At 40.8% G+C, this 57,671-nt stretch carries 46 protein-coding genes, 4 tRNA genes and 3 rRNA genes (2 of these 53 running past the window's edge); 23 read left to right on the top strand and 30 right to left on the bottom strand.

The genetic code is table 11. From position 1 onward, the window contains the following. Positions 1-800 carry the 5' portion of an N-acetylglucosamine-6-phosphate deacetylase gene (gene nagA, locus CKV69_RS04520; RefSeq protein WP_014326154.1) on the bottom strand. Its footprint begins 337 nt before the window's first position, so the window shows 800 of its 1,137 coding nt (coding positions 1-800); it begins with the start codon at positions 798-800; the stop codon falls past the left edge of the window. 12 nt (positions 801-812) lie between these two features. Further along, on the bottom strand, positions 813-1,616 hold the full coding sequence (nagB, locus tag CKV69_RS04525; protein WP_005716895.1) for a glucosamine-6-phosphate deaminase: 804 nt from the start codon (positions 1,614-1,616) through the stop codon (positions 813-815). Between the two features lie 308 nt (positions 1,617-1,924). On the opposite strand from nagB, the gene nagE reads away from it, so the two are divergent. Further along, complete coding sequence (gene nagE, locus CKV69_RS04535; protein WP_005722690.1) at positions 1,925-3,382, top strand: N-acetylglucosamine-specific PTS transporter subunit IIBC; 1,458 nt, start codon at positions 1,925-1,927, stop codon at positions 3,380-3,382. Positions 3,383-3,467: 85 nt separating this feature from the next. Here nagE and CKV69_RS04540 read toward each other — a convergent pair whose 3' ends face one another. The 4 genes from CKV69_RS04540 to CKV69_RS04555 form a co-directional block, all read right to left on the bottom strand. Next, complete coding sequence (locus tag CKV69_RS04540) at positions 3,468-5,417, bottom strand: ABC transporter ATP-binding protein (protein ID WP_014326157.1); 1,950 nt, start codon at positions 5,415-5,417, stop codon at positions 3,468-3,470. A 115-nt stretch (positions 5,418-5,532) separates the two neighbouring features. After that, positions 5,533-6,885 carry an anti-phage deoxyguanosine triphosphatase gene (locus tag CKV69_RS04545; RefSeq protein ID WP_005754330.1) on the bottom strand — a complete coding sequence of 451 codons (1,353 nt, stop codon included), beginning with the start codon at positions 6,883-6,885 and terminating at the stop codon, positions 5,533-5,535. Between the two features lies 1 nt (position 6,886). After that, positions 6,887-7,585: a CidB/LrgB family autolysis modulator gene (locus CKV69_RS04550; RefSeq protein WP_010906901.1), complete on the bottom strand. Its 699-nt coding sequence runs from the start codon at positions 7,583-7,585 to the stop codon at positions 6,887-6,889. After that, positions 7,582-7,992: a CidA/LrgA family protein gene (locus CKV69_RS04555; RefSeq protein ID WP_016504337.1), complete on the bottom strand. Its 411-nt coding sequence runs from the start codon at positions 7,990-7,992 to the stop codon at positions 7,582-7,584. The genes CKV69_RS04550 and CKV69_RS04555 overlap by 4 nt, the downstream gene beginning before the upstream one ends. 129 nt (positions 7,993-8,121) lie before the next feature. Here CKV69_RS04555 and CKV69_RS04560 point away from each other — a divergent pair, with 129 nt between their 5' ends. The 3 genes from CKV69_RS04560 to CKV69_RS04570 are packed head-to-tail and all read left to right on the top strand — an operon-like array spanning position 8,122 to position 10,186. Then, positions 8,122-8,604: a thermonuclease family protein gene (locus CKV69_RS04560; protein ID WP_014326160.1), complete on the top strand. Its 483-nt coding sequence runs from the start codon at positions 8,122-8,124 to the stop codon at positions 8,602-8,604. Position 8,605: 1 nt separating this feature from the next. Further along, positions 8,606-9,805, top strand: a complete 1,200-nt coding sequence (locus tag CKV69_RS04565) for a cysteine desulfurase (RefSeq protein WP_014326161.1) — start codon at positions 8,606-8,608, stop codon at positions 9,803-9,805. Positions 9,806-9,808: 3 nt separating this feature from the next. After that, a complete protein-coding gene (locus CKV69_RS04570; protein WP_014326162.1) occupies positions 9,809-10,186 on the top strand; it encodes a SufE family protein in 378 nt (125 codons plus the stop codon). 409 nt (positions 10,187-10,595) lie between these two features. Here CKV69_RS04570 and hldE read toward each other — a convergent pair whose 3' ends face one another. After that, a complete protein-coding gene (hldE, locus tag CKV69_RS04575; protein WP_005751650.1) occupies positions 10,596-12,026 on the bottom strand; it encodes a bifunctional D-glycero-beta-D-manno-heptose-7-phosphate kinase/D-glycero-beta-D-manno-heptose 1-phosphate adenylyltransferase HldE in 1,431 nt (476 codons plus the stop codon). Positions 12,027-12,249: 223 nt separating this feature from the next. Here hldE and CKV69_RS04580 point away from each other — a divergent pair, with 223 nt between their 5' ends. Further along, positions 12,250-13,191 (top strand): Kdo(2)-lipid IV(A) acyltransferase, encoded by a 942-nt coding sequence (locus CKV69_RS04580; RefSeq protein WP_005751651.1) that lies wholly within the window; start codon positions 12,250-12,252, stop codon positions 13,189-13,191. Positions 13,192-13,289: 98 nt separating this feature from the next. On the opposite strand, the gene CKV69_RS04585 is transcribed toward CKV69_RS04580, so the two are convergent. Genes CKV69_RS04585 through sstT form a run of 6 tightly spaced genes read right to left on the bottom strand, consistent with a single transcriptional unit; the run spans position 13,290 to position 18,666 of the window. Next, positions 13,290-13,865: a TorD/DmsD family molecular chaperone gene (locus CKV69_RS04585; RefSeq protein ID WP_005756972.1), complete on the bottom strand. Its 576-nt coding sequence runs from the start codon at positions 13,863-13,865 to the stop codon at positions 13,290-13,292. Beyond that, positions 13,855-14,469: an NAD(P)H-dependent oxidoreductase gene (locus CKV69_RS04590; protein ID WP_005722748.1), complete on the bottom strand. Its 615-nt coding sequence runs from the start codon at positions 14,467-14,469 to the stop codon at positions 13,855-13,857. Before CKV69_RS04590 ends, CKV69_RS04585 begins: the two co-directional genes overlap by 11 nt. 5 nt (positions 14,470-14,474) lie before the next feature. Then, positions 14,475-14,924 (bottom strand): NfeD family protein, encoded by a 450-nt coding sequence (locus CKV69_RS04595; RefSeq protein WP_005716922.1) that lies wholly within the window; start codon positions 14,922-14,924, stop codon positions 14,475-14,477. 20 nt (positions 14,925-14,944) lie between these two features. Further along, positions 14,945-15,868, bottom strand: a complete 924-nt coding sequence (locus tag CKV69_RS04600) for an SPFH domain-containing protein (protein ID WP_014326163.1) — start codon at positions 15,866-15,868, stop codon at positions 14,945-14,947. 44 nt (positions 15,869-15,912) lie between these two features. Further along, positions 15,913-17,364 carry a molybdate ABC transporter ATP-binding protein ModF gene (gene modF, locus CKV69_RS04605; protein WP_014326164.1) on the bottom strand — a complete coding sequence of 484 codons (1,452 nt, stop codon included), beginning with the start codon at positions 17,362-17,364 and terminating at the stop codon, positions 15,913-15,915. Between the two features lie 60 nt (positions 17,365-17,424). Then, the gene (gene sstT, locus CKV69_RS04610) at positions 17,425-18,666 is read right to left on the bottom strand and encodes a serine/threonine transporter SstT (protein WP_005722751.1); all 1,242 of its coding nucleotides are present in this window, start codon (positions 18,664-18,666) and stop codon (positions 17,425-17,427) included. A 370-nt stretch (positions 18,667-19,036) separates the two neighbouring features. On the opposite strand from sstT, the gene CKV69_RS04615 reads away from it, so the two are divergent. Then, positions 19,037-19,486, top strand: a complete 450-nt coding sequence (locus CKV69_RS04615) for a S24 family peptidase (protein WP_014326165.1) — start codon at positions 19,037-19,039, stop codon at positions 19,484-19,486. Between the two features lie 107 nt (positions 19,487-19,593). On the opposite strand, the gene lpdA is transcribed toward CKV69_RS04615, so the two are convergent. The 7 genes from lpdA to rsgA all read right to left on the bottom strand — a co-directional run bounded on the left by lpdA (position 19,594) and on the right by rsgA (position 30,384). Next, positions 19,594-21,012 (bottom strand): dihydrolipoyl dehydrogenase, encoded by a 1,419-nt coding sequence (gene lpdA, locus CKV69_RS04620; RefSeq protein ID WP_014326166.1) that lies wholly within the window; start codon positions 21,010-21,012, stop codon positions 19,594-19,596. Positions 21,013-21,136: 124 nt separating this feature from the next. Next, positions 21,137-23,035 carry a pyruvate dehydrogenase complex dihydrolipoyllysine-residue acetyltransferase gene (gene aceF / locus CKV69_RS04625; protein ID WP_010906907.1) on the bottom strand — a complete coding sequence of 633 codons (1,899 nt, stop codon included), beginning with the start codon at positions 23,033-23,035 and terminating at the stop codon, positions 21,137-21,139. Between the two features lie 72 nt (positions 23,036-23,107). Further along, positions 23,108-25,771: a pyruvate dehydrogenase (acetyl-transferring), homodimeric type gene (gene aceE, locus CKV69_RS04630; RefSeq protein WP_005754348.1), complete on the bottom strand. Its 2,664-nt coding sequence runs from the start codon at positions 25,769-25,771 to the stop codon at positions 23,108-23,110. 702 nt (positions 25,772-26,473) lie between these two features. Then, entirely contained in the window at positions 26,474-26,974 is a 501-nt protein-coding gene (gene crr, locus CKV69_RS04635; protein WP_005716943.1) for a PTS glucose transporter subunit IIA, read from the bottom strand. A 58-nt stretch (positions 26,975-27,032) separates the two neighbouring features. Further along, positions 27,033-28,760: a phosphoenolpyruvate-protein phosphotransferase PtsI gene (gene ptsI / locus CKV69_RS04640; protein WP_005722763.1), complete on the bottom strand. Its 1,728-nt coding sequence runs from the start codon at positions 28,758-28,760 to the stop codon at positions 27,033-27,035. An 83-nt stretch (positions 28,761-28,843) separates the two neighbouring features. Continuing rightward, positions 28,844-29,101: a phosphocarrier protein Hpr gene (ptsH, locus tag CKV69_RS04645; protein WP_038641876.1), complete on the bottom strand. Its 258-nt coding sequence runs from the start codon at positions 29,099-29,101 to the stop codon at positions 28,844-28,846. 230 nt (positions 29,102-29,331) lie between these two features. Next, positions 29,332-30,384 carry a small ribosomal subunit biogenesis GTPase RsgA gene (rsgA, locus tag CKV69_RS04650; protein ID WP_005756990.1) on the bottom strand — a complete coding sequence of 351 codons (1,053 nt, stop codon included), beginning with the start codon at positions 30,382-30,384 and terminating at the stop codon, positions 29,332-29,334. 82 nt (positions 30,385-30,466) lie between these two features. Between rsgA and orn the strand changes: the two genes are divergently transcribed. From orn to hflX, 9 genes are all read left to right on the top strand, one after another. Continuing rightward, positions 30,467-31,021, top strand: a complete 555-nt coding sequence (gene orn / locus CKV69_RS04655) for an oligoribonuclease (protein WP_005716958.1) — start codon at positions 30,467-30,469, stop codon at positions 31,019-31,021. Between the two features lie 232 nt (positions 31,022-31,253). Then, a tRNA-Gly gene (locus CKV69_RS04660) sits at positions 31,254-31,329 on the top strand. A 30-nt stretch (positions 31,330-31,359) separates the two neighbouring features. Beyond that, positions 31,360-31,435: transfer RNA gene (locus CKV69_RS04665), tRNA-Gly, on the top strand. A gap of 144 nt (positions 31,436-31,579) precedes the next feature. After that, complete coding sequence (tsaE, locus tag CKV69_RS04670; RefSeq protein ID WP_023430150.1) at positions 31,580-32,077, top strand: tRNA (adenosine(37)-N6)-threonylcarbamoyltransferase complex ATPase subunit type 1 TsaE; 498 nt, start codon at positions 31,580-31,582, stop codon at positions 32,075-32,077. Positions 32,078-32,081: 4 nt separating this feature from the next. Beyond that, positions 32,082-33,311, top strand: coding sequence for an N-acetylmuramoyl-L-alanine amidase (locus tag CKV69_RS04675; RefSeq protein WP_014326168.1), 1,230 nt, complete (start codon positions 32,082-32,084; stop codon positions 33,309-33,311). A 5-nt stretch (positions 33,312-33,316) separates the two neighbouring features. After that, positions 33,317-35,170: a DNA mismatch repair endonuclease MutL gene (mutL, locus tag CKV69_RS04680; RefSeq protein ID WP_014326169.1), complete on the top strand. Its 1,854-nt coding sequence runs from the start codon at positions 33,317-33,319 to the stop codon at positions 35,168-35,170. A 4-nt stretch (positions 35,171-35,174) separates the two neighbouring features. Next, positions 35,175-36,125 (top strand): tRNA (adenosine(37)-N6)-dimethylallyltransferase MiaA, encoded by a 951-nt coding sequence (miaA, locus tag CKV69_RS04685; protein WP_014326170.1) that lies wholly within the window; start codon positions 35,175-35,177, stop codon positions 36,123-36,125. A gap of 129 nt (positions 36,126-36,254) precedes the next feature. Then, positions 36,255-36,545 carry an RNA chaperone Hfq gene (hfq, locus tag CKV69_RS04690; RefSeq protein ID WP_005716974.1) on the top strand — a complete coding sequence of 97 codons (291 nt, stop codon included), beginning with the start codon at positions 36,255-36,257 and terminating at the stop codon, positions 36,543-36,545. A gap of 7 nt (positions 36,546-36,552) precedes the next feature. Beyond that, positions 36,553-37,899 (top strand): ribosome rescue GTPase HflX, encoded by a 1,347-nt coding sequence (gene hflX, locus CKV69_RS04695; RefSeq protein WP_014326171.1) that lies wholly within the window; start codon positions 36,553-36,555, stop codon positions 37,897-37,899. A 48-nt stretch (positions 37,900-37,947) separates the two neighbouring features. Here hflX and CKV69_RS04700 read toward each other — a convergent pair whose 3' ends face one another. The 3 genes from CKV69_RS04700 to CKV69_RS04710 all read right to left on the bottom strand — a co-directional run bounded on the left by CKV69_RS04700 (position 37,948) and on the right by CKV69_RS04710 (position 41,488). Next, positions 37,948-38,901 carry a sigma-54-dependent transcriptional regulator gene (locus tag CKV69_RS04700; protein ID WP_005754353.1) on the bottom strand — a complete coding sequence of 318 codons (954 nt, stop codon included), beginning with the start codon at positions 38,899-38,901 and terminating at the stop codon, positions 37,948-37,950. An 86-nt stretch (positions 38,902-38,987) separates the two neighbouring features. Next, the gene (locus CKV69_RS04705; RefSeq protein ID WP_014326173.1) at positions 38,988-40,064 is read right to left on the bottom strand and encodes a YcjF family protein; all 1,077 of its coding nucleotides are present in this window, start codon (positions 40,062-40,064) and stop codon (positions 38,988-38,990) included. A gap of 17 nt (positions 40,065-40,081) precedes the next feature. Beyond that, on the bottom strand, positions 40,082-41,488 hold the full coding sequence (locus tag CKV69_RS04710; RefSeq protein WP_014326174.1) for a YcjX family GTP-binding protein: 1,407 nt from the start codon (positions 41,486-41,488) through the stop codon (positions 40,082-40,084). A gap of 168 nt (positions 41,489-41,656) precedes the next feature. On the opposite strand from CKV69_RS04710, the gene CKV69_RS04715 reads away from it, so the two are divergent. The 5 genes from CKV69_RS04715 to CKV69_RS04735 are packed head-to-tail and all read left to right on the top strand — an operon-like array spanning position 41,657 to position 47,054. Then, complete coding sequence (locus CKV69_RS04715) at positions 41,657-43,348, top strand: ABC transporter substrate-binding protein (RefSeq protein ID WP_014326175.1); 1,692 nt, start codon at positions 41,657-41,659, stop codon at positions 43,346-43,348. Continuing rightward, positions 43,345-44,310, top strand: a complete 966-nt coding sequence (locus tag CKV69_RS04720) for an ABC transporter permease (protein ID WP_014326176.1) — start codon at positions 43,345-43,347, stop codon at positions 44,308-44,310. The genes CKV69_RS04715 and CKV69_RS04720 overlap by 4 nt, the downstream gene beginning before the upstream one ends. Beyond that, positions 44,300-45,187 carry an ABC transporter permease subunit gene (locus CKV69_RS04725; RefSeq protein WP_005722791.1) on the top strand — a complete coding sequence of 296 codons (888 nt, stop codon included), beginning with the start codon at positions 44,300-44,302 and terminating at the stop codon, positions 45,185-45,187. The genes CKV69_RS04720 and CKV69_RS04725 overlap by 11 nt, the downstream gene beginning before the upstream one ends. A 7-nt stretch (positions 45,188-45,194) precedes the next feature. Beyond that, entirely contained in the window at positions 45,195-46,244 is a 1,050-nt protein-coding gene (locus CKV69_RS04730; protein WP_005732177.1) for a peptide ABC transporter ATP-binding protein, read from the top strand. A 12-nt stretch (positions 46,245-46,256) separates the two neighbouring features. After that, a complete protein-coding gene (locus tag CKV69_RS04735; protein ID WP_005722795.1) occupies positions 46,257-47,054 on the top strand; it encodes a peptide ABC transporter ATP-binding protein in 798 nt (265 codons plus the stop codon). A gap of 2 nt (positions 47,055-47,056) precedes the next feature. Here CKV69_RS04735 and CKV69_RS04740 read toward each other — a convergent pair whose 3' ends face one another. The 6 genes from CKV69_RS04740 to CKV69_RS04765 all read right to left on the bottom strand — a co-directional run bounded on the left by CKV69_RS04740 (position 47,057) and on the right by CKV69_RS04765 (position 53,541). Beyond that, complete coding sequence (locus CKV69_RS04740; protein ID WP_016504357.1) at positions 47,057-47,839, bottom strand: SDR family NAD(P)-dependent oxidoreductase; 783 nt, start codon at positions 47,837-47,839, stop codon at positions 47,057-47,059. A 374-nt stretch (positions 47,840-48,213) separates the two neighbouring features. Then, positions 48,214-48,329, bottom strand: a 5S ribosomal RNA gene (gene rrf / locus CKV69_RS04745). 152 nt (positions 48,330-48,481) lie between these two features. Next, positions 48,482-51,381: ribosomal RNA gene (locus tag CKV69_RS04750) — 23S ribosomal RNA — on the bottom strand. 321 nt (positions 51,382-51,702) lie between these two features. Continuing rightward, positions 51,703-51,778: transfer RNA gene (locus CKV69_RS04755), tRNA-Ala, on the bottom strand. 61 nt (positions 51,779-51,839) lie between these two features. Further along, positions 51,840-51,916: transfer RNA gene (locus CKV69_RS04760), tRNA-Ile, on the bottom strand. Between the two features lie 83 nt (positions 51,917-51,999). Beyond that, positions 52,000-53,541, bottom strand: a 16S ribosomal RNA gene (locus CKV69_RS04765). The 16S, 23S and 5S rRNA genes sit together here with 2 tRNA genes alongside, the layout of an rRNA operon. A gap of 388 nt (positions 53,542-53,929) precedes the next feature. On the opposite strand from CKV69_RS04765, the gene CKV69_RS04770 reads away from it, so the two are divergent. Next, positions 53,930-54,775 carry a DUF5718 family protein gene (locus CKV69_RS04770; RefSeq protein WP_016504475.1) on the top strand — a complete coding sequence of 282 codons (846 nt, stop codon included), beginning with the start codon at positions 53,930-53,932 and terminating at the stop codon, positions 54,773-54,775. A gap of 62 nt (positions 54,776-54,837) precedes the next feature. Here CKV69_RS04770 and birA read toward each other — a convergent pair whose 3' ends face one another. Beyond that, a complete protein-coding gene (gene birA, locus CKV69_RS04775; protein ID WP_014326180.1) occupies positions 54,838-55,776 on the bottom strand; it encodes a bifunctional biotin--[acetyl-CoA-carboxylase] ligase/biotin operon repressor BirA in 939 nt (312 codons plus the stop codon). A 167-nt stretch (positions 55,777-55,943) separates the two neighbouring features. Here birA and guaB point away from each other — a divergent pair, with 167 nt between their 5' ends. Both guaB and CKV69_RS04785 read left to right on the top strand, forming a co-directional pair. Then, complete coding sequence (guaB, locus tag CKV69_RS04780) at positions 55,944-57,407, top strand: IMP dehydrogenase (protein WP_005725353.1); 1,464 nt, start codon at positions 55,944-55,946, stop codon at positions 57,405-57,407. 73 nt (positions 57,408-57,480) lie between these two features. Next, positions 57,481-57,671, top strand: the beginning of a protein-coding gene (locus CKV69_RS04785) for a hypothetical protein (protein WP_014326181.1). The gene runs 1,081 nt beyond the window's last position; 191 of the gene's 1,272 nt are visible here — the first part of the coding sequence; the start codon lies at positions 57,481-57,483; its stop codon lies off the right edge, out of view.

Below are 57,671 nucleotides of genomic sequence, written 5' to 3' on the forward strand. Positions count from 1 at the left end.
ATGCACAATTTGTCACCTTTTACTTTCTTGTCGAGTCGTATATTGCCATAATCAACGTGTAAACCATCCACAATAATACCTGTATAGATATCAGAATCTAATACGGCGCCCACTACTCCCATCGCTCGTCCAGAGCTGATTGGTGACATTGCATTATGTAAATGGGTTGCAAAACTCGCCCCTTTCTCAATAGCCTGTTGTGCGACATCGTAAGTCGCATTCGAGTGTCCAAGCGAGACGATAATCCCTTTTTCAACAAAGTCTGGAATATACTGTGCCGTTGGATTTTCGGCTGCCAACGTGATTTTAGTAATCACATCTGCATTATCACACAAGAATGTTTTCATTTCTGGGCTTATCGCACGAATATATTCTTCGCGATGTACTCCTTTTTTCTCAACACTCAAATAAGGTCCTTCAAAGTGTAAACCTAATGCTTGATTTTTATACTGAGTTAAATACTCACGCATCACCTTCACTGCGTCTTTCATTCCTTCATCAGGTGACGTAATAAAGGTTGGTAAATAACTTGTCGTGCCGGATTTCAAATTAGTTTCTTGCATGATCTCTAACGTCTTCACGCTAATATCTTCATTAAACATCACGCCACCACAGCCATTTAATTGAAGATCAATAAAACCTGCGGTTAAATTATTCCCTTGTAAATCAATTTTCTGAAGATTTTCTGGCACGTCTTCTACGGGTAGAATTGCACTAATTTTATCGCCATCGACAACAAGCGCTTTACCATAAAGTACGTCTTTTGCAGTGTAAATTACGGCATTAACAAACGCGTACATGCTTATCTCCTTTTATTTCACGCTACGAATAGCAGAGGCTTCTAATTCAGTAAAATATTTAACTGTTTTCACTTTAAGCTCTTGCGTCGCAGGTTCATCACACACAATAATCGCTCGGCGATGCATTTGTAATGCGGTGACGGTCCATAAATGATTGATGCTACCTTCTACAGCGGCTTGTAAAGCTTGAGCTTTATTATAACCTGTGACTAAAATCATCACTTCTTCTGCATCAAGTAACGTCCCCACACCAATGGTGAGTGCATATTTAGGCACTTTATTCACATCGTTATCAAAGAAACGTGAGTTGGCAATTAGCGTATCTTCTGTAAGCGTTTTTATACGCGTACGTGAGGAAAGGGATGAAGCCGGTTCATTAAAAGCAATATGGCCATCTACACCAACACCGCCCATAAATAAATGAATTTTGCCATAAGACTTGATTTTCTCTTCATAACGCTGACATTCGGCATCATGATCTTCGGTATTACCATTTAAGATATTGATATTTTTCTCTTGAATATCAACATGATCAAAAAAGTTTTTATACATGAAAGAATGGTAGCTTTCAGGATGTTCTTTTGGTAAACCAACATACTCATCCATATTGAAGGTCACAACATGTTTAAAGCTCACCTCACCCGCTTTATACAGCTCAATAAGCGCCTCATAGGTTTTCAGCGGAGTACCACCCGTAGGCAAACCTAATACGAATGGGCGCGCTTCTGTTGGTTGAAATTGATTAATACGATCAACAATATAACGTGCAGACCATTTTGCGACTTGATCAACATTGTGTAATGGAATTAAACGCATAATGTGTTACCTCTTTTTGTATGTAAAATTACTGTGAAATCAAGGATTCCCCTATCGCCAACACCATTTTGAAATATTGCCATCAATTTTTTTTTCAACATGGAGTTTTGATTTTTTTTGCATTATAAAATAAGTGATTTTAAATAGCCAATAAAAATTCATCCCCGTGGGATATTTAGTGATGAGAATCACAAAAACAACAGTTTTAATTTGCAATAGAAAATTATCAGCATATAGTTAGAGACGCTTGAGAAAACGTTTACTTTTTTCTCAACAAAATCGAGAGAAAAATATAAAAAGGAGTTCCTATGAGCATTCTAAGTTACTTACAAAGAATTGGGCAAGCATTAATGGTGCCAGTTGCTGCACTACCTGCTGCCGCTATCTTAATGGGTATTGGTTACTGGATTGACCCGAATGGTTGGGGTGGAGAAAGTCAGCTTGCTGCCTTCTTGATCAAGTCTGGTGCCGCCATTATTGACAACATGGCAATTCTGTTCGCCGTTGGTGTGGCATTTGGTATGTCTAAAGATAAACATGGTTCAGCCGCACTGTCGGGCTTAGTGGGCTTTTTAGTTGTCACCACCTTGCTTTCTCCAGGTGCCGTTGCACAATTACAAGGCATTGCTGCCGATCAAGTCCCTGCCGCATTTGGCAAAATTAACAACCAATTTATTGGGATTTTAGTTGGGGTTATTTCTGCTGAATTATATAACCGCTTCCATCAAGTTGAATTACCACCAGCGTTAGCCTTCTTCAGTGGTAAACGTTTAGTACCTATCGTGACCTCTGTCGTGATGATCGTTGTGTCTTTCATCCTCATGTACTTATGGCCAGTCATTTTTAATGGTTTAGTTGGTTTTGGTAAATCGATCACGGATATTGGCGCAACTGGGGCGGGTATCTATGGTTTCTTAAACCGTCTCTTAATTCCAGTCGGCTTACACCACGCTTTAAACTCAGTGTTCTGGTTCAATGTGGCGGGTATCAACGATATTCCTAATTTCTTAGGTGGTGCACAATCTCTTGCAAATGGTACTGCCGTTCTTGGTGTAACAGGAATGTATCAAGCTGGTTTCTTCCCTGTTATGATGTTCGGTTTACCTGCCGCCGCATTAGCAATCTATCATAGTGCAAAACCTGGTAAAAAAGCACAAGTTGCCTCATTAATGATTGCCGCCTCATTAGCTTCATTCTTCACAGGGGTAACAGAGCCATTAGAATTTGCGTTCATGTTTGTGGCGCCAGTCTTATACGTCATTCACGCTTTATTAACTGGTCTGTCTGTCTTTATTGCAGCCTCAATGCAATGGATGGCAGGTTTTGGTTTCAGTGCTGGTTTCGTTGATATGGTACTTTCTTCACAAAACCCACTGGCTAAAGATTGGTACATGTTACTCGTACAAGGTCTTGTATTCGGTGTGATTTACTATGTCATCTTCCGTGCTGCAATCAAAGCGTTCAATTTAAAAACACCAGGCCGTGAAGAAGAGGAAGTGGAAATCAATGTGAAAAAAGACGCCTCTCGTGAAGAACGTGCGGCTAACTTCATCGTTGCATTGGGTGGTAAAGACAACTTCCAAGCTATCGATGCTTGTATTACTCGCTTACGTTTAACATTAGTTGATCGTAGCAAAGTGAATGAAGAGCAATTAAAAGCACTAGGCTCAAAAGGTAATGTCAAATTAGGTGACAATGGTTTACAAGTGATTCTTGGACCTGAAGCTGAGCTAGTAGCGGATGCAATCAAACAACAAGTCAAGTAACATATTTACTTGAAAACAAGGGCGAAAAATTATTATTTTTCGCCCTTTTCTCTTTTGTAAATACCGTCAAATCCTACGACATCAATTAGCCTGATTTACTTAAATTTTGTTTTTCCTCTAAGCTTTCCCAACGCATAAACGCTTCTTCTAATGCTTGCTCAGCTTCGGCTAATGCTTGCAATTTTGCAGAGGTGTATTCATGCGATTGCTGAAAAAATTCACTACCCGCAATTTCAGCTTGTAAGGAATTGATTTCCGCTTCTAACGTTTCCAAACGTTGGGGCAATTGTTCTAACTCGCGTTGTTCTTTATAAGTCAGTTTTATTGCTTTGGTTTGAGATTTGTTGGAAACAGAATTTTTCGTGATATCGACCGCACTTTCTAAACTTGCAGGCTTTTTCTGTTTCAACACGGCTTGTTCTGCTTTATGCGCAAAATAGTTAGCTTGTTGCTGTTTCGCTTCATGGAATCCACCGACATATTCATTCACAATCCCTTCGCCTTCAAAAATGAAACATTCCGCAGCGGTATTATCAATAAATTGGCGATCGTGACTCACGATTAATAGCGTACCCTGATAGTCTGTTAGAATTTCTTCTAATAGTTCCAGCGTTTCAACATCAAGATCATTGGTCGGTTCATCCAAAATCAGTAAGTTGTTAGGTTTGAGTAATAATTTTGCTAACAATAAACGGTTCCGCTCTCCACCTGATAACGCTTTCACAGGTGTCATCGCCCGCTTCGGAGGAAAGAGAAAATCTTGTAAATAACCTAAGACATGACGTTTAATGCCATTCACTTCAATATCTTGTTTGCCGTCAGCCACATTATCCATCACCGTTTTTTCTGGATCAAGTTCAGCACGATATTGATCAAAATAAGCAATATCCAATTTGGTCCCACAACGTACAGTACCTGAAGTTGGTTGAATTTCACCAAGTAACAATTTAATAAATGTCGTCTTACCACAACCATTCGGTCCCACTAAGGCAATTTTATCACCTCGTAAAATGGTGGTACTGAAATCTTTTAATAAGGTTTTGCCTGCCACTTGATAAGTCACATTGTCCATCTCAAACACCATTTTGCCTGAACGACTAGAATTATCGAGTTGGAGTTTTGCCGTACCAAGTACTTCACGACGTTGACGACGTTCTTCACGCAAAGCTTTTAAGGCGCGAACTCGTCCCTCATTACGCGTTCTACGTGCTTTAATCCCCTGTCGAATCCAAACTTCTTCTTGAGCCAATTTTTTATCAAATAACTCATTTTGTAGGGCCTCTACGCGGAGATTTTCTTCTTTTGTACTAAGGTATAAATCATAATCCCCCGGATAAGACACTAATTTGCCACGGTCTAAATCCACAATACGGGTCGCCATTTTACGAATAAAAGCGCGGTCATGAGAAATAAAAATAATGCTCCCCGAAAAACCAAGTAAAAAGTTTTCTAACCATTCAATCGCATCCACATCTAAATGGTTGGTCGGTTCATCTAATAACAACACATCAGGATCACAAACAAGCGCACGGGCTAATGCGGCTTTACGTAACCAACCACCCGATAATTCAGATAACAAGGTATCCGGATGTAAAGATAATGTCGCCAACACGTCTTTAATTTTACTTTCAAAACGCCAAGCGTCCGCATGATCTAACTTTGCTTGCACTTGTGCCAGTTGATTTAAGACCACATCACTGCAGTCCTGTTCCAACAACAAAGAAATGCGATGGTAATCTTTTAATAAATCGGCTAAATGTTCAATGCCTTCGGCGACATAATCAAACACATTGCCACTCGCATGACGCGGTGGATCTTGCTCTAAACGGGACACGACAATCTCTTTTTCAAACTGTAAACGCCCATCATCCATGATGACATCACCCGCCAAGATTTTCATTAGCGTAGATTTACCTGCGCCATTACGTCCAACTAAACAAACCCGCTCACCGGCTTCAATATGCAAGTCGGTATGATCTAATAAAGGATGATCACTAAAGGAAAGATATCCATTGGTGAGAGAAATGAGTGCCATAATGCCTCTTTGTTAAAATACTTTTTATAAAAATACAAATGCTGTTTTCACAACAGGGATAAGCACATTATCCACATTGTCTAGACTGCGTTGACCAACATTACAGACAGTAATCCTATAACTGTTGATAAACTCGCAAGGCATAGGCATCAGACATACCCGCCATGTAATCACAGATAACCCGTTTTTTGCCTTCTTTGCTTGCCTGTTGCCAACGCTTGGCGGTATTACGTGGTAGTAAACGTTCTGGATCAGATTCAAAAATTTGGAACATTTCCGTTAAGATACGTTGTCCTTTGTATTCAATCCGTTGTGTATCAACATTTAAGATCACATGATCACGTACAAATGCTTTAAAAATCTGCAATACTGCTTCCACTTCTGCTGGTAACTGCGCATTATAGCGTAATAATGGTTCATTAAAATCGTCCGTTAATGTCCAACGTACGCTTGTGATAAAATAATTGACGAGCGCACCAATGGCGTTTTTACGTAAATAATGCTGATCCGAAAAAAGCTTTTCCGTGATAGCATCAATATGTTTTTGAATCCATTCAGACGGACAATTTTTCAAAGCGGTGAGCGCACTTTGCCATTGGTGTAAATTCACCATCCCCACCACAATCGCGTCTTCTAAATCATGCACCCCATAAGCAATGTCATCAGCTAATTCCATGAGGCTACAATCTAACGACTTGAATTTGGTTTTTAAAATTTGGCTAGGATCTGACCGCACTTGTTTAAATTGCCCAAATAAATCACGATCTTTTACTGACAGCGGTTCCAGTAGCCACTCAAACATCGGCAAATCATCACGAAAGAGTCCTTTTCCTGGTCGCCACCCATTCATCTTGACATAACGCGAATCGGCATTTGGTTCTGGAGCGAGTTCGGCATATTGGGCTGAAGAAATATCTAAAATCGTTGGGTATTTCACAATACCCAAAAGGGTACGGCGAGTTAAATTCATCCCTGCATTTGGTGTATAAGGTTCTAATTTGGTGAGTAAGCGAAATGTTTGTGCGTTACCTTCAAATCCACCATGCTCTCGCATCATGTAATTCAGTGCGACTTCGCCACCATGACCAAAAGGAGGATGACCGATATCATGAGCAAAACATAAACTTTCAATCAGATCATTACTCGGCAACAAGCCTTTCAACGTTTTTTGTAATTCTGTTTTATCTTGTTGCATTTGCTGCGCTAAGGCAGTAAATGCCTCACTAAAACGCATTTGTGCAACCAAACTGCTACCGATTTGTGCTACTTCTAAGGAATGTGTCAGACGTGTGCGATAAAAATCATTCTCACCAACCGCATGAATTTGTGTTTTTGCCTGCAAACAACGAAATGCGGCGGAATGTAAAATACGCCCTCGATCTCGACGGAAAGGCGGGCGATGATCTTTTTCACGCGGTTTATCCGCAATAAAGCGTGATTGCCAAATTGGATCAACTTGATTATTCATACTATGCCATAAAGAAATAAAGGATTTTAAAGGTGATCGGTGCAAGAATAGACGTCATAATGCCACATAATACGAGGGCAATGGAACTATAACTGCCAGCTTTTTGATCGCTTTCCATGCAAGTGACTGTACCTAAGGCATGGGAAATGGCACCAATGGCTAATCCTCGCGCTTCCGCATGTTTGACTTTTAATTTTTTTAACGTAAGCAAACCTAGTACAGAACCTTGTAATCCCGCTATCACAACCCCCACCGCAGCAATCGAGGGTATGCCACCCAATCCTTGAGACACCGCCATCGCAATAGGCGTCGTGACCGATTTCGGCAATACTGTGGCAACCATTTCTGGTGTGGCGCCTAAGTATAAGGCTAAACCAGCGCCTGAAAGCATAGAAAGCAATGAAGCCAAGCATGTTATCAATAAAATATTTTTCCAATAACGACTAATTTGATGTAACTGTTCATATAATGGTACGGCAAGCGCGACAATACTGATACCTAATAAATTATTTAAGGGCGCATTGCCTTGTAAATAATCATCATAAGAAATGTCAATGGTTAACAAGATGACCACGAGCAAGGTCACAGTTAAAACAAAGGAATTGAATAAAATCGATTTCCAATGTCGGCTGATTTTCACCGCCACTGCGAAGGCAAGCAACGTTAAAAAAGAATAACCATACAGACTCCAATTCATCATACTTTCTCCGCTTGTTTTCTGGCGACTTTTTTACGTAAATGAGAAAAAGAGCTTAAGGAAAATAAATAATCTGAAAGTAAACCGACAACAATCAATGTTAAGAAAGTGCTTACAATATTAGGTAATAACAAGACGTTCATTTGGCTAAATAACACATCCGCATATTTTATCACCCCAACACTCACTGGCACGAATAATAGTGCCATATAACGAATTAATAAACTGGCTGAACATAACACCCAATCTAACTTAATTATCCTAAACGTTAACCCCAAAAATAACAGTAACAATCCCCAAATACTGGCAGGAATACCAATATTAAGATGATGTGCAATCCACTCACCGATGAATAACATCAAATACAAAATCCCGCATGAACGAGCTAAATCAACTATTTTCCGAGTCATTTTTACTCCATCGTTGTTGACAATAAAACACATTGTCTTAATAAAAATGAGGGAATATTTTACTCCCATTTTGTTTCTTTTGTTAGTTTTTAGGTAGAATATGTGCATTTTATAAGGATTTTTCATAATATGTATAAAAAATTAGCGCTTATCACCCTGTGTTGTCTATGTTTTACACACTGCAGTCAAGCCAGTCGTTCGATACCTTGTCAGGTGATTGGTATTACCGATGGCGACACGTTAACTTGTCTATTACAAAACAAGAAATCGCTTCGTGTTCGCTTAGCTGAAATTGATGCGCCAGAAAAAAACCAACCTTTCGGTACGAAATCAAAACAATTTCTCGCGAAATTAGTCTATAAAAAGCCGGTACAATTCCGCATTTTAGGTAAAGACCACTACCAACGCACTTTAGCTGTTGTTTATAATGCACAGCACGAAAATGTGAATATCGAAATGGTGAAATCTGGTATGGCTTGGGCATATCCGCGTTATAATCACGATCCAATGTATTTGCGCGCGCAACAAGCCGCCATGAAAGCCCGTCTTGGATTATGGCAAGACACTCACCCAATCCCTCCTGAGCAATGGCGCAGACAAAAGAGAAAATAAGATGGCATTTAATCCAAGTGTATTTAAACAACATTTTCCTTACCTCCAACAAGCGGATGCGGTTGTCTATTTAGACAGTGCTGCCACGGCATTAAAGCCACAAGTGCTGACTGATGCGACGATTGCCTTTTATCAATCTGCTGGATCCGTACATCGTAGTCAATATGATGAAAAACAGACCGCACTTTTTGAACAAGCAAGAGAAAATGTGAAAAACTTCATTGGTGCAGAATCTGAAGAAACGATTATTTGGACATCGGGGACAACGCATGCTATCAATTGCGTTGCAAGAGGGTTATCTCATCAACTGCATCCTAAAGCTGAAATTATCATTAGCGAAGCGGACCATCATGCTAATTTTGTTACTTGGTCTGAAATCGCGCGTCAATATGGCGCAACCTTGCATATTTTACCGATTAATGAGCAATGGTTGATTGAAGAACAGGATCTTATTGCTGTACTCAATACCAATACCGTATTGGTTGCATTGAATATGGTTTCTAATGTAACTGGAACGGAGCAACCTGTCGCCAATTTAATTAAACTGATTCGACAACACAGTCATGCGTTGGTACTCGTCGACGCGGCACAAGCGATTAGCCATTTACCTATCGACTTACAAAGGTTAGATGCGGATTTTATTGCCTTCTCAGCGCATAAACTCTATGGTCCGAATGGACTTGGTGTGTTAAGTGGGAAACGTCATGCCCTTGAACAACTTCAGCCCCTGTTGTACGGTGGGAAAATGGTAGAACGAGTATCTGCACAACACATCCGTTTTGCCGAACTACCTTATCGCCTTGAGGCTGGCACGCCAAATATTGCAGGTGTGATTGGTTTTAATGCTGTCTTAGAATGGTTAAGCCAGTGGGACTTAGCTGCTGCCGAGCAACATGCCATTGCTTTGGCAGAGCAATGTAAAATGCGATTAAAAAATTACCCACACTGCCAGTTATTTTTATCACCGCAACCGAGCAGCATCGCTTGTTTTGTGTTTAACGGTATAGCCACCTCTGACATCGCCACATTGCTCGCTGAACAAAATATAGCCTTACGCGCAGGTGAACACTGCGCCCAACCTTATTTAGCGCGCTTAGGACAGCACAGCACTTTGCGGCTTTCCTTTGCACCTTATAACCAACAAGCGGATGTTGATGCGTTTTTCTCTGCCCTTGACAACGCTTTAGCCTTATTAGATTAAATGATGAAAGAACAACTCCTTAACGCAAAAAGCTGGGAAGAACGTTACCGCCTGATTATCCAAGCCGGCAAACAGCTACCATTCCCCACAGAACAACAACTCGCCGAGATGCAACCGATTTCAGGTTGTGAGACGAAAGTCTGGTTTAAAATTACTGGAAAAAATGACCGCACTTTTGATTTTCAAGCTTACAGCGAAGCCCGTATTATTAATGGATTATTGTGGATTTTACTGCAAGAAATTCAGGGTAAAACAGTCAAACAACTCAAGCAGTTTGATTTAACTGCCTATTTCACTGAATTGGGCATTGCACAACGGTTAAGCAGCACAAGGTTAAATGGACTAAAACAGATTGAAAAATTGTTACATCAGCTAGAGTAAAAGTGTGGCTGAGATTAAAAAGGGCGGTGTATTTTAAAAAAAATTTCATCCCCCAAAAGTGACTTTCCCCCTTTCCCTTATTTTTCGCTGTAGCGGTTGCGTTCACGTTTAAACCACACTTTCCTTGTTTGAGCATGGCTTGCTAAGCGAGTTTGGAAAGCGGGTGCCAAACGTTAGCAACAAGTGAAGGAAAAAAAATTACGGAGTGCTTTCTTTTGCCTACTTTTTCCTTTACACAAGCAAAGAAAAACTAACTCGCTGATCGGGCACCCAATATTGTTTAACCTGAAAAAAAGGCTCTTTTCCCATCATAATTGATAACACGACCCTGTTTTAATCTCATAAAAAAGGCAAACATAACTGTTTGCCCTTTCCCCAAATAGGTATGATGATGAAATCAAATTCAATCTTAATCTTTTAACTGCTGAATCTTACTGATCACATTACTGGTTGAACAACCATTTTCAAAGTTTAATACTTTTACATCACCACCACTCGCCCAAACTTCTTGGCTACCGGCGATGTCTTCTGGTTTGTAATCACCACCTTTCACCAATAAATCAGGTAATACTTCAGCAATTAAACGTTGTGGAGTGTCTTCATGGAACGCCACTAACCAATCGACTGAAGATAAGCCTGCCAATACTGCCATACGAGATTGAAGGTCATTAATTGGGCGGGTTTCACCTTTTAGGCGTTTGACTGAGTCATCGCTGTTCACTGCGACAATTAAGCGATCGCCCAATTTACGTGCGTTTTCGAGGTAAGACACATGTCCCGGGTGAAGAATGTCAAAACAGCCATTAGTCATCACAATTTTCTCACCACGCGCCTTCGCTTGTGCCACTACGCGTTTCAGTTCGGCTTCGCTCATAATACCAAATCCAGTATTAGAACGACCGTGAATTGCATTTTCTAATTCCACCGTAGAAACGGTTGAGGTCCCTAATTTACCCACGACAATCCCTGCTGCGACATTGGCTAAATAGCAGGCTTCTTCAAACGAACGACCATCCGCTAAGCCTGTGGCTAACACACTAATCACCGTATCTCCCGCCCCGGTCACATCAAATACTTCTTTCGCTTCGGTGGCTAAATGAAATGCCGGTTGATTTGGACGCAATAACGTCATGCCTTTTTCAGAACGTGTCACTAAAAGCGCACTCAGGTCGATCTGCTCAATTAATTTCAACCCTTTTTCGATAATCTCTTCTTCAGAATCACACTTCCCAACCACCGCTTCAAATTCAGACATATTCGGTGTTAATAAGGTTGCCCCACGATAACGTTCAAAATCGGTTCCTTTCGGATCAATTAACACGGGAATATTGGCTTGGCGTGCAAGTTGAATCATTTTTTGCACTTGATTTAAGGTGCCTTTACCATAATCGGATAACACTAATGCGCCATAATTTTGTAACGCACTGTCTAATTTTTGCAATAACGCATCGCTCGTCACATTTTGGAAGTCTTCTTCAAAATCTAAGCGTAATAATTGTTGATGGCGGGACAAAATACGTAATTTTGTAATGGTAGGATGAGTATGTAATTGTACAAAATCACATTCAATACGGCTTTTGGCTAATAAACTTTCTAAGGCAAGACCGGTTTCATCTCGTCCCGTTAAGCCCAATAATTTTACTGGCACATTTAACGCAGCGATATTCATCGCAACGTTGGCTGCCCCACCTGCACGTTCTTCGTTATCTTGTACACGTACCACAGGAACTGGTGCTTCTGGTGAAATGCGATTTGTCGCCCCAAACCAATAACGATCAAGCATTACATCGCCCAATACCAACACTTTTGCTTGTTTAAATTCTGCGGAATATTGAAACATTTTCGTTCTCTCTTAATAAAAAATTACTTAATTTTAGCACAGGAAAACACCAATTTCCCCTTAAAATCCAATAAATTGCACGACTTTTTATTACATGACTTTCCTAATTATTACATAACTAGTAATATTCACGCCCTATTTATGCGATAATTCGTAATATGATTACAAGTTGAGTTATGTTTTCTCATTCTCAATTTATTACTGAAGATACTCAAGCAATTTTATGGCGAACGATAAACTCCCAACATTTCAAAAAAGATTTCTAAAACCAAAACACTGGGGATTTTGGTTAGGCGTTGCTTTATGGCGTCTGATCGTATGTTTACCCTACCCGATTTTACACAAACTCGGGAACGGACTAGGCTGGTTACTCGCAAAATCAACAGTAGGTCAACGTCGCGCCAACATTGCACGTCGCAATTTACAGCTTTGTTTTCCCCACTATTCTGCGGATCAAATTGAAACCTTATTACATGCGAATTTAAAAGCCACCGGCATGGCGATTATTGAAACGGGTATGGCTTGGTTTTGGTCTGATGCAAGAATAAAAAAATGGTCAAAAATCGAAGGACTTGAATACTTAAAAGAATATAAACAAGATGGTGTGATTCTTGTTGGGGTACATTTCCTAACCTTAGAATTGGGCGCCCGTATTGTTGGCTTGCATCAACCGGGCATAGGGGTTTACCGCCCGAATGACAATCCTTTAATGGACTGGTTACAAGTGCAAGGTCGCTTACGTTCTAATAAAGATCTGCTCGATCGTAAAGATTTACGTGGCATGATTCGTGCGTTACGCCAAGGTGAAATTATTTGGTATGCGCCTGATCATGATTATGGACGTAAAAATGCGGTCTTTGTACCCTTTTTTGCTGTCCCTGATGCAGCGACTACAACGGGGAGCTATTATTTATTAAAATCCTCACCAACAAGTAAGGTGATCCCTTTTGCTCCATTACGCAATAGCGATGGGTCGGGTTATACCGTCAAAATCTCCCCCCCAGTGGATTTTTCCGATATTACAGATGAAACTCGTATTGCCACGCGCATGAACCAAGTCGTAGAAACGGAAATTATGAAAGGAGTGGAACAATATATGTGGCTACACCGCCGTTTTAAAACACGACCTGATGAAAATCAGCCAAGTTTATATGATGAGGAATAAGACCCCATCGTTCTTATGCGACAAAAAGTGCGGTGAGTTTTGGACAAAAATTAGAAGCAGCGTCGTAACGCTGCTTTTTTAGCATGACAAGAAAATGCTTATACGGCTTGCTCGCTCGCTTCTTCTAATTCGTCCGCCATCGCTGCCAACATCTCTTTCGACAGAAGTGCTAAGGCACGATAAAAAGGCAAGCTTGCCTTACTTTCCACTTGAGTAAGAAATTGGCTGGCACAAGGCAATAAGAATTGTTCAAACAACTGATGTTGTGCCGCCACAGAATCAAGGTTATCTTCAATCCACGAGGCAGTTAGTAAAAGTAATGCAAAATGATCCGCACTTTCTAACGCTGGCATACCACGTTGTTGTCTAAAGTTTACAAATTCTTCAACGGAAACCGCATAATCGCTGATTTTAGTACTAACTTGTGGCGTGTCTCCCGTAAATAACTTGTCATATTCTTTACTTAATGCGTTTAAATCTAACGGCATTTGCACACTATTAATCGCTTGTTGGCTTTGATTGTCCAGTTCAAGTGCCCAGATTTCGCTAAGTCCTTGCTGCTGTAACCAAGCAAACACATTAGCTAAAATCGGATCATTTGGTGCACGATAAAACAAATTGCCAAACAAGCGACTTAGCATAGAAAAAGCGTTAAGTTGGTTTTCAGTTGTCATGCTTTCTCTCTAAAAGTGCGGTTAAATTTTCTTGCGTTTTCTCACTGACCCTTTGCAACATAGCGTGACGCGCGTGATCATCAATCAAATGAATATCACCAAACAGCTCATGCTGAATATCAGTGATGCCACAATAATTGAATAATCCGTCCACTAAACAATCTTTCAGCGATTGTGCAAACCCCATATTTTGATAAATCTCTACGTTATTGCCAATCGTGATAAAGTGTTGCATTTTTTTACCACCTAATAAGCCTACAGATTGTTCATTTTCAGTTTTATAAGCAAAACCATAGCTTAATACACGATCCAAATACCCTTTCAGGATCGCAGGAAAGCCCATCCACCATAATGGATAAACCAAGGTGATTAAATTCGCTTGTTCAATGAGTTGATGCTCAAACTTGACTTCAGCAGGAATGATCTCTTGGTAAACCGCTTGCATTTCCTCCCAAGATAAAATGGGATTGAAATTGAGCGTGTACAAATCTCGTACCACGGTGTGCACGTCTAACTGTTGGCTAGCCTGCAAAGTAGCTTCCAAAATCGCCCGATTAAAACTCGTTTGGCTATTTGGATGGGCAAAAATAATCAGATGATGCATAATCTTTAATTCACTTTTTTCACTTTTAACGTAATACCATCCACTTGGTGCACTTCAACTAAATCACCGACCTGTAAATCCGTGCCTTGAATGCGCCACGTCGTATCGCCAAAATGCCCACGTCCAATGCCATTAGCCGCGATTTCTTGCACAGTACCTCTTGTGCCTAGCATCGCGTGATCACGTTGATTTAATGACGAATGTAACTGATCACTTTTGTCTTGACCATGCTGATATTTCCACCATGACACACTCAAAATAATCGCTAAAATCGCATAGCTAATAGCTAAAACGGTTAACGATAAGCTTGGTATCAGTGCCATCACACCAGCAATCACAATGGCGGCTAATCCCCACCAAAGTAAAAACACCCCTGGGATCACTAATTCAGCAATTAATAAAACAAAACCTAAAATAAGCCAATGCCAAAGGCTCCAAGTGGAAAACCATTCCATATTTACCTCACCGACAGTGATTAAGCTTTTTTATCGCCTTTTAATAACTCAGCTACACCCGCAATAGACCCGATTAAATTGCCCGCTTCGAGTGGCATTAACACCACTTTACTGTTTTCTGAACCACCAATTTCTTTTAAAGCTTCAGTATATTTTTGTGCAATAAAGTAGTTAATTGCTTTCGTGTCCCCACTCGCAATCGCCTCAGACACCATTTGTGTCGCACGGGCTTCTGCTTCAGCAGCACGTTCACGAGCTTCAGCTTGTAAGAAGGCTTCTTGACGTTCCCCTTCTGCTTTTAAGATACGAGCTTGTTTATCCCCTTCAGCACGTAAAATTTCCGCTTGACGTACCCCTTCTGCTTCCAAAATATCCGCACGTTTGTTACGTTCTGCTTTCATTTGTGCGTTCATCGCCGCGATCAATTCTTGTGGTGGACGCACATCACGAATTTCAATACGGGTCACTTTAATACCCCAAGGATTAGTGGCTTCATCAACAATGGATAACAAGCGGCTATTAATGGAATCACGTTGTGATAACATTTCATCTAACTCCATTGACCCTAACACAGTACGAATATTGGTCATGGTTAAATTAATAATCGCTTGTTCTAAATGATTCACTTCATAAGCCGCGTTACGTGCATCAATCACTTGCACAAAACAAACCGCATCAATCGACACATTCGCGTTATCTTTCGAAATGACTTCTTGAGAAGGAATATCCAGCACTTGTTCCATCATATTGATACGGCGACCAACGCGGTCAATAAAAGGCACCACAAAATTCAAACCTGGTGTCAATGTGAGAGTGTAGCGACCAAAACGTTCAATCGTCCAGTGATACCCCTGTGGAACGGTTTTTAAAGTGGAATACAAAACAAAAATTACCAATACAATAAAGAAAATCGTCGCGATTGGTAAACCATTAATAAAGTCCATTGCTGTTCTCCTTAGTAAGTCAATATCACAAAAAGTCTAACAAATCAGAGCGTACTTTGTATATAAGAATATTGATTATTATCTGCTATAAATTCAAAACGATGTGTCATGCAATTTGGCGCGTCCTGATCTTGATGGGAAACAAATATCAGCTGGGTTTGGCTGTTTACTACCAGTTGTTCAATAAACTGTTTTACCAGCTTACGATTCACCCCATCCAATCCCTGAAAAGGTTCATCTAAAATCAATATTGGTGGATGTTTCACCATGGCTCTAGCTATCAACAAAAGTCGTTGTTGTCCCCAAGACAAGGAACGAAACGGGGCTTTCGCCAGTGTTGCAAGATGTAAACGTGTCAACCATTGCATAGCCTTCAAACGCAGTGCCTCTGATACCTGTTGATACACGCCAATACTATCAAAAAAGCCCGAGAGAATAACATCTAATGCGCTACAATTCACTCGGTAATCCATATGCAACTGACTACTCACATAGCCTATTTTTTGTTTAATATCCCAAATGGTTTCACCGCTACCACGTTGTTGACCAAATAATACTACATGATTCGCATAAGATTGCGGATGATCACCCGTCAGCACAGACAATAGCGTCGATTTTCCTGCACCATTTGGTCCTTTAATCCACCAATGTTGTTTTGGTTCAACTGTCCAAGTTAATGCACTGAGAATCTTTTTATCACCATATTGAATATTGACGTTTTTTAACTCAAAAGGATTGATCTCTGTCGGCAAATGTATTGGCGTACCAAAAGGTGTCGGCAAAGGTTCATTCCGCGCATTTTCGGCATAATACAACTGTTGAAATAAACTTTGCTGCTCAATGTATTGGCGTTCGCCTTGCAAAACTAACTCTCGATTATCCAAAATCGCAATATGAGTCGCCTGTGTCGGAATATCAGAGAAACGATTGATGATCAGCATTAATGTCATTTTCTCTTTTAATCTCTCCAATAAATGCCGCCAGTCTTGCACTGACTGCTGGTCTAATCCTTCAAAGGGTTCATCTAAGATCAAGAGATCAGGTTGACTCACTAACGCTTGGCATAACAAGACTTTACGGCTTTCCCCTGTAGACAGGTGAATAAAAGGGCGATCTAATAAAGACGTAATCTGTAAGATTTCCGCATATTTCTCACAAGCCGCTGTCGCTGAAGTGCCATTTAATATGGTTTCTTGTGCACTTTTACCAAAATCATCGGGGCTTATTCCATCATGATTGCGATCCTTAAAAGTAGCTTCAATAATATGTTGTTGTTTTTCAAAGGACAATAATGCTACCTGCCGGAATGAATGGCAATATTCACCATGCTCTAGTGCTAATTGCTGCTGCAGTGCAAGCGCAAAAGCAGTTTTTCCACTACCATTACTCCCCACGACAGCCCAAAATTGCCCCGCGGATAAACAAAATTGAGGAATATACAAATATTGATGTTGATGTAATTTAAATTTTGCTTCTTTAAGCTGTAAACTGCACATCCATCCTCCGATAAAAAAAGCGGATAAATATCCGCTTTCTATTCACTAAATAACCGTTCGTTAAACTTGTTTATTTTCTTCTGCAATACAGGCTGCTGCAGTAAATAGCACATCCGTTGAAGAGTTTAATGCAGTTTCAGTAGAGTCTTGTAAAATACCGATAATGAACCCCACCCCGATCATTTGTGCAGCGACATCATCAGAAACCCCAAATAAGCTACAAGCTAACGGAATCAATAATAAAGATCCCCCCGCAACACCAGAGGCACCGCAAGCACAAATACTGGCAACGACACTCAATAACAAGGCACTAAAGAAAGAAATCTGAATATCTAAAGTATGTACCGCGGCTAACGTAAGAATCGTTACAGTAATCGCAGCACCTGCCATATTAATAGTCGCGCCTAATGGAATGGAAACCGAATAGGTTTCTTCATCTAAATTCAAGCGTTTAGCAAGATTGATGTTAACTGGAATGTTAGCTGCTGAGCTACGAGTGAAAAATGCCGTTAAACCACTTTCACGTACGCAGGTCCACACTAATGGATAAGGATTACGGCGAATTTTCCAGTAAACCAAAATTGGGTTCACTACAAAAGCAACAAATAGCATCGTACCAACTAATACGGCTAATAAATGAATATAACCACCGAGCGCCACTAATCCTTTATCTGCCAAGGTTTCACTGACTAAACCGAACACACCGATTGGGGCAAAGGCAATAATCACATACACAATTTTCGATACAGCTTCTGCTAGATCTGACACCATCGTTTTTGTACTTTCTGATGCATGACGTAGGGCTAATCCCAAACCAATTGACCAAGCGAGCACGCCAACGAAATTCGCTTTAAAGAGCGCATTTAATGGATTATCAACCACATTGAAGACTAAAGTTAATAGTACCTGACCAACACCTTGTGGTGCAGACGTCATATCTTCTTTTGTGGCTAATGCCACTTCACTTGGGAATAAGAAGCCCGCAATAACAGCTGAAAGTGCGGCTAAAAATGTCCCCAAAAGATACAATACAATAATGGATTTCATATTGCTTTTCGCACCAATTTTTTTATTTGCAATTGCCGCCATGACAAGGACAAAAATTAAAATCGGTGCAACCGCACGTAATGAGCGAACAAAAATGGTGCCTAATACCCCAACTTTTTCCGCTAAATTAAAACCAAGCACGTTTTGTAATGTCGGCGTAACGAGCGCAACAAGCAAACCTAAGATAAGACCAATAAAAATACGTTTCACCAAATTACCTTGGAAAAACAAACTAAATAAACGAGATGTATTCATAATTAAATCACGTAATCTTGTGCGAATGCACTTATTGTAAAAAATTTAGACCAAATGTTTGATCCCCCTAACGGTGCTAAAGATAGCTTACTTTTTCATTAAAGAAAATATCATTTTTATATTTCCAGTATATTGACAAATATTCATTAAAAATAATTGCCATATTATTAGAAAATATCTTATTTACCCCGACTTTATTTGAATAAAAATCAATCAAAAGCAATCGATTGCACAAAACAAATCGATCACTTTACAAACAGAAAAAGTCTAATTTTTTTTCACTAACCATGAGATCCCCTCTTGACAAGCTGTATATAACAACAGTATATTTCACCTGTATAAATAACCAGTTAAAATAAAGAGGGATAAGATGAATGGCATAAACAACACTGTGGCTCAACATGATTATTTATTATCTTACCGTCCTATGCCACTTTACGAGGACATCCAACAATCTCACTTAAATTTCAGTAAAAAGCTGGATCTCAATCTTTACTGTGTTAAACGCCCACAACAAACCTGCTTTATTCGTGTAACCAATCCGAATATGCTTGCTTGGGGAATTGAAGTTGATGACATGCTAGTAGTAGAAAAAAACGAAAGCTTATCTGTGGGCGATCTGATTGTTCTTGATATCAATGGGCAATTCCATATTTATGAATTTATGCTTCAGCAAAATAATGAATACGTTTTCTTTGCCTTAGATTCGACTCAGAGCAACATTAAAACCAATCACTGGCAGAGTTTACCAATTGTTGGCACTGTCACCAGTACTATTCATCAAATTAAACCAAAACGCAATATGGCGTTTGCGGCATAAGCATAACGTCTCATAAATAAAAAAGTGCGGTTAAACTTTTAAAAGTTTGACCGCACAGCTATTTCGTTTAAAAACTTTTGTTACTTATCAGTTTCAACAAAAACGTATTATTTTTTCTTCGCTTTTGGATTTGGTAAGTCAGTAATTGACCCTTCAAATACTTCTGCTGCAAGACCAACAGACTCGTGTAATGTTGGGTGAGCATGGATCGTTAAGGCTAAATCTTCCGCATCACAACCCATTTCGATAGCAAGACCGATTTCACCTAACAATTCACCACCATTCGTCCCGACGATTGCGCCACCGATAACACGATGTGTATTTTTATCAAAGATCAATTTTGTCATGCCATCTGCACAGTCAGATGCAATCGCACGACCTGAGGCAGCCCAAGGGAATTTCGCTACTTCATAAGCGATACCTTCCGCTTTACATTCTTTCTCAGTTTTACCCACCCAAGCCACTTCAGGTTCCGTATACGCAATAGATGGAATCACTTTTGGATCGAAGTAATGTTTCATGCCTGCAATCACTTCTGCTGCGACATGACCTTCATGAACACCTTTGTGTGCTAACATTGGTTGACCCACGATATCACCAATGGCGAAAATGTGAGGCACATTGGTACGCATTTGTTTGTCGGTACGAATGAAACCACGATCATCTACTTCAACACCCGCAACACCGGCATCAATCAATTTACCATTTGGTACACGACCAATCGCCACTAATACAGCATCATAACGACGAGTTTCAGAAGCTTTACCTTCCATTGAAACATAAATACCATCTTCTTTTGCTTCAACCGCAGTCACTTTCGTTTCTAATAATAAATTGAATTTCTTCGCGACGCGTTTGGTGTAGATTTGAACCATGTCTTTATCCGCAGCCGGGATCACTTGGTCAAACATTTCGACTACATCAATTTTTGAGCCTAATGCATGGTAAACCGTTCCCATTTCTAGACCGATAATACCACCACCCATGATAAGTAAATTCTCTGGCACTTCTTTTAATTTAAGTGCATCTGTGGAGTCCCAAATACGTGGATCTTCATGTGGAATAAATGGTAATTGAATTGGACGCGATCCTGCCGCAATAATCGCATGATCAAACTTGATCGTCGTTTCCCCTTCTTCGCCCGCAACAATAATCGTATTTGGACCAGAGAATTTACCATAGCCGTTCACTACTTGCACTTTACGTTGTTTAGCCATACCCGCTAAACCACCCGTTAACTGGTTAATGACTTTTTCTTTCCAACCACGGATTTTGTTTACATCTGTGCTTGGCTCACCGAACACGATACCATGCTCTGCAAGCGCTTTGGCTTCTTCAATCACTTTCGCCACGTGTAATAAGGCTTTTGACGGGATACAACCCACGTTTAAACATACGCCACCTAACGTAGCATAACGTTCAACAATCACGGTTTCTAAACCTAAATCTGCACAACGGAATGCGGCGGAATAACCCGCAGGACCCGCACCTAATACCACAACCTGAGTTTTAATTTCTTTATTCATTTTAACCTCGTTAAAGAATGCGATGCATTTTATCAAAAGATAGGCGATTTTAGACCGCACTTTCACACCACATTTGGGTTGATTAATGATGTCCGCTCGGCAATTTACCGAACGGACAGTGCGATTACATAACTAAACGACGAAGATCAGATAACACGCCATTGATATAGCTAATGAAACGTGCGCCATCTGCACCATCGATCACACGGTGGTCGAAAGACAATGATAATGGCAACATTAAGCGTGGCGTAAATTCTTTACCGTTCCAAACTGGCGCCATTTCTGATTTAGACACACCTAGAATTGCGACTTCTGGCGCATTCACGATTGGCGCAAAGTGTGTCGTACCTAAGCCCCCTAAGCTTGAAATCGTGAAACAACCCCCTTGCATATCCGAAGCGGTTAATTTGCCGTCACGTGCTTTTTTCGACACTTCCATTAATTCACGAGAAAGTTCGATAATGCCTTTTTTGTTGACATCTTTAAAGACAGGCACGACTAAGCCGTTTGGTGTATCCACTGCCACACCAATATTGACATATTTTTTCAAGGTTAAACGTTGACCATCTTCAGAAATCGAGCTATTAAAACGTGGATACGCTTCTAATGCTTTGGCAGCCGCTTTCATGATAAACACCACTGGCGTGATTTTCACACCCCATTTTTGTTTTTCCGCTAACACATTTTGTTCTTTACGGAACGCTTCTAAGTCAGTAATATCGGCACGATCGAAATGTGTAACATGCGGGATCATCACCCAGTTACGGTGTAAGTTTGCACCCGAAATTTTGTTAATACGGGTGAGTTCTACTTCTTCCACTTCACCAAACTTGCTGAAATCCACTTTCGGCCATGGCAATAAGCCTAAGCCTGCACCATTTGCTACACCGCTGCCCGCTGGCGCTGCAGATACAGAACCTGATTCAACCGCTTTGATTGCTGCTTTCACATATGCTTGAACGTCTTCTTTTAAGATACGACCTTTACGACCAGTACCTTTCACTTTATCGAGGTTCACACCAAATTCACGTGCTAAACGACGTACAACCGGTGTGGCATAAGCAAATACAGAACTACCTGTTACTTCTGCATCACCCGCTGGCGCGCTTGCAACCGGTGCTGGCGTTGCTGCTTGTGGTGCTGCCGCTTGTGCAGCAGGTGCAGGTTGTGCTGGTGCTGCTGAAGGTGCGGCTCCCGCTACTTCAAAGCGCATAATTAATGAACCCGTAGAGACTTTGTCGCCAGATTTCACTAAAATTTCTTTTACCACACCGGCAAATGGCGCAGGCACTTCCATTGAAGCTTTATCACCTTCAACAGTAATTAATGATTGTTCTTCTGTGATCGTGTCACCCACGTTCACCATGATTTCCGTCACGTTGACTTCGTCACCACCAATATCTGGCACGTTCACATCTTTTACCGCACTTTGTGCAGGTGCTGATGGCGCAGCTGTTGGCGCTTGTGCTGGTGTCGCTACTGCTGGCGCATCACCCGTTTCAAATTTCATAATCAATGATCCTGTTGATACTTTGTCACCAACATTGATTAGAATTTCTTTAACAACACCTGCGATTGGGGCTGGGACTTCCATTGAGGCTTTATCACCTTCTACATTGATGATCGATTGCTCAACCTCAACTTTATCACCCACTTTGACCATGATTTCTGTCACGTTAACTTCATCACCACCAATATCGGGGACATGTACTTCAACCACTGCGCTTGCTGCTGGCGCTGGCGCAGATACTGGTGCTGTTTCAGCTTTTGGCGTTTCAGCAGGTTTTGCATCACCCGTTTCTAACACAAACATCGGTGAACCCGTTGACACTTTGTCACCCACTTTCACTAACACTTCTTTGATCACACCCGCTTCTGGTGAAGGGACTTCCATTGAGGCTTTATCACCTTCTACATTGATTACGCTTTGATCAACTGCAACCGTATCACCCGCTTTTACCATGACTTCTGTCACAGTCACTTCATCACCACCAATATCTGGTACTTGAATTTGTTTTGACATGTTTTTTTATCCTCCAATCATTCCATAACATGCTCCCTGATATCAGGGAGCTGGAATGTTAATCCTATTTACTTAGGCGTAAAGTGGGTTCACTTTATCTGCATCAATACCGTATTTTTGAATAGCGTCTGCAACCACTTTCTTATCGATAGTACCTTGTTTCGCCAATTCAGATAATGCTGCGATTGCCACATAACGAGCATCCACTTCAAAGTGCTCACGTAGGTTTTCACGGCTATCTGAACGACCAAAACCATCTGTACCTAATACACGATAGCTTGCTGCTGGCACATAAGCACGAACTTGTTCTGCAAATAATTTCATGTAGTCTGTTGCAGCAACAGCAGGCGCATCATTCATTACTTGTGCAATGTAAGGTACACGTGCTTTGGCTTCTGGATGTAATAAGTTCCAACGATCTGCATCAGCACCTTCACGTGCTACTTCTGTGAATGACGGTACACTATACACATCTGAAGTGACACCAAAGTCATTAGCTAACAACTGTGCTGCTTCGCGAACATGACGTAAGATTGCACCAGAACCTAATAACTGAACTTTACCTTTACCTTGACCGGTTACGGTTTCAAACTTATAGATACCTTTACGGATACCTTCTTCCGCACCTTTTGGCATAGCCGGTTGGTCATAAGTTTCGTTCAATGTGGTGATATAGTAGTAAATGTTCTCTTGTTCTGGTCCATACATACGACGTACGCCGTCTTGCATGATAACCGCAACCTCAAAAGCAAATGCTGGGTCATAAGAGATACAGTTAGGGATAGTTAATGATTGAATATGGCTGTGACCATCTTCATGTTGTAAACCTTCACCATTTAATGTTGTACGACCCGATGTCCCACCAATCATGAAACCACGTGCTTGTTGGTCACCCGCGGCCCACATTAAGTCACCAATACGTTGGAAACCAAACATGGAGTAGTACACATAGAATGGAATCATTGGGAAATCATTTGTTGAGTAAGAAGTAGCCGCAGCTAACCAAGAAGCGGTTGCACCTTGCTCATTGATCCCTTCTTGTAACACTTGACCATCAATGGCTTCACGGTAGTAAGATACTTGCTCGCGATCTTGCGGGGTATAGTTTTGACCATACGGGTTGTAAATACCGATTTGACGGAATAAGCCTTCCATACCAAATGTACGTGCTTCGTCTGCCAGAATTGGCACGATACGTTTACCCACAGATTTGTTTTTCAATAATACGTTTAGTGAACGTACAAATGCCATCGTTGTTGAAATTGGACGGGCTTGAGCTTCAAATAATTGTGCAAACTCCTCTAATTCCGGCACCTCTAATTGTTCCGTGAAACGTGGTAAACGGGTTGGCAAATAACCTTGTAACGCTTGACGACGTTCGTGAAGGTATTTGTACTCTTCAGAACCTTCTGCAAATTTAATGTATGGTAAATTTTCAATATCCGCATCAGCAATATCAATGTTAAAGCGATCACGAACGTGTTTCACGCCTGACATATCCATTTTCTTCACTTGGTGAGCAATGTTTTTCCCTTCAGCAGCTTCACCCATACCATAACCTTTAATGGTTTTCACAAGTAAAACAACAGGTTTCCCTTTCACTTGTTTTGCTTTATTGAAGGCAGCGAATATTTTTAATGGATCGTGACCACCACGATTTAATGCCCAGATTTCATCATCTGTCATTTCAGCCACTAAGGCTTCTGTTTCTGGATAACGACCAAAGAAGTGTTTACGAACGTAAGCACCATCTTTTGCTTTCATGGTTTGATAGTCACCATCAACCACTTCCATCATTAATTGTAATAATTTACCTGAGGTATCACGTTGTAATAAACGATCCCAACGACGGCCCCAAATCACTTTAATCACTTCCCAGCCTGCGCCGTTGAATAAACCTTCTAATTCTTGGATGATTTTGCCGTTACCTGTTACGGGACCGTCTAAACGTTGTAAGTTACAGTTAATCACAAACACAAGGTTGTCTAACTTTTCACGCGCTGCCACAGAAATCGCACCACGCGATTCGACTTCATCCATTTCACCATCACCTAAGAAGGCATAAACAGTTTGATCAGCAGTATCTTTTAAGCCACGGTTGTGTAAATATTTTAAGAAACGCGCTTGGTAAATGGCATTCAATGGTCCTAGACCCATGGACACGGTTGGGAACTGCCAGAATTCAGGCATTAATTTCGGATGCGGATAGGAAGAAAGCCCTTTACCGTGAACTTCTTGACGGAAGTTATCCATTTGTTCTTCAGTTAAACGACCTTCTAAGAATGCACGGGCATAAATGCCTGGTGAGATATGACCTTGGAAGAAAACTAAGTCACCACCATTTTTCGCGGAACGCGCTTTAAAGAAGTGGTTAAAACAGACTTCATAAATAGTTGCAGAAGATTGGAAAGAAGACATATGTCCACCTAATTCCAAATCTTTTTTCGAAGCACGCAATACCATCATAATCGCATTCCAACGAATTGCACCGCGGATACGTCTTTCTAAGTCTAAATTGCCTGGATAGTTTGGTTCTTCTGAAGCTGGAATGGTATTGATGTAGTCAGTGGTGATACCTGTTGGTAAAGAAACATTGTTGGCTCGAGCGTGTTGCATTAATTGCTCAATAATATATTGTGCGCGTTCAACACCTTCTTCGCGAATGACCGCATCAATAGCTAACAACCAATCATTAGTTTCGACTGGATCTACGTCATTCTTTAACATATCTGACATAGTCTTTTCCTTATTTGTTAAGTTAAAAGTAAGCTTAATCTTAAGTTAAGATTAAACAATGAATTAATCACGAAATATGTAAAATTGAATATAATTTACACAAAATTCAATTAAAAGAAAATTGCTTCACAAATTTTTAACAAATTTTGTAAATATTATTAGATTTTTTTAGAGAAAGATAGTTATTTCTCTCGCAAAAGACAAAAAATGAGACATTGATAGCACTTTCATATACAGATAGAGACGTATCAGATAGTCGCTCTTTTATCATGAATATTTTCCGTCAATGCGCTGAATTCACACGACTATTATAGCCGCTAATCAGATTAAAGATAGCGACTAACATACAACACAGACCTGCATCAAAATTACTCACAATGCACTTCGTAAAACAAAGCAGTTATCCTCTATCTTCCTCATGACTTGAAAAACACATGTGGATATCTATCATTACACCGCATCATAAACCATGATACAAAAATAGTTAAAACAGAATACCGGCATAATTTACCTTGTTACATTCAAGATGACTACTTTAAGAAGTACAATTTATGATCTCACTCTCATTTTTTTAAACATGAACTGTCAGGTTTAGACTGTTAGCATGATGACGGTATTGATTAAATCACAAGAAATAATGAGACAAATAAAAAAGTCCACCTTAACAAATAAAGGCAGACTTTCTTACAAAATAGACAATAATTATTTTTTCAATACAAGGACAACAGACTCACCCGCAACAACTTCACCAGCTTTTTTATCAATATGACTGATTTCATCCATATTAGAAATCACCACCGGAGTTAGAACAGATTTTGCTTTTGCTTCAAGAAGGGCTAAATCAAATTCAATAACAGTTTCACCGCGTTTCACCGCCTGACCTTCTTGTGCAATACGTTTAAATCCTTCACCTTTTAGCTCAACAGTATCAATACCAAAGTGGACAAATAACTCTACTCCGTCTTTGGATTCCATTGAAAACGCATGGTTAGTTTCAAAAATTTTGCCAATTACGCCATCAACAGGGGCGACCATTTTATTGCCAGTAGGACGAATCGCAATCCCATCCCCTACGATTTTCTCAGAAAAAACAACATCTGGTACATCTTCAATATTCACAATTTCACCAGAAAGCGGAGCAAAAATTTCCACTTCAACAGCTTTTTTGTCTTTTGAACCAAATAATTTGTCAAATAAACCCATTTTAGTCTCCTACTAAGTAAATGTGGTCATATTTTAACGTAAAATTTTCAGCTTGTATCTAATTTAATGCTTTTTCAGCTAAAAAATCTTCAACTAATTGTTCAATTTCTACGGCTGTTGGTTGCTGTAATGCCTTCATTGCTAAGGCTTTTGTATCTTCATAATTCACATTACGGATCAATTTCTTAATACGTGGTACAGAGATAGCACTCATACTAAATTCATCCAAGCCCATACCTAAAAGTAATACCGCGGCTTTTTCATCACCCGCAAGCTCACCACACATGCCGGTCCATTTTCCTTCTGCATGCGAAGCATCAATCACCTGTTTAATTAAACTTAAGACAGAAGGTGACATTGGATTATACAGGTGAGAAATTAATTCATTACCACGGTCAACTGCTAATGTGTATTGTGTTAAATCGTTTGTTCCAATACTAAAGAAATCCACTTCTTTGGCTAAGAATTTGGCATTCACGGCTGCTGACGGTGTTTCTACCATGACACCGATTTGAATACTTTCATCAAATGCCTTGCCTTCATTACGTAATTCTTGTTTCAAGGTTTCAATGACTGACTTCAATTCGCGAATCTCTTCCACCGAAATAATCATTGGGAACATAACCGCTAACTTACCAAAAGCAGATGCGCGTAACACTGCTCTCAATTGTGCATGTAAAATTTCGCGACGGTCTAATGCGATACGAATTGCACGCCACCCTAAGAAGGGGTTCATTTCTTTTGGTAAATTTAAATAAGGAAGCTCTTTATCACCACCAATATCCATGGTACGTAAAATCACGAGGCGACCATTCATCGCTTCAACAACGTCTTTGTAAGCAACAAATTGTTCTTCTTCAGTCGGTAATTGCTCACGATCCATAAATAAGAATTCGGTTCGATACAAGCCTACGCCTTCTGCCCCATTACGATCTGCTCCATCTACATCACGAATCGTACCAATATTGGCAACCACGTCGACACGATGACCATCTAAGGTTAACGCGGGTAAATCTTTTAATTTGGCTAATTCTGCTTTTTCTTCTAAGAGTTTTTGTTGTAAGCCTTTTAAGCGCGTTATTTCATCTTGTGATGGATTAACGTAAACGACGTTATTCACCGCATCTAAAATCAGGTAATCGCCAGTATTCACTTGTGAAGTGACATGATTTGTTCCAACAATCGCCGGTAGCTCTAAAGAACGAGCCATAATAGATGTGTGTGAAGTACGTCCACCGATGTCGGTAATAAAACCTAAGACTTTGTCTAAATTAAGCTGTGCTGTCTCAGAGGGCGTTAAATCATAAGCCACCAAAATCGCTTCTTCGTTGATATCACCTAAATCAACAATATGCATGCCTAAAATATTTTTAATTAAACGATTACCAATATCTCGAATATCGCCGGCACGTTCTCTTAAATATTCATCATCAATTTCAGATAACATCGTGACTTGCTGATCAATAATTTTACTTGCAGCTACACCCGCATTCACTTTATTTGTACGCAAATAATCGATAATTTCTTCTTCCAACTCCTCATCTTCCAAGATCATCAAATGACCTTCAAAAATTGCTGCTTTTTCTTCACCTAAGGTCTTCGCCGCCCGATCGCGAATGGCACTAAGCTGTTCTACTGCCGCATTTCGTCCTTGATAAAAACGTGCAATTTCCGAATCAATCTGAGATTCACTGATTTTTTGCATATCCAGTACAATTTTTTCTTCTTTAAGCACTAAGGCTTTACCAAAAACGATACCTGGTGAAGCTGGAATTCCTGAAATCATATGTAACCTTCTGAACTTTACTAAAATGTGATGATGGAAAAATAAACGCCATAATGTGGACTCACATTATGGCTAACAATCAATTATTCTAAGGTTGGAATAAGTGCGACTAAGTGTTCAACGGCTTTTTGCTCATCTTCGCCCTCTGCCGAAATCGTAATGACCGTACCTTGACTGAGTGCAAGTGTTTGTAATTTAAACAGACTTTTCGCACTCGCGCTTTTTCCCGCAGAAGTAACGGTAATATCAGAGGCAAAGGCTTTCACTTCTTTCACAAATTGTGCCGCAGGACGAGTATGTAATCCATTTGGTGCAATAATTTCAACGTCTTTTGAGTACATGTTTTTTTCCTTCTAAACAAAGAATAATTAACGTGAGAATAAGCGAGGTTATGACTTTCTAGCTTATATTGAGTACATTCCATTTATTTTTGGATAAAAAATAAATCGAGCGGTAGTATCAATCCTTGTTGTTAAATAATCAAGATGGATCCAATAAAAACTTGAGATAGATCACAAAAAAACACTCAAAAAGAGTGTTTTTTAATCCCTTGTTAACATTCAATTAACGACTAGTTTTCACTTGAGAAGTGCCGTTGTGATTTTGTTTCTTCAAGGCTAGCAATTAAGCGATGATAATTGGCAAAACGCACCGAATGAATTTTACCTTGCTCCATCGCTTCACGTAATGCACAACCCGGATCATTCAAATGCTTACAATCGCGGAACTTACAGGTGCCTAAAAAATACTGGAATTCTCGGTAGCCACGCGTAATTTGCTCCTGATCTAAATGCCATAAACCAAACTCACGAATCCCCGGCGAATCAATTAACTGTCCCCCTTGACGTAAATGATATAAACGTGAAGAGGTTGTGGTATGCTGACCCAAGCCTGAATTTTCGCTAATATCGCCAACTTGTGCATTGACTTCAGGCAAAATATGATTGATCAAACTTGACTTACCCACTCCCGATTGCCCGACAAAGATGGAAGTTCCTTCATCAAAAAGTGCGGTCAGTTTTTCCATATTTTCCCCACTCAGCGCAGAAATCATCAGCGTTTGATAACCTATTTGCTGGTAAATACGTAACTGCGCTTCCACTTCAGCCCTTTCCTGATCGCTCAATAAATCCACTTTATTGACCACAATCACCGCGGGGATTTGTGCATTTTCACAAATGACTAAGTAGCGATCGATAATATTTAAAGAGAGGGTCGGCAACACGGAGGAAACAATAATAATGCGATCAATATTAGCCGCGATCACTTTTAAACCATCATAATAATCGGGACGGGCAATTTCATTTTGCCGAGGTTTAATCGCTTCAATGACGCCACTTACACCTTGTAACTGTGCATTGCCTTTACGCCAAATCACACGATCCCCTACTACTAAACTGGATAACGTACGACGCAAATTGCAACGAAAAATCTCGCCTGCGGCGTCTTCAACATCCGCATGAACAGAATAACGCGTCACAACAATGCCATCTTGTGACTCCCCTAACATGTCATCTTGCCAATCAATCTCTTTTTTTTCACGACGTTGATGGCGATGTAAAGTTTTTTCGTTATTAGATTGAATGCGACGTTTTTGATTTTGCGTTAATTTACGTTTACTCAATGACTTATCCTTAAAAGTGCGGTCGTTTTTTATCAGATTTTCCGCTAGAATAGCGACAAAACAATTTACATAGGATAGCACCATGCAGTTGGATAAACAAAATCTGATTTGGATTGATTTAGAAATGACCGGCTTAGACCCTGAAAGTGAACGTATTATTGAGATTGCAACTATTGTGACCGATAAACATCTCAATATTTTGGCAGAAGGACCTGTACTTGCGATTCATCAATCAGATGAATGTTTAGCGAAAATGAACGACTGGTGTATGAAAACCCATACAGAGAACGGCTTAGTTGAACGTGTAAAAAACAGTCGTTTAACTGAACGAGCGGCAGAATTACAAACGCTAGATTTTCTAAAAAAATGGGTACCTAAAGGTGTTTCCCCCATTTGTGGGAATAGTGTTTCGCAAGATAAACGCTTTTTATTCAAATACATGCCTGAGTTAGCCGATTATTTTCACTATCGTCACCTAGATGTCAGTACGTTAAAAGAATTAGCGAGTCGTTGGAAACCTGATGTGTTAAAAGGCTTTACCAAGAAAAACACTCACCTTGCGTTAGATGATATACGTGAATCTATCGCTGAACTGGCTTACTACCGCGAACATTTTATTAATTTGAAAAATGAATAATCTGAAAAAGTGACTTTCAATCAAACGAAAAGTCACTTTTCTTTTTAAGAGCAACATAAAAAGCCTAACTGATGCACTGTTTCATTAGCCAAAGAATACCAAAACGACCGAATAATACAGCGAACTGTCGATTATCCAAGCAATCTCAATTTTTTTCACATTTTACACTTGCACCCTAGCATTTTTTTCGTATAATGTCCGCCTGTCGCTGTTAAACAGTGAAAAATATTATGCGGGAATAGCTCAGTTGGTAGAGCACAACCTTGCCAAGGTTGGGGTCGCGAGTTCGAGCCTCGTTTCCCGCTCCAATATTTCAACAAATCAATACCATATTCTACGCGGGAATAGCTCAGTTGGTAGAGCACAACCTTGCCAAGGTTGGGGTCGCGAGTTCGAGCCTCGTTTCCCGCTCCAAATTTTCTTATCAAATCCAAAATAATCTGTTTTTCTTAACGCGCTTTTTCACCTACAAAATTTGCTTTTAGACTATGTAATCGATGAAAAGTAAGGTACAATTTTGGTTCGTTTTAACCGCCAACTTAGTGATAAAAGACATTCATGACTGACGTTTCCCGCTATTCTCAATTCATCCCAAATGAAACAGCAATGTGCCAATTTGGTCGCCATATTGTTGAGGCAATAAACAATATTCATACCAACAACGCGATTACTGTCTATCTAAACGGCGATTTAGGCGCAGGGAAAACCACTTTAAGTCGTGGTATCATTCAGGCACTAGGTCATCGAGGGAATGTAAAAAGTCCAACTTATACATTAGTTGAGGAATACCATTTACCCACTAAAACTGTCTATCATTTCGACTTATACCGTCTAAGTGATCCCGAGGAACTTGAGTTTATGGGTATTCGAGACTATTTCAATGCAAACTGTCTATGCTTAATTGAGTGGGCTGAAAAAGGACAAGGCATACTGTCGGAAGCGGATTTACTTATCAATATCCAATATGTTGATCATGCGAGAAATCTTGAATTAATCGCGAATTCTCCACAAGGTGAACAAATTATTGCACAACTTAGAAAAATCGAAATCACATAGCACAATGAAAAAATATCGTTTTATTTCACTTTTCTTTGCAACAATACTTTTTATTTCAACACCATTATTCGCAAATAATGTGTGGACCATTGCTATTGACCCTGGACATGGTGGCACCGATCCGGGTGCGATTAGTCGTCAATTAAAAATGTATGAAAAAAATGTGACACTCTCTATTGCGAGAGAGCTCAAGATGCTCCTTGATAAAGATCCACATTTCAAAGGGGTACTCACACGTACTGGTGATTATTTTATTTCGGTCCCGAAACGTTCTGAAATTGCCCGTAAACATAAAGCCAACCTTTTGATTTCGATCCATGCTGACTCAAATTTATCGCCTTTATTACGTGGCGCATCCGTTTGGGTACTTTCGAATCGTCGTGCAAACAGTGAAATGGGACAATGGTTAGAGGATCACGAAAAACGTTCCGAACTGCTCGGCGGCGCCGGCACGGTTTTGGCCTCCCACAATGAAAAGTATTTAGATCAAACCGTCTTAGATCTCCAATTTGGTCACAGTCAACGTGTTGGTTATGAACTCGGTTCTATCGTCTTAAAACGCTTTGCCAAAATTACGACCTTAAATCGAAGTACGCCACAGCATGCCAGCCTTGGCGTGTTACGCTCGCCGGATATTCCTTCTATCTTAGTTGAAACAGGCTTTCTCTCGAACGTCGATGAAGAGAAAAAACTCAGCACTTTGGCTTATCGTAAAAAAGTGGCTTATATGATTTACGAAAGCCTAGTGGAATACCGTAAAAAATCAGTTGCGAATGAGCCAAAAAACAAATCCCCAACAACAGTCGAAAGCAATGCAACACAGACGACGCTCACAGACAGTGGACTACGTCATAAAGTCAAAGCAGGGGAAAATCTTACCGGCGTTGCACGCAAATATGGGGTGAAAGTGAATGATATCTTAGCACTCAATAAATTAAAACGACGCGAATTATGGATTGGTGAAACCTTAAAAATTCCTGCTAGCGGAAAAGCCAGTGAAAAAACCACACCAGCTACAACCAGTAAAGTGACAGAAACAAAAACGAAAGTCGTAAGCAACACAACATCGGAATCAAAAGAGAAACTGCCGAAATACCATACTGTGAAAAAAGGGCAAACACTCTACGCGATTGCCAGAGAGTACCATATTCCACCAAATCAGCTATTAAAATTAAATCCCCATTTAAAAGATGGCAAAGTGTTAACAGGACAAAAAATTAAATTGAGAGATTGATCAGCATGGCAATTAAAGTTCTTTCTCCTCAGCTTGCTAACCAGATCGCCGCGGGCGAAGTCGTTGAACGCCCAGCTTCTGTGGTGAAAGAGTTGGTCGAAAATAGTTTAGATGCAGGCGCAACACGTATTCAAATCGATATTGAAAACGGGGGCAATACTTTAATGCGGATCCGTGATAATGGTATTGGTATTGCAAAAGACGAGCTAAGTCTGGCACTAGCACGTCATGCTACAAGCAAAATTGCCAGTCTAGATGACCTTGATAATATTTTAAGCCTTGGCTTTCGTGGTGAAGCACTCGCCAGTATCAGCTCTGTTTCACGTTTAACACTCACCTCACGTCCAGCAACACAAAATGAAGCATGGCAAGTTTATGCTCAGGGGCGAGAGATGGAAACGACTTTACAACCGGCTTCTCATCCCGTTGGTACGACAGTTGAAGTAGCAAATTTATTTTTTAACACGCCAGCACGCCGTAAATTTCTGCGCACAGATAAAACGGAATTTGCCCATATTGATGAAGTGATTCGCCGTATCGCCTTAGCCAAAATGGCAATTGCGTTTACCTTAACTCATAATGGAAAAATCGTACGCCAGTATCGCAGTGCTCATGATCGCACGCAAAAGTTAAAACGGGTCTCGGCAATTTGTGGGGATGAATTTGTCCAGAATGCGCTCGAAATTGATTGGAAACACGATGATCTACATTTATCTGGTTGGGTTGCTCAGCCAACTTTTTCACGTACACAAAATGATCTAAGTTATTGCTATATTAATGGCAGAATGGTACGAGATAAGATCATTACTCATGCGATTCGCCAAGCCTATGCAGATTTTTTAAGCCCAGAACAATATCCTGCTTTTGTCTTGTTTATTGATTTAAATCCTAACGATGTGGATGTGAATGTCCATCCAACCAAACATGAAGTGCGTTTCCACCAGCAACGTTTAGTGCATGATTTTATTTGTCAAGGAATCAGTAACGCCCTTCATTCTGAACAAGCGAGCTTATATCAAACGAACGAGGCATGTGTCTCCGCAAACTATCAGGTAGAGGAAAGCGCGCAGCATGAATATCGCCCAAGTTATAGCAAGCCGAATCGTGCAGCGGCGGGACAAAATATCTTTGACTCCTCCACCACTACGCTATCAACCGCTTTATTTCAAACGAATAAAAAAAATACGCAAAATAGACCGCACTTTTCGACTAATATCCCTGCTACGCGGATAAGTAAAACAGAACAGGCAGCTTACAGCGCCCTATTATCCAACATTGAAATGGCGACGGTCTTACCTCAAGAGGATGGCGTGTTACTCGAGAGAACCCCCCCCTCTATTCTAAAAGCTCTCGCCTTAGTTGAAAACAAAGCCTTGTTGCTACAACAGCAACAACAATTTTATTTATTATCTTTACAGCAATTACAGCGCTTAAAAATCGAACTGAGTTTACAACGTGACCCCGTATTGCAACAGCCATTACTCATTCCGATTGTATTTCGATTAAATCCACAACAGCTGACTTACTGGCAACAACAAAAAGCTTTCTTTACTCAAATTGGGTTTGAATTTCATGAAAACCTCGGACAGCAACGTATTACGCTAAACCGTGTACCAAGCTGTTTGCGTCAACAAAACTTACAGAAATGTATCATCGTGTTACTCTCGCAGCCTCTTGATACCTTTTCTCATTTCTTAACAACGCTTTGTGACGTGATCGAATTGGAACAAATAACGGTCTATGCCGATGCCGTTACCTTACTCACTGAAACAGAGCAATTGCTTAATCAGAAACAAGCTATCCGATTATCCGAATTATTCATCGAGCTTAATTGGCAAGCTTACTTGGAAAAAATGTAATCACATGCCTTTAACAACACCTACTGCCATTTTCTTAATGGGTCCCACTGCCTCTGGCAAAACAGACTTAGCAATTCAGTTACGTCAGACGCTACCCGTTGAAGTTATCAGTGTCGATTCCGCTTTAATCTATCGTGGTATGGATATTGGAACTGCCAAACCGAGCGCAGAAGAACTCACTTTAGCGCCTCATCGTTTAATTGATATTTGTGATCCTGCTGAAAGTTACTCTGCGGCTAATTTTCGTCAAGATGCACTACGGGAAATGGCCGATATCATTGCAGCTGGCAAAATTCCGCTTTTAGTCGGCGGAACGATGTTGTATTACAAAGCCTTGTTAGAAGGGCTTTCTCCGTTGCCTTCAGCAGATGAAAAAGTGCGGTCAGAAATTGAACAAAAAGCGCAGCTGCAAGGCTGGGCAGCCCTACACCAAGAACTGGCTAAGATCGATCCTCTCGCGGCACAGCGCATTAATCCAAATGATTCGCAGCGTATTAATCGTGCGTTAGAGGTTTTCTATTTAACAGGGAAATCCCTGAGCGAACTGAGCCAGCAAAAAGGGGACAGCCTCCCCTACCAAATCCTGCAATTTGCTATTGCACCAAAAGATCGCAGTATCTTACATGATCGCATTGCGTTACGTTTCCAAAAAATGATCGAACAGGGTTTCCAACAAGAAGTTGAAAAGCTCTATCAACGTGAGGATTTACATTTGGATCTTCCTTCTATGCGCTGTGTAGGCTATCGACAAATGTGGGAATATTTGCGTGGTGATTACGATCACGACGAGATGATTTTCCGTGGTATTTGTGCCACGCGCCAGTTGGCAAAACGTCAAATTACTTGGTTACGAGGTTGGAAATATCCAATTGAATGGCTTGATAGTTTAGCAATCGAAAGTGCTAAACAAACGATTATTCATGCGGTAACGAAGATAAGTCATTCAAACAGTTAAAAAATAATTACGGTTCAGTGATGACAATAAATTAATTTATTGTTATATTGAGATTTGGAGGAAATACAGAATTCTCTGTGTTTAGCTAGTTGTATCATTTTATTTAGATTTAAAAGAAGGAAAGAAAAAATGGCAAAAGGACAATCTTTACAAGATCCTTATTTAAACGCATTACGTCGTGAACGTATCCCTGTTTCCATTTACCTCGTAAATGGGATTAAACTACAAGGTCAGATTGAATCATTTGATCAATTTGTTATTTTATTAAAAAATACAGTTAATCAAATGGTGTACAAACACGCAATTTCAACTGTTGTTCCTGCGCGCTCAGTGTCTCATCACAATAATAGCAATAATTCCAATCAACAGAATTATCAACAAGAGCAACAAACTGACAGCAACGTAGAAAAAGCAGAATAGTTTCAAGTTGAACACATTTATTGCAAGTGCGGTAGATCTTCAGAATGAATCGACCGCACTTTCTTCATTACCTTCACCACATTCTGAATCCCTTTTTGATCGTGCGATCATTGTTCATTGTTTCTTAGCGCAAGATCGCAATGACGATGACTTGTTAGAATTCAAATTATTAGCCAAATCCGCCAACGTTGACATTCTCTCTGTTATCACCAGTACTCGTCATACACCCCAAGCTAAATATTTCGTTGGGCAAGGCAAAGCGGAAGAAATCGCAGAAGCGGTGCAAAATACGCAAGCCGATGTCGTCTTAGTCAACCATGCACTCACCCCTGCACAAACACGTAATTTAGAAAGCCTTTGTCAATGTCGCGTTGTAGATCGCACTGGAGTAATTCTCGATATTTTTGCCCAAAGAGCACGCTCACATGAAGGTAAATTACAAGTTGAATTGGCGCAACTAAAACACTTATCAACTCGTCTTGTTCGCCGAAAAACAGGGCTTGATCAACAAAAAGGAGCGGTAGGACTACGCGGACCGGGTGAAACACAGTTAGAAACTGATCGTCGTTTAATTAAAGTGCGCATTTCTCAGCTTCAAAGCCGTTTGGCAAAAGTGGAAAAGCAACGCCATCAGAATCGCCAAACAAGACAAAAAGCAGATATTCCGACGATTTCCTTAGTTGGTTATACTAATGCGGGAAAATCCACCTTGTTTAATTTAATCACCCAAGCCAATGTGTACGCAGCCGATCAACTGTTTGCGACACTCGACCCCACCTTACGCCGTCTGCAAATTCAAGATGTCGGGACCACGATTTTAGCGGATACAGTAGGCTTTATTCGCCATTTACCTCATGATTTAGTTTCTGCTTTCAAATCAACATTACAAGAAACTACGGAAGCTGCCCTTTTATTACATGTTATTGATTGTGCAGATCCGCGTAAATTAGAGAATATTCACGCAGTTGAAACTGTGTTAAAAGAAATTAATGCAGGTGATATTCCAACCTTATTGGTATATAACAAGATCGATCAAGTAGCTCATATCGAACCACATATTGAATATGATCAAGAACAGCGCCCTATCGCAGTTTACATGTCCGCACAAACAGGCATCGGACTGCCTTTATTATTAGATGCCATCAGTCTATGTTTAAAAAATGAAATTTTGGATTTAGCGCTTACCTTGCCAGTGCATACGGGTAAAATACGCCATGCCTTATACCAACAGGACTGTATTCAGCATGAACAGATTAACGAACAAGGTGAATTCTTATTAGCGATTCGTATTGATAAAGTCGCATGGCTAAAATTATTGAAACAATTTCCAGAACTCGAGACTTTTATATGTTAAAAGTGGCTAAAAACAAAAAAGGACAAATTCACTTTTGTCCTTTTTTGTTTACTTATTAATACCGTATTGCCGCAACTTATTCGCGATTGCGGTATGAGAAACACCCAAACGCGCCGCTAATTTCCGTGTACTGGGATATTGCTCATAAAATTTTCGCAAGACGGTTGCCTCAAATTTACTCATAATTTCTTCTAAAGTTTGGTGACTAAACTGCTCTAACGTTACAGGCATCACGTCCTGCTCAATTAAGTTGAGTCCCGCGATACTTAATTGCCCATCCTCCACTAACGAGCAGGCACGATATAATGCATTATATAATTCACGCACATTACCTGCCCACGGATAATCTTGTAAATATTGAACAAAATGTGCATCAAAGTGCGGTACTGGCATGGCTAATTCTTGACTAATTTGTTGTACAAACAGTTGCACTAAATCCGGTAAATCTTCTTGACGCTCACGTAGTGGTGGCACATTAAGCGTGAGTACATTTAAACGGTGAAATAAGTCACTTCGCATTTTTCCTTTATCCACATAATATTGCAAAGGAACTTGAGAAGTACAGATCACCCGAACATTGGCGTAATGTTCTTTTTCTTCTCCAACGCGGCGGAAGGTACCGTCGTTTAAAAAACGCAATAATTTGGCTTGTAACTCGAGGGACAATTCAGCCACACTATCTAATAATACGGTTCCCCCTTCTGCGTACTCAAAAAAGCCTACATATTCTTTGTCTTGCTCACGGCGACCAAACATTTCACTTTCCGCATCTTGCGCAGGTAAACCAGCACAATTGACCGCAATAAATTTCTTATGATGACGAGGGCTCGCAAGATGGCATAGTTTAGCAATCAGATCTTTGCCTGTCCCCGTTTCACCTTGAATTAATAAGGGTGCGTCACTCATCGCAAATTTCATTGCTTGAGCAACAAGATTCTGCATTTTAGCACTCCGTGCAACAAGCCCAGCAAAAGGCGCCTCCACACTTTCATTCAAGGACATAACATTTCCTCACTCGTAAAAAATGCCTCTATGATAGCACTAAAACTGTAAAGATTAAAGAAACACTGGAAAGATAAATTTACATTTTAAACTTGCTGTTTGACTTTCGTTTTATTGGAACGAAAAAACGTACTTTTTAATTGGCCCAAGAGTTCCTGCTGTATATGATTTAAACGCGGTTTCTCACCAGCTTGAAAAGCTAAAGGGCGGCAAAATTCCATAGCTTTAATCCCTAAACGTGCTGTTAATAAGCCAACACCGATGCCTTGGGCTGCACGCGCCGACAGTTTTGCGGTCAAATCCTGTGACAACCAGTCTAAACCAATATCTTGCACAACTTCTGTCGCACCTGCAAAAGCAAGATTAAGGAGTACCATTTTTAATAAACGTAAGCGGCTCCAATAACCTAGCTCAATCCCATAAATTTGGGCAATTTGATTGACCAAACGAATGTTACGCCAAGACAGAAAAAACATATCGATCACCGCTAATGGGCTGACTGCTACGATAACTGCCGCCTCTAGCGCACTTTTGCTGATCAATTTTTTAATTTGTACATCAAAGGGATGTAGCACGGTCTGACTAAATAAATGCGCCACTTCTTGCGCTGAATATGCGTCATGCAATTGGTTTTGCCATTGTATTAAACCTGGATCTTCTGAAGAGAGCTTAAGCATCTGCGCCATCTCTGTACACAATGCTTTAATCTGCTGATGTTTTTCAGCACAAAAATCTTGCCCTAAATTGACCGCACTTTCTCGCAATATTTGTTGGCTTTTTTGCTGTAATGAAAGTCTTTTTTTCAACTTGACGAGGCGTAGCCACTCTTTACCCAGTGATGAGAGCCCTAATAGCAGCACCAAGCATGTCACTAATGAAAACACAAAGTAAATCCATTGGTTTTGCTGCCAAGTGTCCACTAACCATTGAATTGATTGAGCAATCACTGCAAAACAAAATAAAAGTGCGGTCAGTGCCAAACCTGTTTTCCACCAGCGAGATCGCGGTTGCACAATATGCTCAAAAGTCTGTTCAACAAACCTATCCTCTATCACAGTCTCGTCTTTTTCAATATGCATCTCACCATGAAATTCGCGTTTAGGGGTAAAATCCACAGCCTCATTTTCCGTCTGTGCTTCAGTAAAAAGACGTTTTTCATTCATATGTATACTCTACCTCACTAAAACTTATCACCTAACAGAAACTGTAATACCGAATCCATACGTAAATGCGGTATGTTTTCGCCCGAGGCTAATAACTGCGGCTCAAATTGATCAAATTCAAATGGCTGATGTTGCCAAAAACTGGCTTGCGGTAACTTACTCGGCACAGTTCCCGGATATAAAGTCACACGCTGCCTATCTCTTGAACGCACGCCGCGTAATGCTTTAAAACTTTGCCCATGTTGATTCACGGTCACTTGTTCTGTGGCTCGAATCGCTGCAATGGCGGTATAATCGGTGGTAATACCTTCATATTCCACATAACGCCCTCCTTCTTGGACAAGTTGACGCATCAAGCTCACCAAGTTGGGCAACTGATCGCTTGTAATGTGATCTGCTTTAGTAGCAATAAACATGAGTTTATCAATACGAGGAGAAAATAAACGATTTAATAACGTCCGCTGACCATAATGAAAATTTTTAAATAACTGCTGTAATGCCTCTTGCATATCTAAAAAGGCTTGCTGACTATGATTTAACGGCGTCAAACAATCCGCTAAGATAACTTGCCGGTCAAAAGTCGAAAAATAATCACGATAAAAGGCTTTCACAATATGCTGGCGATAGTGCTCATAACGTTGTGTCAACACGGCAAAATAGCTACCTTGTTTTTTCTCTTGCATTAATTTCTGCCAATCTGCGGCTGAGAGATGCAATAATGGAAAAAACTGTAATGCCGGAGCCCCCTCTAATTCACCAGGCAATACAAAACGACCCGGTTGAATAAAATGGAGCCCTTCTTGTTTACAAGCAAGTAAATAATCAGTATATGTTTTTGCCAATTGTGCCAACACATCTTCGTCTGCACTCGCACTGAGATCTAAACGATTCACCGCAGCTAACCAATCTTTTGCGAGATCCGTACGTTGGTTTTGCGTGATCCGTTGCATTTCTACTGACCACTGCTGATAGTTTAGGCTCAGCAAAGGCAAATCTAATAACCATTCTCCGGGATAATCAAAAATATCGAGATAAAGCGTACCTTTTTCTTTGATATGTCGCCATAATCCCGTATTCCGTTGATAACGAATGGCTAATCGTGTTTCACTCACTCCACGTGTAGAATGAGGCCAAACAGGTGGATCTTGCATCAATCCTTTTACATTCTGTTCATAATCAAAACGAGGAATATTTAGGTTCACTTGAGGCACCCGTTTCACGGCAATGATGGCATGATGGCGTGCGGGTTCAAACAACGGAATGTGTTGATTATCGACACGATTAATGTGCAGTAACTGATTGATAAAACTGGTAATAAATGCGGTCTTTCCACTACGGCTCAGCCCTGTCACAGCCAACCGTAAACGACGATCTAAACCACGATTAATGATTTCACTGACTTCTTTTTGTACATAATTTAACATACTACGTTTCTTTTCTTCCGGTGCGCTATATGTAAATCCAAGATAATAAAAAAACCTGAATTTTTTCTTAATCGGATTTATTCAAGATCAGTCGTAAGCCAAAAAGGATAGCTTATCCCTGCAATATATTTTACAATTCCCCGATAATTTATCACAAATACACCAATTATGTTGATTAGAAAAGTTATCTTTGCCTGTTTTCTCTTTCTCTACTCACATTTTGTTACGGCGGCGCCACGCGTACCCAATGAGCTAACACAAAATGGATTAATTTACTGTACCCACGCCACAGGATTCTCGTTTAATCCACAAACGGCAGATGCGGGGACCAGTATGAACGTGATCACTGAGCAAATTTATAATAAACTTTTTGAAACAAGTGATAACAGTGCAACGGTTATCCCTTCACTGGCGGAATCTTACCGTGTTTCAGATAACGGCACACTGATTACGATTAACTTGCGTAAAGGCGTGAAATTTCATCATACAGAATGGTTCACGCCAACCCGTGACTTTAATGCGGATGATGTCGTCTTCTCCATTAACAGAATGTTAGGCTATAACAGCTATCTACCCACATTAGATGATGAATCTATCCACTACAGCAATCCCCAATACCGTATTTTCCATAAGCAAGCAAAAAAGATCCGCTTTCCTTATTTTGAAAGTATCAAATTAAATCAAAAAATTAAATCAATTAAAGCGATCAATCCCTACCAAGTACAGATAAAATTATTCCAAGCCGATGCGTCGATTTTGTCACACCTTGCTAGCCAATATGCCATTATTTTTTCGCAAGAATATGCATTACAGCTCAATGCAGACGATAACTTAGTACAATTAGACTTGTTACCTGTTGGTACAGGACCTTACAAAGTACAAAACTATTTCCGCAATCAATATGTCAGATTTATACGCAATGAGCATTATTGGAAAAAACCAGCCCAAATCAAAAATATCATTATTGATCTTTCAACCGACCGTACTGGACGCTTAGTGAAATTTCTCAATGGTGAATGTCAAATTGTCTCCTATCCAGAAGTCAGTCAACTCGGGTTATTACAAGACAAAAACGAACATTTTTATGTGGATTTTGTGGAAGGCATGAATTTGTCTTACTTGGCGTTTAATTTCAAAAAACCAGCGATGAAAAGTATGAAACTACGCCGAGCGATTTCTCAAGCCATTGATCGTCACCGTATTGTGCAAACCATTTATCATCATACTGCAACTGTAGCAAATAATATTATTCCTAGTATTTCATGGGCTTCAAAAGTCAATACTCCAGACTTTGCTTACGATTATGCTCCAGAAAAAGCCCGTGCATTTTTACAAGATAAGCAACTACAGTTGACCATGTGGGTGATTAATGAAGAACAAGTCTATAATCCTTCCCCATTAAAAATGGCGGAATTGATCAAACGAGATTTAGCCAATGTTGGTGTGAAAGTGATTGTCCAGCCTGTAACACGTACGTATCTCATTGAACGTTTAAAAGCCCATTCCGAAGATTACGATATGATTTTAGCAGGCTGGCTAGCGGGTAATCTTGACCCTGACAGTTTTATGCGTCCGATTCTCAGTTGTAACACCGTGACAGAAATTACGAATTTTTCTAATTGGTGCGATCCCCTTTTCGATCATTTTATGGATAACGCTCTCAATACGACCAATTTACACTTACGTGCCAGTGAATACAATTTAGCGCAAGAACTTATTTTATCTGAAGTCCCACTCATTCCTATCGCCAATGCGAAACGGATGTTGGTGGTTAGCCCAAATGTGCAAGGCGTGAAAATGAGTCCATTTGGCAGTATTAATTTTGAAAACTTATCTTTACGTAAAGGAGCAAAACCATGATCATTGCTTTATTACGCCAAGTTTTCCTTGTGTTTCTGACATTACTGATTCTGTCTTTGCTCAGTTATATGATTTTAATCCAAGACCCGCTGAATGAAGAACTAATGCAGCCAACTCTCCTACAAGGCTATATCTCGCATATTACTCACTTACTACAAGGGGATTTTGGCATTACGTACAACGGAGGCGATTCACTAAATGCCATTATCCAAACCGTTTTACCGCCTACCCTCGAACTTTGCTTCAGCGCTATTTTACTTGCCGTATTATTTGGCATCCCATTAGGGCTCATGGGTGCAATGAAAAGCCACACTTTTTTAGGGAAGGGAATTCGCACCATGTCTGCTTTAGGTTTATCTATGCCAGTATTTTGGATCGCACCTATTGCACTGTATTTTTCTGCTATTCATAGTTGGGAAATTTCAGCGATCGGGCAATATAACTTACTTTATGCGATTAAACCAATCACTGGCTTTCCTATTATTGATGTCTGGTTTATGGACGAATTTTACCGCACCAAAGTCATTCAGAATGTCCTACAGCATCTTGTCTTACCCACTTTAGTGCTGACAATTTTGCCAACAATGGAGATCACAAGAATTGTGCAGCAACGGGCTGAAGATGTGTTAACGAAAAATTATATCAAGATGGCAATGACTCGGGGCTGGTCACAAAATAAGATCTTACGCAAACATGTTTTACGTAACACACTTCCACTATTAATTCCTCAATCGACACGTTTATTTACACTTGTCCTAACGCAATGTATGTTAGTGGAAAGCACATTTGGCTGGCCTGGTATCGGTCGCTGGTTAATTGATGCCGTTACACAACAAGACTATAATAGTATTTCTGTGGGCGTGATCGTTATTGGCTTATGTATTATCATCGTTGATGTATTATCAGAAAGTTTTGCCTTTATGCTCGATCCATTTAATAAGAAAGGCTGGTATGCAAGATAAAGAACCTGATGAATTTCGCGAAAGTGCTGCAATAAAACATATCTGGCTATTATTTAGACAAGATCGTATCGCGCTATTTAGCTTCTACCTTTTTATTGTTTTTATTTTAACCGCACTTTTTAGTCCGTGGATTGCACCTTACTCTAGCGACATGCAATTTGTCGGTCAAGAACTGCTGCCTCCTTCTTGGACCAACGAAGGAAAAATTTCGTTTTTCTTCGGTACTGATGATATTGGCAGAGATGTTTTTAGTCGTATCATTATCGGTACTAGCTATACACTCGGTGCTTCTCTCGTTGTCGTGTGTTTCACTATCATGATTGGGACATTGCTCGGCATTTGGGCGGGTATTTCACACAGTGTAAAATCAAAAATTTTAGGGCATTTTCTTGATACGTTTCTTTCGATCCCGAGTTTGTTGATTGCTATTATTATTGCCACGCTAATGAAGCCTAGCTTAATTAATGCCATTTTAGCCACAACATTAGCATTATTGCCGTACTTTATTCATGAAATCTATCAAGCCACACAACATGAACTGAAAAAAGAATATGTATTAATGCTTAAACTAGATGGAATTTCGAATAAAGCACTCCTGAAAGAAATCATCTTGCCGAATATTTCAGTACGTTATATTCAGGAAATCGCTCGTGCCTTTGCCATCGCTATTTTAGATATCAGCGCACTCAGTTTTATCTCTTTGGGGGCACAGCGCCCTACGCCAGAATGGGGTGCTATGATCAAAGATTCTTTAGAACTGATTTATCTCGCGCCTTGGACCGTCATTCTCCCCGGCATCGCCATTATTTTAACCATTTTAGTCGTTTTTATTTTCAGCCAAGGGCTGTGTAAAGCGATAGAGAAATATTACGAGTAGGTGAATCATGGCGCTATTAGATATTCGAAACCTGTGTATTGAAATTGAAACATCGCAAGGGCGTATCAAGGTTGTCGATAATGTCAATCTTACCCTTAACGAAGGCGAAATTTGTGGTTTAGTCGGAGAATCAGGTTCAGGAAAAAGCTTAATCGCAAAAGTAATTTGTAATGTGTTTCGTGACTCTTGGATTGTCACCGCCGACCGTTTCCGTTTTGACAACATTGAATTACTAAAATTACCGCCCAAAAAACGACGTAAATTAATTGGGCAAGAAATATCAATGATCTTCCAAGACCCACTGACTTGTTTAGACCCGAGCAAAACGATTGGCAAACAAATCATCCAGAATATCCCCTCATGGACATTTAAAGGTCGTTGGTGGCAGTGGTTTGGTTGGAAAAAACGTCGCGCAATCGAATTATTACACAAAGTAGGCATTAAAGAACACGAGGATATCATGCAAAGTTATCCTGAAGAGATTACCGAAGGTGAAGGACAAAAAGTCATGATCGCCATTGCCGTTGCGAATCAGCCTCGTTTACTCATTGCTGATGAGCCGACTAACTCTGTGGAATCAATCACTAAAGCTCAGATCTTTCGCTTACTCTCAAGTATGAACCAAAATCAAGGCACATCTATTTTACTGACCAGTAACGATATCAAGAGTATCAGTGAATGGTGTGATACATTTTCTGTACTTTACTGTGGACAAAATGCCGAATCTGGACCAAAAGAAGAGATTTTAGAACACCCACATCATCCCTATACACAAGCCTTGTTACATTCGATTCCAGACTTTAGTCAACCATTACCCTTGAAAAGTCGCTTAAATACATTAAAAGGCACCGTTCCTTTATTAGAACAAATGCCAATTGGTTGTCGCCTTGGACCGAGATGCCCCTTTGCACAAAAAAAATGTATTGTAAAACCTACAAGGTATCGTATTAAACAGCATGAATTTTCCTGTCACTACCCTTTAAATTTACGCGAAAAACAATTTAAAGAAAAACAGGTTAGCGCCCCTTTAATACTCCAAAATGCAAAATCAGAATAGAAGGTAAAGAGAATGGCACTATTACAAGTTGAAGATCTGTCAAAATCTTTTACTGATACGATGAGCTTATTTGGCGCCAGCCAATTTAATGCTGTAGAAAGAATTAGTTTTCGTCTTGATAAAAAACAGACACTAGCCATTATTGGTAAAAATGGCTCTGGAAAATCAACGCTTGCCAAAATGATCGTGGGTATTATCCCTCCAACTTCGGGGCGTATTCTCTTTAATGGTCAACCTCTCCTCTTTGGTGATTACCAATATCGGGCAAAACACATCCGCATGATCTTTCAAGATCCTAACACAGCCTTTAATCCACGCTTAAATGTGGGACAAATTTTGGATGCGCCTTTGCGTTTAGTGACACATCTCGATAACCAAGATCGTAACCAAAAAATCTTCAATACACTCAAATTAGTAGGGCTGTATCCAGATCATGCGAATGTTAAAATCAACACGATGTCAGCCAGTCAGAAACAACGTGTTGCGTTAGCGAGGGCCTTAATTTTAGATCCGCAAATCATTATCGCAGATGATGCACTAGGCTCACTAGATGCCACGGTAAAAACCCAACTCACTAACTTGATGTTACATTTACAAGATAAGTTGGGTATTTCCTATATTTATGTTGGTCAACATTTAGGTATCATCAAACATATGGCGGATAATGTCTTAGTAATGGACGAAGGCAAAATGATTGAATATGGACAGACCAAATCACTCTTTACTCATCCACAAACGGAAGTCACAAAACGTCTAGTCGAAAGCCATTTTGGACGCTTATTAGATGAAGGTTCTTGGGCTACAAAATAGCGCTACTTCTCTTTCTTTAAATGCTGAATACGACTTACAAGTGCAATAACAAAAGTTCGTGGTAAAAAACGGTGACTATAAACCATCAATTTATTCCAGACACCCGGAATAATCAATTTCTTATGTGCTAAATGCTTTTCAGTATATCGAGCAACTGTCTCCGCGGTCTGAAACGTCAACATATCAAAGAGCGTCGCGTTTTCTGTGCGTGTCGCCGTTTTAACAAAATTGGTCAATGTAGGACCCGGTGCTAAAATGGACACCTTTATTCCCGTGTGTCTTAATTCATAACTTAGTCCTTGACTAAATGACGTAACAAAGGCTTTAGTTGCATAATATACCGACATTTGAGGACCACCCGGCATTTCACCCGCAACAGAAGAAACATTAAGAATGTGCCCTTGATTCATTTTCATCATATCTTGTAAATACAGTTTGCTGAGTATCATTAAAGACTGAATATTCAAGTTCACCATCGCGATTTCATCTTCTAATGTAGTCTGAGTAAAATCCCCTAATAATCCTACTCCTGCATTATTAATTAATGTATGAATAAACCATCCTCGTTGTTGTGTAAAAGTATATACATTTCGCGTCTCTTCTAAACAAGACAAATCTGCTTGGATAATCTCAATGTTTCCCACATATTGTTGCTGCAATGCAACTAAAGGCGCTAAAGTCCTTGCCACTAAAATTAATTTATTGCCTTTTTGAGCATATGTTTTAGCAAGCTGATAACCAATTCCTGAGCTTGCACCAGTAATTAAAATATAACCATTATTCATTTCATGTTCCAACATAACGCTGCCAAATACAGTTTTTCTATTTTAACTGAAAAAACGAAAAGAAATGTAATGTCATACTCTTTATTGTGAGAAATAATGTGACTTACGTTTTGTCATTCAGAAAGTAATTTGAGATTTATGAATAAAGCAAAAAGCGACGACTCCCCCAAACAACCTGCCTAATTGCCTCTTGACTGCTCATTAATTGCTGTTTCTTAATTGCTTCTTAATTACTGTATTACTGCTTAGTCCTGCTTGATTTTTGGGTAATGACTATACTTCTTGTTATGCGAATGACACTCTCCCCATATCCCCACTCTCTCCAAACACAAAAAAACCTCAAGTATCTCTACTTGAGGTTTCTTCTCATTCAGACCTGGCGGTGTCCTACTCTCACATGGGGAAGCCCCACACTACCATCGGCGTTACAGCGTTTCACTTCTAAGTTCGGCATGGAGTTAGGTGGGTCCACTGCACTATCGCCGCCAAGATATTCGGTTGATGTCTTCTCTATTCTTCTGTTCTTCCTTCGTGCTTTCTTCACTCTCGCACTTTAATCAAAAACAAGCTGTCTAAAGTAATTTTCTCTTCTTCGTCTTCGTCTAACATCTCACTCAACACCCAAAAACACTTGAGCGTTGTATGGTTAAGCCTCTCGGGCAATTAGTATTGGTTAGCTCAATGTATCACTACACTTACACACCCAACCTATCTACGTCGTAGTCTACAACAACCCTTACTGACTTAAAGTCAGGGATGACTCATCTCTTGGCAAGTTTCGTGCTTAGATGCTTTCAGCACTTATCTCTTCCGCATTTAGCTACCCAGCAATGCCTCTGGCGAGACAACTGGAACACCAGTGATGCGTCCACTCCGGTCCTCTCGTACTAGGAGCAGCCCCAATCAATCATCCAACGCCCACGGCAGATAGGGACCGAACTGTCTCACGACGTTCTAAACCCAGCTCGCGTACCACTTTAAATGGCGAACAGCCATACCCTTGGGACCTACTTCAGCCCCAGGATGTGATGAGCCGACATCGAGGTGCCAAACACCGCCGTCGATATGAACTCTTGGGCGGTATCAGCCTGTTATCCCCGGAGTACCTTTTATCCGTTGAGCGATGGCCCTTCCATTCAGAACCACCGGATCACTATGACCTGCTTTCGCACCTGCTCGACTTGTCTGTCTCGCAGTTAAGCTTGCTTATACCATTGCACTAACCTGACGATGTCCGACCGTCATTAGCAAACCTTCGTGCTCCTCCGTTACGCTTTGGGAGGAGACCGCCCCAGTCAAACTACCCACCAGACACTGTCCGAGTACCCGTTTCAGGCACTTCGTTAGAACATCAAACGTTAAAGGGTGGTATTTCAAGGTCGCCTCCACAATGACTGGCGTCACTGCTTCAAAGGCTCCCACCTATCCTACACATCAAAATTCAATGTTCAGTGTCAAGCTATAGTAAAGGTTCACGGGGTCTTTCCGTCTAGCCGCGGGTACACCGCATCTTCACGGCGATTTCAATTTCACTGAGTCTCGGGTGGAGACAGCCTGGCCATCATTATGCCATTCGTGCAGGTCGGAACTTACCCGACAAGGAATTTCGCTACCTTAGGACCGTTATAGTTACGGCCGCCGTTTACTGGGGCTTCGATCAGGAGCTTCTCTTTCGATAACACCATCAATTAACCTTCCAGCACCGGGCAGGCATCACACCCTATACGTCCACTTTCGTGTTTGCAGAGTGCTGTGTTTTTAATAAACAGTTGCAGCCAGCTGGTATCTTCGACTTACTTCACCTTCATCCGCGAGGGACTACAATTACTGTAAGCGCACCTTCTCCCGAAGTTACGGTGCTATTTTGCCTAGTTCCTTCACCCGAGTTCTCTCAAGCGCCTGAGTATTCTCTACCTGACCACCTGTGTCGGTTTTCAGTACGGTTTAGATAAACCTGAAGCTTAGTGGCTTTTCCTGGAAGCAGGGTATCAGTTACTTCAGTCCCTTAAGACCTCGTCATCAGCTCTCAGTGTTTATAAAGACCCGGATTTGCCTAAGTCTTCCACCTACCACCTTAAACAGACATCCAACAGTCTGCTAACCTAACCTTCTCCGTCCCCACATCGCAGTTTATCCAAGTACGGGAATATTAACCCGTTTCCCATCGACTACGCTTTTCAGCCTCGCCTTAGGGGCCGACTCACCCTGCCCCGATTAACGTTGGACAGGAACCCTTGGTCTTCCGGCGAACGAGTTTTTCACTCGTTTTATCGTTACTTATGTCAGCATTCGCACTTGTGATACGTCCAGCAACCCTCTCGAGCCACCTTCATCCGCTTACACAACGCTCCCCTACCCAACAGAATAAATTCTGATGCCGCAGCTTCGGTGCTATATTTGAGCCCCGTTACATCTTCCGCGCAGGCCGACTCGACTAGTGAGCTATTACGCTTTCTTTAAATGATGGCTGCTTCTAAGCCAACATCCTAGCTGTCTAAGCCTTCCCACTTCGTTTCCCACTTAATATAGACTTCGGGACCTTAGCTGGCGGTCTGGGTTGTTTCCCTCTCCACGACGAACGTTAGCACCCGCCGTGTGTCTCCTGAGTATCACTCTTCGGTATTCGCAGTTTGCATCGGGTTGGTAATCCGGGATGGACCCCTAGCCGAAACAGTGCTCTACCCCCGAAGGTGTCCGCTCAAGGCTCTACCTAAATAGATTTCGGGGAGAACCAGCTATCTCCCGGTTTGATTGGCCTTTCACCCCCAGCCACAAGTCATCCGCTAATTTTTCAACATTAGTCGGTTCGGTCCTCCAGTTAGTGTTACCCAACCTTCAACCTGCCCATGGCTAGATCACCGGGTTTCGGGTCTATACCTTGCAACTCAACGCCCAGTTAAGACTCGGTTTCCCTTCGGCTCCCTTATTCAGTTAACCTCGCTACAAAATATAAGTCGCTGACCCATTATACAAAAGGTACGCAGTCACAAGGTTGCCCTCGCTCCTACTGCTTGTACGTACAGGGTTTCAGGTTCTATTTCACTCCCCTCACCGGGGTTCTTTTCGCCTTTCCTTCACAGTACTGGTTCACTATCGGTCAATCAGGAGTATTTAGCCTTGGAGGATGGTCCCCCCATCTTCAAACAGGATTTCTCGTGTCCCGCCTTACTTATCGTAAGCTTAGTTCCACTAACATACTTTCGAGTACGGGATTATCACCCTCTTTGATTTGGCTTCCCAGCCAATTCCTCTAATATGCTAGCTAAAACTTACTGGCTCTTCCGCTTTCGCTCGCCGCTACTCACAGAATCTCGGTTGATTTCTTTTCCTCGGGGTACTTAGATGTTTCAGTTCTCCCGGTTCGCCTTTCATCGCTATGTATTCACCATGAAATGATGGATTCTTCATCCATCGGGTTTCCCCATTCGGACATCTTGGATTAAACGCCTCTTATCGACTCATCCAAGCTTTTCGCAGATTAGCACGTCCTTCATCGCCTCTGATTGCCAAGGCATCCGCCCTGTACGCTTAGTCACTTAACCATACAACCTCAAGTATTCTTACTTAATCTCAATTAATCCATTAACCTTTGCTAATGCATTAATCAAGTTTCATCACCTTGATGTTGTGTTTAAACGCTAAACACTTGCATGCCTTTTTTCATGCAAGATTTTTTCTACTCAGACTTTCTTTCGAAAATCTCTTCAGTTTTTCAGCTTGTTTCCAATTTTTTAAAGAACAATAAAGACAAGTCAAAATGGCTTCGCCATTTTTCGCTCATCATTGCTAAATATTCTTAATGTAAAAACCATTAACCTATCCAGACTAATGCCATTTACACAAAACACTTAGCAATGATGATTTGGTGGAGATAAGCGGGATCGAACCGCTGACCTCCTGCGTGCAAGGCAGGCGCTCTCCCAGCTGAGCTATATCCCCATTCACATCATTACAATGCGCCGTCATCCCTTTTCGCTTCACTCTTTTGCTTTCGCTTGAGTGGTGGGTCTGAGTGGACTTGAACCACCGACCTCACCCTTATCAGGGGTGCGCTCTAACCACCTGAGCTACAGACCCAAAAGGATTTCGGTTTTTTGTCTCTTCATTGACACAATCTACCAAACAATCTGTGTGAACACTTGCAGTCGTTCCATTTTAGGTAAGGAGGTGATCCAACCGCAGGTTCCCCTACGGTTACCTTGTTACGACTTCACCCCAGTCATGAATCATACCGTGGTAAACGCCCCCCCGAAGGTTAAGCTATCTACTTCTGGTACAACCCACTCCCATGGTGTGACGGGCGGTGTGTACAAGGCCCGGGAACGTATTCACCGCAACATTCTGATTTGCGATTACTAGCGATTCCGACTTCATGGAGTCGAGTTGCAGACTCCAATCCGGACTTAGATGCACTTTCTGAGATTCGCTCAAGCTCGCACTCTCGCTGCCCTCTGTATGCACCATTGTAGCACGTGTGTAGCCCTACTCGTAAGGGCCATGATGACTTGACGTCATCCCCACCTTCCTCCAGTTTGTCACTGGCAGTCTCCTTTGAGTTCCCGACCGAATCGCTGGCAACAAAGGATAAGGGTTGCGCTCGTTGCGGGACTTAACCCAACATTTCACAACACGAGCTGACGACAGCCATGCAGCACCTGTCTCTAAGTTCCCGAAGGCACAAGCTCATCTCTGAGCTCTTCTTAGGATGTCAAGAGTAGGTAAGGTTCTTCGCGTTGCATCGAATTAAACCACATGCTCCACCGCTTGTGCGGGCCCCCGTCAATTCATTTGAGTTTTAACCTTGCGGCCGTACTCCCCAGGCGGTCGATTTATCACGTTAGCTTCGGGCACCAAGCATATAGCCCAATCCCCAAATCGACAGCGTTTACAGCGTGGACTACCAGGGTATCTAATCCTGTTTGCTCCCCACGCTTTCGCACATGAGCGTCAGTACATTCCCAAGGGGCTGCCTTCGCCTTCGGTATTCCTCCACATCTCTACGCATTTCACCGCTACACGTGGAATTCTACCCCTCCCTAAAGTACTCTAGACTCCCAGTCTGAAATGCAGTTCCCAAGTTAAGCTCGGGGATTTCACATCTCACTTAAAAGTCCGCCTGCGTGCCCTTTACGCCCAGTTATTCCGATTAACGCTCGCACCCTCCGTATTACCGCGGCTGCTGGCACGGAGTTAGCCGGTGCTTCTTCTGTAATTAACGTCAATGATGCTATCTATTTAACAACATCCCTTCCTCATTACCGAAAGAACTTTACAACCCGAAGGCCTTCTTCATTCACGCGGCATGGCTGCGTCAGGGTTCCCCCCATTGCGCAATATTCCCCACTGCTGCCTCCCGTAGGAGTCTGGACCGTGTCTCAGTTCCAGTGTGGCTGGTCATCCTCTCAGACCAGCTAGAGATCGCAGGCTTGGTAGGCCTTTACCCCACCAACTACCTAATCCCACTTGGGCTCATCTTATGGCAGGTGGCCCTAAGGTCCCACCCTTTCCTCCTCAGAGAATACGCGGTATTAGCTGCAGTTTCCCACAGTTATCCCCCTCCATAAGCCAGATTCCCAAGCATTACTCACCCGTCCGCCACTCGTCAGCAAAGAAAGCAAGCTTTCTTCCTGCTACCGTTCGACTTGCATGTGTTAAGCCTGCCGCCAGCGTTCAATCTGAGCCATGATCAAACTCTTCAATTCAAAGTTCAATCGCTCAATAAACTGCTTAGCTAAAAGTTTACATTTACTTCAAAAGTATCATGAATTTTCAGTATTAAGCACCTATTAAGACTTCAATTTTAAAATTTTTTAAATGAAATCAATCAACAAGTGCCCACACAGATTGTCTGTTAGATTGTTAAAGAACAAAAAACAACGACGCGAGGTGTATCTACTATCTCGTACAACGTCGCGTCGTTGTGTGGGGCGTATTATAGGCATTTTAAAACCCTTTGCAACCCCTTTTTACAAAAAAAGTTAATTTTTTTATTAGCTGTTTACAGAACAAACAAAAACGGTTGTTTTCGCTTAAATTTAAGACTAAAGTGAAATGATTTTATCGTTTAATAGAATGAACAAGGAGGAAAACATGGCATTTGATTTTAAAAATATGATTTGTTTTGGTGTCGCAGGAAATTTCGCAGGTCATTTAGAACAAGCGGGTGAAGCGGCTGATTTTATTTCGGTGCAAACAGAAGAAGAAATTCAGCCAAAAGCGATTTTTCCTTTTTATGTACCGAGTGAAACACTCAATCCTGAACATCAATTTCTTGCCACGTTTCCTCTGACCCATGATCAAATCTGTTTTCCAAAGCAAAAAGGGGCGGATAATTTACAGATTGAACCAGAGATTGCCTTAATCTGTGATATTGAATATCAAGAGAAACAAGTCATTTCTCTTACACCGCGTTTCTTTACCGCCTACAATGATTGTTCTATCCGTCGTCCCGATGCAAAAAAAATTAGTGAAAAGAAAAACTGGGGAGAAAAAACCAAGGGGCTTGCTAACACGCTATTACCGCTAAGTTCTTTTGCACCAGGTTGTGAATTAGATCATTACCATATTGCCTGTTTTCATAAACGTGGTACAGATTTCAATGAATACGGCATCGATAGTCCTGCTCTGGGTTATAGTTATTTTCATCAAAAGTTATTGAATTGGATAATCACTAAGATGAATACCCAACCTGATCAAGGACCTATGAACGATATTCCTGCTTTATTAGCGAAAGCCAATTATCCTAAACAAGCCGTGATTGGCATTGGCGCAACACGTTATACAGCTTTTGGCGAGCGTAATTTCTTACAAATTGGTGATACCAGTATTGTCGTAGTATATAACGCGAAAAAATACGACCACGAAACAATTGTGTCGATGGCAAAACAAAACAGGTTCGCTGAGGATATTGCAGCATTAGTACAAGTTGTTGTGTAAAGTATAAAGTGCGGTTAAAAATTTTCATTTTTTTGACCGCACTTTTATTTATAACGATAGTATCAAGAGGCTTTCCTGAGTGACACTTCCCCACCATTGAAATATTGCATTCCCTCGCTCGTTATCAGTTGAAGATAACCCCGTTTATCAATTCCCTGCGCAATACCTGTGATTTTATGGTTTTCCGTTAACACATGAACCTCTTCCCCAAAATACGCATCCATATCTCGCCAATCTTGGCGAAATGCTTCATCAATTCCTGCTTGTTCAAAATGTTGTAAACGTGCAATCAACTTTTTACCTAATTCTGCGATCAATTTATTCCGATCAATCGTTGGTAATACTTCAATCAGCTCTGCCCAAGGTTGATCAATTTGCTGTGTTTGTTTTGGGAAAGACAAATTAATGCCAAAGCCAATCACGAGATTATGTTGATTATTCTGACGATTGGCGATTTCGACCAAAATCCCTGCTAATTTGCGCCCATGTAATAGCACATCATTTGGCCATTTTAATCCAATGTTCAAAGCACCTGCTTGCTTTAGCGTTTCTGCGATTGCCATACCCACTACTAAACTCAAGCCTTCTAAATTGACCTTTTGGTCACATGCCCAATACAAACTCATAATCACTTGTCCAGCAAAAGGAGAAAGCCATTGACGACCACGTCGTCCACGTCCCGCAGTTTGATATTCTGCTAAGCAAATAGCGCCTTTTTCCAAATGTGCAATATTGTCAAGCAAGAATTGATTGGTCGAGTTAATAATCGGCTTAATATAAAGTGGGTAAGGTGCTAACGCTTGCGTCAAATAAGATTCATTTAAGCGACTTAATTGAGGTATGAGACGAAAATGTTGGACTTGCTGTTCTATTTGTATCCCTTGTTGTTTCAATTTTTCGATATTGTGTAAGATATCTTGTTCTGAATAACCTAAAAGTGCAGTCAATTCTGCTAAAGAAAGTTGTTGATAGCTAGCGAGTAATGCAAGTACGTTTTGCATAAAAATCCTTATTTATATAACCAAAGAGAGGCAACTTATTATAGACAATGATTTTCTCGAAAATCGATAAAAAAATCCATTTTCAAACAGCAACGAAATCTGTATAATGCGACCGCAATATTTTTTACCCTTTTATTTTTCATATCAACCTAAGAGAGAATATTGCAATGTTACGAGTAATAAAAGAAGCATTAACCTTCGATGATGTTTTGCTTGTCCCAGCACATTCTACTGTGCTCCCAAATACCGCAGACCTTTCCACTCAACTCACCAAAACTATCCGCCTCAATATCCCAATGTTATCCGCCGCCATGGATACCGTGACAGAAACTAAACTGGCAATCTCTCTTGCACAAGAAGGTGGCATCGGGTTTATTCATAAAAATATGTCTATTGAGCGTCAAGCGGAACGTGTCCGCAAAGTGAAAAAATTTGAGAGCGGTATTGTATCCGATCCTGTCACCGTTTCACCAACCTTATCTTTAGCAGAATTAAGTGAATTAGTGAAGAAAAATGGTTTTGCGAGTTTCCCTGTTGTTGATGATGAAAAAAATCTTGTCGGTATCATTACTGGTCGTGATACACGCTTTGTCACGGATTTAAATAAAACAGTGGCGGACTTTATGACCCCTAAAGCTCGTCTTGTCACGGTGAAACGCAATGCAAGTCGCGATGAAATTTTTGGTCTAATGCATACACACCGTGTAGAAAAAGTCCTTGTTGTCAGCGACGATTTCAAATTAAAAGGCATGATCACCTTAAAAGACTACCAAAAATCCGAGCAAAAACCACAAGCCTGTAAAGATGAATTTGGTCGTTTACGTGTCGGTGCTGCAGTAGGAGCAGGACCTGGTAATGAAGAACGTATTGATGCATTAGTGAAAGCAGGGGTCGATGTGTTATTGATTGACTCATCACACGGTCATTCAGAAGGTGTGTTACAACGTGTGCGTGAAACTCGTGCGAAATACCCAGATTTGCCAATTGTTGCAGGTAATGTGGCAACCGCTGAAGGCGCAATTGCGTTGGCTGATGCAGGGGCAAGTGCAGTGAAAGTGGGGATTGGTCCTGGTTCAATTTGTACAACACGTATTGTCACAGGCGTGGGCGTTCCACAAATTACAGCGATTGCCGATGCGGCAGAAGCACTAAAAGATCGGGGTATTCCTGTGATTGCAGATGGCGGTATCCGTTTCTCTGGTGATATTTCGAAAGCCATTGCGGCGGGCGCCTCTTGTGTTATGGTGGGTTCCATGTTTGCAGGTACAGAAGAAGCACCAGGTGAAATCGAACTTTATCAAGGTCGTGCCTTTAAATCTTATCGAGGTATGGGATCGTTAGGTGCGATGAGCAAAGGCTCAAGCGACCGCTATTTCCAGTCCGATAATGCAGCTGACAAATTAGTACCAGAAGGTATTGAAGGACGTATTCCATATAAAGGATTCTTAAAAGAAATTATCCATCAACAAATGGGTGGATTGCGTTCTTGTATGGGCTTAACGGGTTGTGCAACCATTGATGAACTCCGTACCAAAGCGCAGTTTGTGCGCATTAGTGGTGCAGGGATCCAAGAAAGCCATGTGCATGATGTGACTATCACAAAAGAAGCCCCTAATTATCGTATGGGTTAAACATTGCTTAGGTGGGGATTATCCCCACCTAAGTTTATTTTAAATAACAACGTTAATAGAGAAGCTTATTTTTATGTATGGCATTAAAATTAAAAATGTTATTAAACTTTTTCTATTAAAGTTTTTAAGAAATAAATATCGATATAAAATCAATATTCAACATCATCTCATTAGTATTGAAGGAAAATGCGGTGAGTTTGATTTAAGCCAGCTAAACTATGTTTATTTGGTGAAAGATCCTGAGATAAGAAATAATCGACTGAC

The sequence above is a fragment of the Pasteurella multocida genome (genome assembly GCF_900187275.1).
GTDB classification, from domain to species: Bacteria; Pseudomonadota; Gammaproteobacteria; order Enterobacterales; family Pasteurellaceae; genus Pasteurella; species Pasteurella multocida.

Coding starts and splice junctions, on each gene's coding strand:
- nagB (WP_005716895.1), bottom strand. CDS start 1,616: ATGCGTTTAATTCCATTACACAATGTTGATCAAGTCGCAAAATGGTCT.
- nagE (WP_005722690.1), top strand. CDS start 1,925: ATGAGCATTCTAAGTTACTTACAAAGAATTGGGCAAGCATTAATGGTG.
- CKV69_RS04540 (WP_014326157.1), bottom strand. CDS start 5,417: ATGGCACTCATTTCTCTCACCAATGGATATCTTTCCTTTAGTGATCAT.
- CKV69_RS04545 (WP_005754330.1), bottom strand. CDS start 6,885: ATGAATAATCAAGTTGATCCAATTTGGCAATCACGCTTTATTGCGGAT.
- CKV69_RS04550 (WP_010906901.1), bottom strand. CDS start 7,585: ATGATGAATTGGAGTCTGTATGGTTATTCTTTTTTAACGTTGCTTGCC.
- CKV69_RS04555 (WP_016504337.1), bottom strand. CDS start 7,992: ATGACTCGGAAAATAGTTGATTTAGCTCGTTCATGCGGGATTTTGTAT.
- CKV69_RS04560 (WP_014326160.1), top strand. CDS start 8,122: ATGTATAAAAAATTAGCGCTTATCACCCTGTGTTGTCTATGTTTTACA.
- CKV69_RS04565 (WP_014326161.1), top strand. CDS start 8,606: ATGGCATTTAATCCAAGTGTATTTAAACAACATTTTCCTTACCTCCAA.
- CKV69_RS04570 (WP_014326162.1), top strand. CDS start 9,809: ATGAAAGAACAACTCCTTAACGCAAAAAGCTGGGAAGAACGTTACCGC.
- hldE (WP_005751650.1), bottom strand. CDS start 12,026: ATGTTTCAATATTCCGCAGAATTTAAACAAGCAAAAGTGTTGGTATTG.
- CKV69_RS04580 (WP_005751651.1), top strand. CDS start 12,250: ATGGCGAACGATAAACTCCCAACATTTCAAAAAAGATTTCTAAAACCA.
- CKV69_RS04585 (WP_005756972.1), bottom strand. CDS start 13,865: ATGACAACTGAAAACCAACTTAACGCTTTTTCTATGCTAAGTCGCTTG.
- CKV69_RS04590 (WP_005722748.1), bottom strand. CDS start 14,469: ATGCATCATCTGATTATTTTTGCCCATCCAAATAGCCAAACGAGTTTT.
- CKV69_RS04595 (WP_005716922.1), bottom strand. CDS start 14,924: ATGGAATGGTTTTCCACTTGGAGCCTTTGGCATTGGCTTATTTTAGGT.
- CKV69_RS04600 (WP_014326163.1), bottom strand. CDS start 15,868: ATGGACTTTATTAATGGTTTACCAATCGCGACGATTTTCTTTATTGTA.
- modF (WP_014326164.1), bottom strand. CDS start 17,364: ATGTGCAGTTTACAGCTTAAAGAAGCAAAATTTAAATTACATCAACAT.
- sstT (WP_005722751.1), bottom strand. CDS start 18,666: ATGAATACATCTCGTTTATTTAGTTTGTTTTTCCAAGGTAATTTGGTG.
- CKV69_RS04615 (WP_014326165.1), top strand. CDS start 19,037: ATGAATGGCATAAACAACACTGTGGCTCAACATGATTATTTATTATCT.
- lpdA (WP_014326166.1), bottom strand. CDS start 21,012: ATGAATAAAGAAATTAAAACTCAGGTTGTGGTATTAGGTGCGGGTCCT.
- aceF (WP_010906907.1), bottom strand. CDS start 23,035: ATGTCAAAACAAATTCAAGTACCAGATATTGGTGGTGATGAAGTGACT.
- aceE (WP_005754348.1), bottom strand. CDS start 25,771: ATGTCAGATATGTTAAAGAATGACGTAGATCCAGTCGAAACTAATGAT.
- crr (WP_005716943.1), bottom strand. CDS start 26,974: ATGGGTTTATTTGACAAATTATTTGGTTCAAAAGACAAAAAAGCTGTT.
- ptsI (WP_005722763.1), bottom strand. CDS start 28,760: ATGATTTCAGGAATTCCAGCTTCACCAGGTATCGTTTTTGGTAAAGCC.
- ptsH (WP_038641876.1), bottom strand. CDS start 29,101: ATGTACTCAAAAGACGTTGAAATTATTGCACCAAATGGATTACATACT.
- orn (WP_005716958.1), top strand. CDS start 30,467: ATGCAGTTGGATAAACAAAATCTGATTTGGATTGATTTAGAAATGACC.
- tsaE (WP_023430150.1), top strand. CDS start 31,580: ATGACTGACGTTTCCCGCTATTCTCAATTCATCCCAAATGAAACAGCA.
- CKV69_RS04675 (WP_014326168.1), top strand. CDS start 32,082: ATGAAAAAATATCGTTTTATTTCACTTTTCTTTGCAACAATACTTTTT.
- mutL (WP_014326169.1), top strand. CDS start 33,317: ATGGCAATTAAAGTTCTTTCTCCTCAGCTTGCTAACCAGATCGCCGCG.
- miaA (WP_014326170.1), top strand. CDS start 35,175: ATGCCTTTAACAACACCTACTGCCATTTTCTTAATGGGTCCCACTGCC.
- hfq (WP_005716974.1), top strand. CDS start 36,255: ATGGCAAAAGGACAATCTTTACAAGATCCTTATTTAAACGCATTACGT.
- CKV69_RS04700 (WP_005754353.1), bottom strand. CDS start 38,901: ATGTCCTTGAATGAAAGTGTGGAGGCGCCTTTTGCTGGGCTTGTTGCA.
- CKV69_RS04705 (WP_014326173.1), bottom strand. CDS start 40,064: ATGAATGAAAAACGTCTTTTTACTGAAGCACAGACGGAAAATGAGGCT.
- CKV69_RS04710 (WP_014326174.1), bottom strand. CDS start 41,488: ATGTTAAATTATGTACAAAAAGAAGTCAGTGAAATCATTAATCGTGGT.
- CKV69_RS04715 (WP_014326175.1), top strand. CDS start 41,657: ATGTTGATTAGAAAAGTTATCTTTGCCTGTTTTCTCTTTCTCTACTCA.
- CKV69_RS04720 (WP_014326176.1), top strand. CDS start 43,345: ATGATCATTGCTTTATTACGCCAAGTTTTCCTTGTGTTTCTGACATTA.
- CKV69_RS04725 (WP_005722791.1), top strand. CDS start 44,300: ATGCAAGATAAAGAACCTGATGAATTTCGCGAAAGTGCTGCAATAAAA.
- CKV69_RS04730 (WP_005732177.1), top strand. CDS start 45,195: ATGGCGCTATTAGATATTCGAAACCTGTGTATTGAAATTGAAACATCG.
- CKV69_RS04735 (WP_005722795.1), top strand. CDS start 46,257: ATGGCACTATTACAAGTTGAAGATCTGTCAAAATCTTTTACTGATACG.
- CKV69_RS04740 (WP_016504357.1), bottom strand. CDS start 47,839: ATGAATAATGGTTATATTTTAATTACTGGTGCAAGCTCAGGAATTGGT.
- CKV69_RS04770 (WP_016504475.1), top strand. CDS start 53,930: ATGGCATTTGATTTTAAAAATATGATTTGTTTTGGTGTCGCAGGAAAT.
- birA (WP_014326180.1), bottom strand. CDS start 55,776: ATGCAAAACGTACTTGCATTACTCGCTAGCTATCAACAACTTTCTTTA.
- guaB (WP_005725353.1), top strand. CDS start 55,944: ATGTTACGAGTAATAAAAGAAGCATTAACCTTCGATGATGTTTTGCTT.